This is a genomic window from Acidovorax sp. (assembly GCF_046314175.1).
Taxonomy (GTDB): domain Bacteria; phylum Pseudomonadota; class Gammaproteobacteria; order Burkholderiales; family Burkholderiaceae_C; genus Acidovorax.
On the sequence record NZ_JBKBXG010000025.1, the window covers coordinates 1 to 56,938 of the forward strand.

Below are 56,938 nucleotides of genomic sequence, written 5' to 3' on the forward strand. Positions count from 1 at the left end.
GCTGCACCTGCGCGATGCGCTGGGCACACATATGCACCTGCACGAAGGGGCGGATTGCTTCATCCTGTCGCCGCTGGAACCGTCGGTGGCGCGCGCCACCGCGCGCTATGTGACCACCACACGTCAGCGCATCGACCGGCTGCTGGCGGGCATGGCGCATTTCCCTGTGGCAGAAAAAAGCATCCTGCTGGTGCTGGAAGATGAGGACACCTACTACCACTACGTGGCGCAGTTCTATGGCGAGGACGGCGAGTTTGCACGCAGCGGCGGCATGTTTATCCATTTTGGGTGCCCGCATTTTGTGGTCGTGGCAGCCGACCTGGCCGCCATCGAGCCGGTGATTGCCCACGAGATGACGCACAACGCGCTGGCCCACCTGCACCTGCCGACCTGGCTGGATGAGGGCTTGGCCGTGAACACCGAGCGCCGCCTGAAGGGCGCGCCACCGGCGCAGCACACCGCTGCGCAGTTGCACTATCTGCACCAGCGCTTCTGGACGCCCGAGCGCATGCAGGAGTTCTGGGCGGGCACGTCGTTTCAGCGCACCGATGACGGCAATCTGCTGTCGTACGAGCTGGCGCGCATTCTGGTGGACCACATGGCGCGGGACTGGGCTGCGTTCACTGCGTTTGTGACGTCCGCCCAGCGCAGCGATGCCGGGGCGAAGGCGGCGGCCGACGTGCTGGCGGTGGACCTGGGGCGCAGTGTGGGCGCGTTGCTCGACATCGACGACAACCATGGGTGGGCGCCAGACCCGGCGCGCTGGGGCAGGGCTGCCGCCTGAGGCATCAGAAGTGGGGGCTACTCGAGCCCACCAGCCAACTTGATGTTTTTGGCGTATAGCGCTTATCCATAAATAGCTGGTAGCTATTAAATAAGTAGCGATTCGACGCCTGGACCGTGCTGGGGCAGGCCGCCGCTCAGGCAAGCCACGATTGCAAAAACGTTAGTGACAGCCCCGCTATCGCGCACATGCCCAGCAGGGTCATTACACCGGTCTTGAAACGAAACAGCCCCACCAGCGCCAAGGCAGCAATCACGGCTGATACGGCATCAAACGCCCCTCCAAAGCCTTGCGGCCACAGCAGGTGGTAGGCAAAAAACAGCGCTAGGTTCAGGATCACGCCCACCACGGCAGCGGTGATGGCCGACAGCGGCGCGGTGAACCCAAGCTTGCCGTGGGTGGCCTCCACCGCCGGACCGCCGGCCAGGATGAAGATGAAGGAGGGCAGAAAGGTCACAAACGTCACGACCGTAGCGGCGGCGGCGGCACCGGCAAACAACGCATCCGGCCCCCACACCTGCTGCAGCCATCCGCCCACAAAGCCGACGAAGGCCACCACCATGATCAGCGGACCGGGCGTGGTCTCGCCCAGCGCCAGCCCATCGATCATCTGGGGGCCGCTGAGCCACTGGTACTGATCTACTGCGCCTTGGTACACATAGGGCAGCACCGCATAGGCGCCGCCAAAGGTGACCAGCGCTGCCTTGGTGAAGAACCAGCCCATCTGCGTGAGCGTGCCCTGCCAGCCTTGCGTGGCCACGAGCACGGCCATGGCCGCCAGCCATAGCGCCAGCCCAGCGGCCAGCACCTTGGTCAGGTGGCTGCGTGAGAAGCGGGCGTGGGCCGGCGTAGGTGTGTCGTCGTCTATCAAAGCCAGGCCGTAGCCTTGGTGGCCGTTGGCATGGCCGCCGCCCAGGACAAACACGGCGGGCCAGCGCTGTGAACCAAAGTAACCGATGAGCCCGGCGGCCAGCACAATGGCCGGGAAGGGCGTGTTGAGCCCAAAGATGGCCACAAACGATGCCGCGGCAATGCCCCACATCCAGCCGTTCTTGAGGGCCCGCGTGCCAATGCGGTGCGCAGCGTGCAGCACCAGCGCCGTCACGGCGGGCTTGATGCCGTAGAAGATGCCCGCCACCACCGGCACGTCGCCAAAACGCAGGTACACCCACGACAGCGCGATCAGGATGAACAGTGAGGGCAGCACAAACAGCGCCCCGGCCACGATGCCGCCCCAGGTGCGGTGCATGAGCCAGCCGATGTAGGTGGCCAGCTGCTGGGCCTCGGGGCCGGGCAGCATCATGCAGTAGTTGAGGGCGTGCAGAAACCGCTTTTCGCTGATCCAGCGGCGGCGCTCTACCAGCTCGGCATGCATGATCGCAATCTGGCCCGCAGGGCCGCCAAAGCTGATGAAACCGAGCTTGAGCCAGAAGAGAAAGGCCTCGCCAAAACTCACGGGGGCCGGGCGTTCCTGAACGGGGATGATGTCTGCTGGGCGTTCGGGCGTCATGGTTTTTTTTGGGGGGGGGTGCCCGGGCAGGCGTGGAGGCAAATCTACGGCAAGGAAAAAGAGCAGAGGCATGCATCGCATCCAGCCCCCTGCATGTTGGCCGCATGCGGTCATATAGATGCATACACAACGGACCTCGAAGTCTATGCTGCGGGCCATGACGAAGAGGTTGCAGCCTGGACGTTTTCAACGGGGCATCTTGCGGTGGCAGCGCCGGGCAGGGCATGTCCAGATGCGCGGGGCGAAGGTGGCTTGTTCTGCTCCCACCATCGCCACGTCAGCTTCCCGCAAGCCCGTTATGAATAATTATGAATTCAAAACCTGCTGTCTTGGCAGGCAGAGAGATGCCGAGGAGACACCCACCATGACCGCATACGCTGATTTCTACCGCCAGTCCATCGACCAGCCCGACGCCTTTTGGGCCGAGCAGGCCCAGTTGATCGAGTGGAAGACCCCGCCTCAGCAGGTCTGCGACTACAGCAACCCACCGTTTGCCAAGTGGTTTGTGGGCGGCACCACCAACCTGTGCCACAACGCGGTAGACCGGCACCTGGCCACGCGCGCCAGCCAGCCAGCGCTGGTGGCCATCTCTACCGAAACGGAGACTGAGCGCAGCTACAGCTTTGCCGAGCTGCACGCCGAGGTGCAGCGCATGGCGGCCGTGTTGCAGGGCCTGGGCGTGAAGAAGGGCGACCGCGTGCTCATCTACATGCCCATGATTGCCGAAGCCGCCTTTGCTATGCTGGCCTGCGTGCGCATTGGTGCGCTGCATTCGGTGGTGTTTGGCGGCTTCGCATCGGGCTCGCTGGCCTCGCGCATTGAAGACGCCGAACCCGTGGCCGTGGTCAGCGCTGATGCCGGGTCGCGCGGCGGCAAGGTGGTGCCCTACAAGCCGCTGCTGGACGAAGCCATTGCGCTCTCCAAACACAAGCCCTCTGCCGTGCTGATGATCAACCGGGGCCTTGCGCCCATGCACCTGCAGCCGGGCCGCGACCACGACTGGACAGCCCTGCGCGAGCAGCATCTGAACACCGTGGTGCCCTGCGAATGGGTCGAATCCACCCACCCCAGCTACACGCTTTACACCAGCGGCACTACTGGCAAGCCCAAGGGCGTGCAGCGCGACACGGGCGGCTACACGGTGGCGCTGGCCGCCAGCATGAAACACATCTTTGATGCGAAACCTGGCGACACCTACTTTGCGACCAGCGACATCGGCTGGGTGGTGGGGCACAGCTACATTGTCTACGGCCCGCTGATTGCGGGCATGACCACCATCATGTACGAGGGCCTGCCCACGCGGCCTGATGCGGGCGTATGGTGGAGCATTGTCGAAAAGTACCAGGTGACCCACATGTTCTCGGCCCCCACGGCGGTGCGGGTGCTCAAGAAGCAGGACGCGAGCTGGCTCAAGAAATACAACGTCAACACGCTCAAGGCCCTGTGGCTGGCGGGTGAACCGCTGGACGAGCCCACGGCCCAGTGGATCAGCGACGCGCTGCAGGTGCCCATCATCGATAACTACTGGCAGACCGAAACCGGCTGGCCCATCCTGACGCTGGCCAATGGTGTGGAGCAGCAGACCACACGCTTTGGCAGCCCCGGCAAGGCCATGTACGGCTACCACGTCAAGCTGATCGACGAAAGCAACGGCGAAGAGCTGACCGGTGCCAACCAGAAGGGCGTGGTCGCCATCGAAGGCCCGCTGCCCCCCGGCTGCATGCAGACCGTGTGGCGCGACGACGCGCGCTTTGTGAACACCTACTGGAAGAGCATCCCCGGCCGCCTGATCTACAGCACTTTTGACTGGGGTATCCGCGATGCGGACGGCTATCACTTCATCCTGGGCCGCACTGACGACGTGATCAACGTGGCAGGCCACCGCCTGGGCACGCGCGAGATCGAGGAGAGCATTGCCTCGCACCCCAACATCGCCGAAGTGGCCGTGGTGGGCGTGGCCGATAGCCTCAAGGGCCAGGTAGCCATGGCCTTTGCCGTGGCGCGCGATGCCTCGGGCCTGACGGACGATGCTGCGCGCCTCAAACTCGAAGGCGAAGTGATGAAGCAGGTGGACAACCAGCTTGGCGCCGTGGCCCGGCCGTCACGCGTCTACTTCGTCACCGTGCTGCCCAAGACCCGCAGCGGCAAACTGCTGCGCCGTGCGCTGCAGGCCGTGGCCGAGCGGCGCGATCCGGGCGACTTGACGACGATGGAAGACCCGGCGGCGTTGCAGCAGGTGAAGGATCTGGTGGGCTGATCGGCTGATCGGCTGCGCTGCCCGCCTTTGTCGAAGTGGGGGCGGCTCGCCGCCCCGAGCGGACCTTACCCGGACAGCTTGGCGGCGCCCATACTGCGCCGGCCCCACAGCGACACGCAGATGTGCACACCCACGCCCAATGCGACCAGCACTGCGCTGCCCAGCCCCCATACCGTCCAGGTCACGACAGTGACGCCCGAAGCCACAGAGGGGGCAGCCTGAAATAGGCCGGCCAGCATGGTCCACGTTTCTGTCAGGCCCACGATCAGTGCCTGAATGGCCTCGACCGGCAAAAACTGCATCAGCCACGCAGGCACGGGAACGGATGAAAGATCTGCCGCTGGGCCGGTGAGCAACGGAGCCTTGGTCACGGCCCAGACCACCACCCCATGAAACGCCCAGGCGGCCAGCGACCACAGCCCGAGCAGCACGGTGACGAGTGTCCAGTTGGCGATGTAAAGCATGTGTTGTTCCTCTTCTTCGAAATAGATCAGATAGTCCAATAGTCAGACTGCGGGTGCGAGAACCCGTAGTCTGGCGAGGGAATGGCGCTGGATAAACCAACCCTGCCCGCAACTAAGATGCGGTTTTCCCGAAGCTGATTCCACATGTTGAATTACCGCCACCTCTACTACTTTTGGGTTGTCATCAAGGAGGGCGGGTTTGCGCGGGCCGCCGAACGCCTGGACATGGCGGTGCAGACCATCAGTGCCCAAGTGCGCGAGCTGGAAAAGCAGCTGGGGCACCAGTTGCTCAAGCCGGCGGGCAGGGGGGTTGCGCCCACGCCAGCTGGGCACGCTGCATTCAAACGTGCCGAGGAAATTTTCACCCTTGGCCAGTCGCTTCCGGACGAGGTCCGCGAGGCCGCCACCGGCCGGGTGGCGCAGTTGTCGGTCGGGCTGTCCGACGGGATCTCGAAGCTGGCCGCGCACGCGCTGCTGGCCCCGGTGCTCGAAACGCCCGATCTGCGGCTGGTGTGTCACGAAGGCGAATTCGAACAACTGCTTGCCGAACTGGCCCTGCACCAGCTCGATATCGTGCTGGCCGGGCAGCCGGCACCGCGCAACCCCAACCTGCGGCTGACCAGTGAGCGGCTGGTGGACTCTGGCGTGCACTGGTACGGACCGGCCAAGCTGGTGGGCAAAGCCCAGCGCGAGGGGTTTCCGCATTCATTGAGCAACCTGCCCGTGTTGTTGCCCACCGGTCACTCTGCACTGCGCATCGCGCTGGACCACTGGTTCGACACCAAGGGGATTCGTCCGCGAATCGTCGGCGAATTTGAAGACAGCGCACTGCTGGCGGTGTTTTCCGCGCGGGGCATGGGCGTTTTTCCGGTGAGTCAGCTCGGCGCTGGTGACGTAGGGCAGATGCGCGGCCTCAGGCTGCTGGGACAGTGCGAAGATGTGCGCGAGGAAATCCACGCCATCCGTTCGCGCCGCGGGCTCCACCACCCGCTGGTCAAGCAAATCATTGCTGCGAGCGAGCAGGCCTGAGAGGCGTTTGCTCCAGTTCAAGGCACTGTGACTGGCTCCGGTGACCAGTGGCGCCAGGCCGATGCCATCACCCGTTCTTCAGCCTCTGCCAGATGGTGGTCTGCCTGTGCGGCGGCAGCGGCAAGGTGCAGCACCTTGTGCTGCAAGGGTTCTGCACTGATGGCAGACATCATGGATGCCAACATCGTTTCATCCAGGTGCGCCGTCATGGAGCGGTTGTGGTGCGCGCCCATCAACAGGTCCTCACAGAGGTCGCGGACTACACGGGCGAATGCCCCGGGGTCCAGCCCGAGTTCCTTTTCCAGCTCCAGATACTGGAGCGTGTCGATCTCCGAGCGGCAAACGTTGCCGTCTGAGATCAGTACCAGAGCCACGATGCGGGCGCCGGCTTCGAGGCTGTTGTGGGGGTAGTTGCGCATGAAGTCCTCCTGTGCAGATGCGGAAGCCGTGGCGTGTACGGAGAGACGGCTAGTGTGGCGTTGCACGCTATCCGGCACTTAAAACCGCGTCTTTTCGGCCGGGGCTGCGTTGCAAATCCTCGCGATACCTACGGGTATCGCTGTGGTTTGCGCCTTGCCCAGACCAAAAATCCATCGGTTTTAAATGTGCCGTCAAGCGTGCAACACCACACTAGTCGTAGTTGCGATAGCGGTTGGTCGGGTGGCCGGCCCGCACCCGCCGTTCGGCCTTGATGGGGATCAGCACAGGCTGCCGTTCAGACCTGGCGGGCGCAGCCAGAAACCGACGGACTTCTTCCAGGATCTGGCGCAGTTTGTCCAGCAGCAAAGTGGTGCGTGTGGGGCGGATTTTCATGGCGGGCTCTTTCGACGGTTGTGTTGCAGACACCGCAATCTAGGGGGTTCATCGTTTCGTAAAAACCTGCTTTAGCCGCAGTTTCACGTAGATAAAACCGATGGGGTGCTTATTCAGTCCCACACGAGGTCTGGCTTCCAAAAAACCTGCTGGTTCCTGAAATGCACCCGCCATAGCCTTGAGGCTCTTTTCAACCAGGAGACATGTCATGCAAGTGCTTTTTAGAACACGTGATCCAGAAGGCTCCAACATGCGCGAACAGGTCGAGCGCCGGGTGCGGTTTGTGTTCCGCCGACTGGGCTGGCAGGTGCCCCGTGCCGAGGTGCAGCTGTCAGACCTTAACGGTCCGCGCGGTGGGCGCGACAAGCGTTGCCAACTTGCAGTCAAAACAGAAGGGCGTGGACTGGTGGTGGTTTCCTCGGTAGCTGGTGACTGGCGCACCGCGCTCGACGAGGCGCTAGCGCGGGCGGTCCGCACGGTATTTCGCAAGATCAAGCGAGCCTCGCCATCCAGGATGCCGCCCGCTGCCAGCCTGCAATGAGGTGCTGCAGGCTGCGGGCGCCGGAACTGGTTGCGATGTGTCGCGCCGCCGTTGGTGCGTAGGGCGATTCACACACGATGCGGCAAGGGCATTGGGCACTTGCCGCAAGCCACACTCATCATGATCTGGTGGGGCTGACGAAATGTTTTGTTTTGGGGCGAGTTGCAGCGCAGCGAGTAGGGCGGCTGCGTTGAGGTCGCAGACTTTGTTTGTCGCAGGCAGATGAGATATGAAAAAGATAGCTTAAAGTCCTTGCGGGAAAAGCGCAAACGTACTTTTCACTAGTGAGGCCGCGTACGCTGCCAGCCTGTCGGCGGCACCCAGCCGTCTGCCCACTCGATGAAATGTTCCGGCGGCATCGGCCGTGCAATGCAGTACCCCTGTGCCTGCATGCAACCCAGCTGTAGCAGCATCTGGCCTTGCTCTACCGTCTCCACCCCCTCCGCAATCACCCGGTAGCCAAACGAGCGGGCCAGGCCGATCACGCCCTGCACGATGGCCAGGTCGCCGGGGTCGCCCATCATGCCGTGCACAAAGCTCTGGTCGATCTTGAGCGTGTCCATCGGCAGGCGCCGCAAGTAGGTCAGCGATGAGTAGCCCGTGCCAAAGTCGTCCAGCGACACGCTGACGCCCAGGGCGCGCAGGTCGGTCAGGGTGCCGGCCACTGCGGTCAGGTCGTACAGGGCGGCGCTTTCGGTGATTTCGATCTCTATGAGGTGTGCGGGCACGCTGGGGTGGCGCGCCAGACACTGGGCCATCCACTCGGCAAAGCCAGCGTGCTGCAGATGCTGGGCGGCAATGTTGACGCTGAGGGGCATCGGCATGCTGCGGTGTTGCAGTTGCTCCAGGATGACCAGGGCGGCCTCGACGACCCATTCGCCAAAGGCGATCTCCAGCTCAGTGCCCTCCAGCAGCGGCAAAAAATCGCCCGGCGACACAATGCCGCGCTCAGGGTGTTGCCAGCGAGACAGCGCTTCTGCGCCCACCACCGTGCCACTGCGCATGTCCACCTTGGGCTGAAGGTACAGCACAAACTGCCTATCGGCCAGTGCATCGCGGATGAAGCGGCCCTGCTCGCGCAGCGTCTGCAGGGCGCGCTCCTGCGCCGCGTCGAACTGGTGAAATCGGTTGCGGCCGGCTTGTTTGGCCGCGTACATGGCCTGGTCAGCGTGGCGCAGCAGGGCGTCGGCGTCGGCGTCGTCCAGCGGAAACAAGGTGTGCCCGATGCTGGCGGTGACGACCACGCGCTCCGTGTCGAGCGTGTAGGGGGCCGAGATGCTTTCCATCACCCGGTGCAGCAGGGCTTCGCAGTCTTCAATCGACTCCAGTCCTGGCATCAGTATCACAAACTCGTCGCCACCCAGGCGGGCGACCGTGTCCAGCGGGCGCAGGGCGCGGGTCAGGCGCCCGGCCACCACCACCAGCAGGCGGTCGCCAGCGCCGTGACCCAGGCGGTCGTTCACGGGCTTGAAGCCGTCCAGGTCCAGGTAGGCCACGCCCAGAAACGTGCCCTTGATACGGGCCTGTGCCATGCTCTCTTGCAGTTTGCGGGCCAGCAGCACGCGGTTGGGCAGGCCGGTGAGGGCGTCGTACAGCGCCAGGCGCTGCAGCAGCACCTCTTGTTCACGCTGGGGGGTCACGTCGATGGCGACACCCAGCATGCGTTCGGGCTGGCCTGCGCTGTCGGTGCTGACGATTTTGCCCAGGTTGCGCACCCAGCGTACATCTTCGCTGGGTTGGTTCACTTTCCAGGTGGCGTCAAAAGGTGTGCCTGGGTGGGTACTGTGGCGGGCCAGCTCGGCACTGATGCGGTCCATGTCGTCGGGGGCGATGGCATGGGTCCACTGGGTGGTTGCGAGCGGGTCGTCTGAAGGCTCCAGCCCCCGCATGGCGCGCCAGCGGCTGTCGCCGGTGACGGTGCCTGTTCGCAGGTTCCAGTCCCACAGGCCCAGCGATGCGGCCGAAATGGTGAGCGAAAGCAATTCTTCGCGTTCGCGCACCCGCAATTCGTTGCGCTTGCGGTCCGTGATGTCGTGTACTGAAAACAGCCAGCAGGGCTCACCGTCGAACTCGGTGGCACGCATGGACTGCAGCACGGTGCGCGGCGGGCCACCGCGCACATTCAGCGTGATCTCGTAGCCGCTGAGGTGGCCACTGCTTTGCACCGCGTCGAGCATCCGTGCCCGGTCTTCGGCACTGAAGATGCCCAGTTCCACCGCCGTGCGGCCAATAGCTTCTTCGCGGGGTATGCCCATCATCTCCACCCACGCGGGGTTGATGGCCACATACCGCCCGTTACTCTGGTGCGACAGGCCCATGGGGTAGGGCATGAGGTGAAAAATTCGTGAAAAGCGGTCTTCTGACTGGCGCAGGCGCTGCTCGGCCCGTTTGGTCTCGTCGATGTCCTGCATCACGCCGCGCACGCGGGTCACGCGGCCGTTTTCGATCACTGGTTCGCCCATGGCGCGCACCCACACCAGCCTGCCATCGGTGTGTTGCACCTCAATCTCCATGCTCCACTCGCGGCGCTCCAGAATGCTCAGGCGGAAGTTGTCGCGCAGCGGCTCGCGGTAGGCCGGCGCCACATGGCGATCGATGTAGTCGTGCGGCAGGGGCGACCCCGGCGCCAGTCCGTGGATGTCAAAACACACATCCGACCAGTAGATGAGGCCTTTGCCACGCTCGTCTTCCCAAGCGCCCAGCCGGGCCAGGCGGCCTGCCTGCTGCAGCAGGCTGTTGAGGGCGCGCAGTTCGTCGCTGGCGCGTTGGGCTTCGGTCATGTCGTGGAAAACGAAAACAAAGCAGTTTTCACCATCCAAAAGCACGGAGCGTGCCGACATCAGCCCAGGGATGCGAATCCCCTTGCTTTGCGCCACCAGCGGCAGGCGGTCTACCTTGCCATGGCGGCGAAACGCCTCCACCAGCCGGGTGCGCTCCTGTTCAGTGGCCCAGATCTTCAGTTCGGTGGAGGTGCGGCCGATGACGTGTTCGCGCTGTATGCCCAACACCTCGCAGAACGCGGGGTTCACGTCGATATAGCGCCCGTCTGAGATGCGGGAAATGCCTGCCGGGTCTGGCAGCGTCTGATAGAAGGTGGTGTATTTGGCTTCAGACGAACGCAGCGCGTCTTCCACCTCCCGGTGGGCCGTGATGTCCACATCCATGCCGATCAGCGCAGTCGGGCGCCCGTCGGCGTCCCGCCGGGCCACGGTGCCGCGCGACAGCAACCAGCGCCATTGGCCGCGGGTGTCCTTCACCCGAAACTCGGCCTCGTAGGTTTCCTCCAGCCCGTCCATGGCGCGGCGCAGTTTGGCGGCGTTGCGCTCTGCGTCCAGCGGGTGGCGCAGGGCGTACCACTGTTGCCACCGATCTGGCGCGTCAGCGTCTGTGTCGGAGATACCGAAAGTCTCGTAGAACGCGCCAAAACAGCGGAATTGGCGGTGGGTCACATCCCATTCCCAGCGCCCGCCGCCGAGCGCGTCAAGCGCCAGGCGCAGGTGCTGTTCCTGAGCCTTGAGGGCTTGCTGGATGTCGGCTCGCGCCAGTTCAGAACGGGCCTTGCTTGTCAGGATGAACCAGCCCACCCCCAGCATGAGCACCCCAGCTCCGTGGTGCCAGGGAAGCGCTACGTCGCCTGTGCTGTCGATGGCCCAGAGGCACCCAGCGACCGCCACGGGCAGGGTCAGCGTCAGACCCGCAAGACGGGCCCAGTCTGGAATGCGTTGTCGCTCTCCGCCCATGCGCCACATCAAGCCCAGCCCAACGGCCACACTGAGCACTGCGATGGCAGGCACTGCGGCCGATGCGCTCGTCCGAAGCACCGCGGCCAAGGCAAAGAGTGCAGCCACGATGGCCGCTTGGCCGCCAAAAAAGAGTGCAATGAAAGCGGCTACCGTGGGGTACGCCACCACCCCCAGCTCCGGGGCGTTCCATTGCAGGGCCTCAAACGCGGCGACCGAAACAACGCCGCCCGCCAACCCCACCCACACCAAAGTGCGGCGCGACGGTTGCAAAAAATCTTTCGGGGGCAGCCAGGACAGCACCAGCAACAGCAACATCAGAGCTGTGCCCGCCAATAGCGTGTTGTTACCCACGACGGCGCCCCTGCGCGGTAGGTGGAGGCGTCGCCGCACCTCGTTGATGCGTGAAGAAGAGGTGGCGGCGCTGCCTTTCGGCCAAAAAACCACTCTCCCTGCCGCTAGCGGACTTGGTCAGATCGCAAAAGCCCGGTGTAGAACCCATCCACAGAGTTTAGGCCCGTTCAGCGAGGACGGCGCGGGCCCTTCGCTCCCGGATAAGTCCCGTTGACAACAACGTGCCGCACACAATGACCAGCGCGCAGCCTACCATCCAGAGCGTGATGTTCTCACCCAGGAACATCGCCCCGTAGAGCACCGCGAACACCGGCGTGATGAAAGTCACCGCTAACGCACGGCTAGGGCCAGCGTTCGCTATCAGGCGGAAGTACAGGATGTACGCAATGCCTGTGCAGAAAACAGCGATGGCGACGATGGCGCCCCAGGCGCGCAGGCCGGGCATTTGCGCAGGCCACAGCAGCACCGTGGGCAGCGCCAGGCCCAGCGTGGCTCCCAGCTGGCTACCCGTGGCCGTGGCCAGCGGCGGAATGCCGGTGAGGTTGCGCCGCGCAAAGCTGGCCGATATGCCGTAAAAGGCCGATGCCAGCAGGCAGGCCGCAATCGCCCAGTGCGCGCTGTCGGTCTTGAACCCCGTGCCCGCAGGCGCACGCCAGGCCAGCAGGGCCACGCCGATAAAACCCAGCGCTAGCCCCACCCAGCGCAGCCGGTTGATGCGATCGCCCAGCCACACCCAGGCCACCAGCGCGCCAAACAGCGGCACTGTGGCGTTCAGGATAGAGGCCAGCCCTGTCTGGATGTGCAGGACCGCCCAGGCAAACAGGGCAAACGGAATGGCCGAGTTGATGACCCCCGCCAGCATGATGGGCCGCCAGTGCTGGCGAAACGCGGGCCAGTGGCCCTGGCGCAGCATGATGGGCCACAGGAACATGGTGGCCAGCGCCACGCGCAGCCCGGCCATGGGCAAGGGGCCAAACTCTGCGGCGCCCAGCCGCATGAAGAGAAACGATGCGCCCCACAAGGCTGCCAGCAGGATGAATTCTCCGATCCAGGTCGATACAGGCTGGGTTCCTGGGCTGTTCATGCATGTCCTTGGGTTTTGATGTGACTGCCGCTGGTGGCGACAAGGTGCGCATTCTCCAGGGTGAGCAAGGCCCTTTTGCGGTCAAGGCCGCCCGCGTACCCCGTGAGGCTGCCGTCCATGCCCACCACGCGGTGGCAGGGCACGACCACGCTCAGTGGGTTGCGGCCCACGGCAGCGCCCAGCGCGCGCACAGCCCGGGGGTTGCCCAGCTGCTGGCTGAGTGCTCCGTAGCTGGTGGTGGCGCCACGGCCAATGGCCAGCAGCGCCCGCCACACGCTTTGCTGAAACGGCGTGCCCCCGGAAAGGTCGATCGGCAAATCAAAGTCTGCGCGTTTTCCCGCCAGGTAATGCTGTATCTGCGCAGCGGCGCTTTGCAGCACGGGGTGATCCGGCGCATCGGGCCAGGCGGCCACGCCGTAGAGCTGGTGCGTAGGCTCGTGCCGCTGGCCCTCGAACCACAGGCCCGAAAGGCCAGCGGGTGACGCTGCCAGACGCACGGGCCCCAGCAAGGTGGTTGTGCGCGTCTGCACGGTGTGGGGGTGGAAGAGCATGGGTACAAGAGGTGAATTTATAGTCAAATTGGCCTCTAGCGCTTGATTGTAAAGCGCTGATAGCTACTGGTTTTATAGCAATGGGGCGTTTTGGTTTTGGTTCAGCGTGTCGAAGCTATGGTGTCGGAGACGATGGCCGCCGCGCTGCCGGCCGCCCACGCACGCAACACCGCATAGCTGCGCCACGGGCGCCAGGCCTGAGATGCCTCGGTAGCGACGCGGGCCGGGTTTTTTTCCCCTTGCACCGCCAGCGCCTTGTGCAGTGCCACGTCGCCCGCAGGGAAGGCGTCGGGCCAGCGCAGCACGCGCATGGCGATGTACTGCGCCGTCCAGTCGCCGATGCCGGGCAGGGCGCACAGGGCGGCGGTGGTTTGCGCCACGTCGGCCCCCGCGTGCAATGCCAGCGTGCCGCTGTCCACCGCCCGGGCCAGCGCAACGATGGCGGCCTGGCGCTGGCGCACGATGCCCAGCTGACCCAGCACATCGCCGTCGGCGGTGGCCAGTGTGGCGGGTGTGGGGAACAGGCGGCTCAGTTCGGGCCACGGGGTGGTGATGGGTTCGCCCAGCCGCTCCACCAGCCGCTGGCCCAGCGTACGCGCTGCGGCCACCGTGATCTGCTGGCCCAACACAGCGCGCACCGCCAGCTCAAACCCATCAAACGCGCCGGGCACCCGCAGGCCGTCACCATCAGGAAAGTGCGGATGCAGCACCGCATTGATGGCGGTGGGGTCTGCGTCCAGGTCCAGCAGGGCCCGCACGCGGCGGATCACAAGGGGCAGCACCGGGTACAGGCTGTCGCTCGTCTGCAGCAGCACCTGGTGGCGAGCCACGTCGAAGCGGGCGCTCAGCCAGCCGGTGGTTTCGTGGGGTTGGTCGGTGCTTGCCGTGGGGCCATGCTGCAGGCGCACCGTGCGGCGCAGGGTGGCCTCGCTGGGCAGTACCCATTCCACACCATGGAACTGCCGCCGTTCAAAAAATGCCAGCAGCGCTGCCACATCAAATGGCGGGCGCCACGCCAGGCGCACCGCACCTGCGCGGCCTGTGCCGGGGGCCGCACCATCGGTGGCGCCGCTGCGTCGCAACTGGGTCGGGTTCAGCCCATAGTGCCCAGAGAACGCCGCATTGAAGCGCCGCACGCTGGCAAACCCGCTGGCCAGCGCCACCTGGGTCACGGGCATGGCCGTGTCGGTGAGCAGCTGTTTGGCCGTCAGCAGACGCCGGGTCTGCAGGTATTGCAGGGGCGACACGCCCAACGCCGCCTCAAAAATGCGCCGCAGATGCCGGTCGCTCACGCCCAATCGCTCGGCCAGCCGAGCCACTGTGGCGCCTTCGCCCGGTGTAGATGGCGTGGGCCACAGATCGGGTGCATCCAGCAATCGCACGGCCTGCTGCACCAGAATGCCGCTCGCGTCCTGCACCGACCACACCATCGCCTGGGGCGCCAGCTCGGGGCGGCAGCGCAGGCAGGGGCGAAATCCGGCACCCTCGGCCTGTGCGGCCAGCGTGTAGAAGCGACAGTTTTCGCGCCGGGGTGCACGCACCGCACACACCGGGCGGCAGTAAATGCCGGTGGAAGTGACGGCGGTAAAGAAGTGTCCGTCAAACCGCGCATCGCGGGCCAGCACCGCCAGATAGCGGCTGTCGTCTGCTGCTGCGTAATCTGCAGCAGCGGCGGCGGTGAAGGAGGGTGGTGGGGCCAAGGACATGGGCTGGATCATAGGAGGCTGGCTCGCCATGACTGGCCGTTTTCGGACATGTGGCTCGCGCCGTTGTTAGGACGCGGGTTGCACTGCGCGGCATTGGCTGACGGCATCGGCTGACAGGTGCGCCCAAGGGTGCCGCCTACAATTCGCGAACTTTTCACCCCCCCACCAAGAAAGGCCCCTCCGCGTGCAACCTACCCCCGCCATTTTCAAAGCCTATGACATCCGCGGCATCGTGCCGTCGACCCTGAACGAAGAAGTGGCGGTGGGCCTGGGCCGTGCGTTTGGCACGGCGGCACGCGCCGAAGGCCAAACCACCGTGGCAGTGGGGCGGGACGGGCGCCTGTCCGGCCCGGCGATGTCGGCAGCGTTGATCCAGGGACTGGTGGAGGCGGGCATCGAAGTGATCGACGTGGGCCTGGTGACCACGCCGCTTTTGTATTTTGCGGCCAGCACGCTGTGTACCAGCGGCATCCAGGTCACTGGCAGCCACAACCCCAAGGACTACAACGGCTTCAAGATGGTACAGAATGGCCGCGCCATCTATGGCGAAGAGATTCAGGCGTTGCGCCGCACCATGGAGCAAGAGACCTGGCAGTTGCTGCCCGGCGGCTCGGTACGCCACCAGGACGTGCTGCCCGCGTACCGCGAGCGCATCGTCGGCGACGTGAAGCTGGCCCGCCCGATCAAGATCGTGGTGGACTGCGGTAACGGCATTGCGGGGGCCTCGGCGCCAGACATCTTCCGTGCGCTGGGTTGCGAGGTGATCGAGCTGTTTTCGGAGGTGGATGGCAACTTCCCCAACCACCATCCCGACCCGAGCAAGCCTGAGAACCTGCGCGATTTGATCGAGGCCTTGAAGGCCAGCGATGCCGAGCTGGGCCTGGCTTTCGACGGCGACGGCGACCGCCTGGGCATCGTCACCAAGGACGGCACCAATATCTTCCCTGACCGCCAGATGATGCTGTTTGCGCAGGACGTGCTCTCGCGCGTGCCCGGCGGCGAGATCATCTTTGACGTGAAATGCACCCAGCGCCTGGCGCCCGCCATTGCGGCTGCGGGCGGCGTGCCGGTGATGTACAAGACCGGCCATTCGCTCATCAAGGCCCGCATGAAGGAGACCAACTCCCCGCTGGGCGGTGAGATGAGCGGCCACATCTTCTTCAAGGAGCGCTGGTACGGCTTTGACGACGGCACCTACGCGGGCTGCCGCCTGCTGGAGATCGTGAGCAAAAGCGCCGACCCCAGCGCGGTGCTCAACGCCTTGCCCACCAGCCATTCCACTCCCGAACTGAACGTGGCCTGCGCCGAGGGCGAACCCCACCGCCTCACCGCCGAACTGCAGGCCTTGGCAGCCGAAACCTTTGCCGCGCCCGCGCAGATCAACACCATCGACGGCCTGCGCGTGGACTGGCCCGACGGTTTCGGCCTGATCCGCGCCAGCAACACCACCCCGGTGCTGGTGCTGCGCTTTGAAGGCCACACGACCGAAGCCCTGGCGCGCATCGAAGCCGCCATGCTGGCCCTGCTGCACCGCGTCAAGCCCAACGCGCAGGTGGGTGCGGCCAGCCACTGAGACACAATTGCGAGCTGGACGGCCCGGGGCGCCCGGGCCAACGCCACTGCTCCTGCCTTTGCGGCGTTGGAACAGCTGGCGCTGCCTGAAACTCCCGTTGAATCCTGGGTCTCCGTGTGAACACCACTTCTTCTCGTCCGCAGCTGTGCGTTGCTGCGGCACAAGCCATCTCGGTAGCCAACGATGTTGCCCGCAATGTGCAGACCCACCTGGCGTTTGCCCGGGAGGCCGCGCAGCAGGGTGTGCAGCTGCTGGTGTTCCCGGAACTGTCGCTGACAGGGTATGAGTTGCCGCACCTCGCGGCCCAGGTGCTTGATGAGGATGGCGCGGCACTGGCCCCCTTGCGGCAGGCTGCGCGCAACCATGCCATGATGCTCATCGTGGGCGCCCCGGCCGCAGCCGCACGTGCTGGCGACCTGCCTTCCATCGGGGCCTGGGTGCTGCGTGCGGACGGCACGGCAACGCTGTACCGCAAGCGGCACCTGCATGGCAGCGAAACACAATTTGCCAGCGCAGGCGAGGACGACGCCCTGGTGCTGTCCCTGGCAGGCATCCCCACGGGACTGGCCATTTGCGCCGACGCCAGGCACCCGGAGCATGCCGATGCCGCTGCACGCGCGGGCGCCGGGCTGTATGCCAGCGGCGCCCTGGTCTCTGAAAACGGCTACGGCCCGGAATCAGCCCAGCTCCAGACCTACGCCCGCGTGCATGCGATGGCGGTTCTGCTAGCCAACCACGGCGGGCCCTCGGGCGCCTACATCAGCGCGGGCCGCAGTGCCTTCTGGGCGCCAGGTGGCGACGAAGTGGCGGCAGCGCCCGGCCCAGGCCAATGCCTGGTGGTGGCCACACGCAAAAGCAATGACGGATGGTCGGGCCGCGTGGTGCCGCTGGACCTGGCCGCATGAACCCCGCTCGCGCCCTGTATTCGCTGGTCACCTGGTGCGCACAGCCTTTGCTGCGCCGCAAGCTGCGCCGCCGCGCCGTGGCCGAGCCCGGTTACGGCTACGGTGTGGGCGAACGGTTTGGCCGCTACCCGGCGCCCATCGACAGCCTGATGCCGCACAGCAGCACCGACCCGCTGGGCCGGTTTGTGTGGATCCACGCCGTGTCCTTGGGCGAGACCCGCGCCGCTGCGATCTTGCTGGCCGAGCTGCGCGAGCAGTTGCCTGGCATGCGCCTGCTGCTGACGCACGGCACCGCCACAGGCCGTGCCGAAGGCGAAAAGCTGCTGCAGGCGGGCGACGTGCAGGTGTGGCAGCCCTGGGATACGCCGGGCGCGGTGTCGCGGTTCTTGCGCAAGTTCCGGCCTGCGATCGGCATCCTGATGGAGACCGAGGTGTGGCCCAATCTGGTGGCGGGCTGCCGCCAGCGCGGCATTCCGCTGGTGCTGGCCAATGCGCGGTTCAATGAAAAGTCGCTGCGCAACGCCCAACGCCTGGCGGCACTGGCACGGCCGGCCTACGGCGGCCTCGTGGCTGTGTGGGCGCAGACCGAGGAAGACGCCACGCGCCTGCGTGCCATTGGTGCCCCGGTGCGTGGTGTGTTCGGCAACCTGAAGTTCGACGTGGTGCCCGATGCGCGGCAGGTGGCCCAAGGCCGCGCCTGGCGCGCGCAGGTCCAGCGCCCGGTGGTCATGCTGGCCAGCAGCCGCGAAGGCGAAGAAGCGATGTGGCTGGAAAATTTCAAGCAAAAACAGGCTCTAGCGCTTGATGGTAAAGCGCTAGCAGCTATCAATAGTGAAGCAAATGCCCTGGCGCTGACTGCCGTGCAATGGCTCATCGTGCCGCGCCACCCCCAGCGGTTTGACGAGGTGCACCAGCTGCTGCAGCGGGCGGGCCTCACCGTGTCGCGCCGCAGCACCTGGGCAGGGCAGCCGAACGCAGCCGATGTGTGGCTGGGCGACTCGCTGGGCGAAATGGCGCTGTACTACGGCCTGGCCGATGTGGCGTTGCTGGGCGGCAGCTTTGCGCCACTGGGCGGGCAAAACCTGATCGAGGCCGCTGCCTGCGGCTGCCCTGTGGTGCTGGGCCCGCACACCTTCAACTTTGCCGAGGCGGCCGAACTGGCCTGCGCAGCCGGTGCGGCGCAGCGTGTGCCGGACATTGGCGCTGGAATGGAACGGGCGGTACAGCTGGCGCAACATGCCGACCAGCAGCAAGCGGCCAGTGAACGCGCCATGCAGTTTGCCCAGGCGCACCGGGGTGCGGCGCAGGCGACGGTGAAGGCCGTGCTGGAGATCGTGCAGCCCGGCTTGTCAGTCGCCCAATAGCCGGACGAATCTCATGCGCCGGGCCGGTTGACCCGGGCGCCTTGTTCACCGGTCACGGCTTGGTCAGCAGCGCGTTAATCGCGTCGATGTCCTGCTGGCTCAGCGTGCCCGCAGCCTGGCGCAGTTTGAGCGTGCCCAGCAGCACGTTGTAGCGGGCCTGGGCCAGGTCGCGCTTGGTCTGGAATAGCTGGCTTTGTGCATTGAGCACGTCGATATTGATGCGCACCCCCACTTGGTAGCCGAGCTTGTTGGCATCGAGTGCGCTCTGGCTGGAGGCCTCGGCGGCCTCCAGCGCTTTCACTTGACCTTCGCCAGACTGCACACCAAAGAAGGCGGCGCGGGTGGCCTGTGCCACATTGCGGCGGGTGGTTTCGAGGTCGGCCGCGGCCTTTTCTTCGAGCGCCAGGGTTTCCTTGATGCGGTTTTGCACCGCGAAGCCTGCAAACAGCGGCAGGTTCAGCGCCACGCCCACGCTGGCGCTGTTGGTGCGGCTGTTCACGCGGGGTGATGTGATCGTGCCGTTGGGGTTGCGCGTGATGTTGTAGCCCGCTTGCAGATCCACCGTAGGCAAGTGGCCGGTTTCGGCTTTTTGGGTTTCCAGCCGTGCAATGTCCAGCGCAATGGCGGCCTGGCGCACGCCGGGCTGCTGGTCGCGGGCCGTGTCCACCCAGGTGTTCACGTTGTCGGGCGCCACGCTGGGCAGTTGCACGGGCAGCGCCAGCGGCTGGGGGGTGCTGCCCGTGATGCCGACCAGCTGGTCCAGCGCGAGGCGCTTTACGCGCAGATCGTTCTCGGCGGCGATCTCTTGCGCAATCACCAGGTCGTAGCGCGCCTGCGCTTCGCGCGAGTCGGTCACGGTAGTGGTGCCCACCTCGAAGTTGCGTTTGGCAGAGGCCAGTTGCTCGGACACGGCGGCCTTCTGGGCCCGCACAAAGGCCAGCGTGTCCTGCGCGGCCAGCACATCAAAGTAGGACTGGCTGACCCGCACCAGCAGGTCTTGGGTAGCGGCGTCCAGCTGCGCCTGCGCAACATCCACACCGCGCTGACCTTGTTGCAGGTTGATGCGGTTGGCTGGGCGGTACAGCGGTTGCGAGGCGTTGACGCCCAGCGTTTGCGTGGTGCCTGTGTTCTCGATGGGCGGGCGGCTCACATCCACATTGGCGCGGTTGATGCCGGACGAGAGAGCCGCGCTGGGCAGCAGGCCGGCGCGGGCCTGGTCGGCGCGGCGGGCGGCCGCTTCCAGCTGGGCCCGGGCCGATTGCCACGCGGTGTCGTAGGTGCGGGCTGATTCCACCAGTTCCGCCAAGCTCTGGGCCTGCGCAGGCGCACACAGTGCTGCGCCCAGTGCCAGGGTCAGGAGAGACAGGGAAAGCGGCCGGTGCGGTGTCATGGGGTTCCTTCGGATGAGTCTGCGGTTCGAATGGGGAGGGCGGCGAACAAGGGCATGGGGCGTTGCGGGCTGGCAGGAGCGCTCGCGTCAGTAGCGCGGAACAGCGGGGTCGTTCTCGTGCGACCACGCGTCAATGCCGCCTGTGATGTTGGCAAGATGCTCATACCCGTTGTGCTGCAGGAATACGGCCACGCGCAGGCTGCGTGCGCCGTGGTGGCACAGGCAGGCAATGGGGCGGGCAGGGTTCAACTCGTCCAGGCGCGTGGGCAACTCGCCCATGGGGATGGCCACCAGTTCAAAGCCGTCCGCGCGCACGCTGGCGGTCTGCAGCTCCCAGGGTTCACGCACGTCCAGCACCAGGGGGTGGCTGCCTTCGGGTGCGGCGGCAAACCATGCTGACAGCTGGGCGGGGCGGACGTGATCGATCATGCAGAACTCCGAAGGGTGGGACTCAAAAAGGCCGAGATCAGAAGGTGAAACCAGATGGCTCTGGGAAGTTGGAGAGGCGCGGCGCGATGGTGTCCCAGGGCGACGTGGTCTCAAAGCGGTCTCCGGTGCGGCGGGTCAGCGTGAACCGCATCACGGGGTCGTTGCCCACGATGGCGCCCAGTCGGCCGCCGTCCTTGAGCAGCGAGAGCAGGGCGGTGGGCACTTCGGCCACCGAGCCGCTGAGTACGATCACGTCGAACGGGCCGTCGGGAATGGCGTCACGGGCGCCGTCGCCCAGGCGCACATCGGCGTTATTGACGCCCGCGTCGCGCAGGTTCTCACGGGCCATTTCGGCCAGTTCGGGGTTGATTTCGAGCGACACCACGCGTTCTGCGCGGTAGGCCAGCAGGGCGGCCATGTAGCCAGAGCCTGCACCAATTTCGAGCACGCGGTCGGTCGTTTTGATTTGCAGGTCTTGCAGGATGCGCGCTTCCACACGGGGTTGCAGCATGCTCAGGCCCAGGCGCACGGCCTCTTCAGCGTCGTCGCCCAGCAGGGGCACTTCAATGTCCATAAAGGCCAGGCTGCGGTAGGCCGGGGGCACAAAGTCTTCGCGGCGGACCACGGCCAGCAGATCCAGCACGTCGGCGTCGAGCACGTTCCAGGGGCGAATCTGCTGCTCGATCATGTTGTAGCGAGCCTGGGCGATGGGGTCGCTGATGTTGGCGGACGTGTTCAGAGGCATGTTCATGGAATTTCTCCGTGGGGCAGATGCAAGGCCGATCGGGACGATCAGGACAAACCTTCGATTTTAGGCGCTGCCGGGGCGCGTCCCATCTTGCGAAGGGCCCATTGCGCCAGGTCGTCCATGTAGCAATACACCACCGGCACCACCACCAGCGTCAGCAGCGATGAAGTGATCACCCCTCCGATCACGGCCTGACCCATGGGCGCGCGCTGCTCCGAGCCTTCGGACAACGCGAACGCCAGTGGCACCATGCCAAAAATCATGGCCAGCGTCGTCATCAGTATGGGGCGCAGGCGCACCCGCGCGGCCAGCAGCAGGGCGTCTGCACGGGGCAAGCCGGGCACGGTCTGGCCCTGGTCGTTCAAATGCTCCTCGCGGGCTCGGATGGCAAAGTCCACCAGCAAGATGGCGTTTTTGGTGACCAGTCCCATCAGCATCACCACGCCGATGATCGAGAACATCGACAGCGTGGAGCGGAACATCAGCAGCGCCAGCACCACGCCAATGAGCGTGAGTGGCAGCGAGGTCATCAGCGCCAGCGGCTGCAAAAAGCTCTTGAACTGGCTCGCCAGGATCATGTAGATGAAGATGATGGCCATCACCAGCGCCGAGATGGCGTAGCCAAACGATTCGGCCATGTTTTTGGTGGAACCACCAAACTGGTAGCGATAGCCCGGCGGAAAGGTCACGCTGTCCAGCGCCTTCTTGATGTCTGCCGACACCTCACCCGCCGACCGTTGCGCCACGTTAGCGTTCACAGCCACTTCGCGGGTCAGGTCGCGGCGGTTGATCTGGTTGGCGCCGGTGGATTCCGTCACGCTCGCGACCTGGTTCAGGCGCACGATGCGCGTGGTGCCGTCGGGGGCGGTCAGCGCAAACGGCAGCCGCTCCAGGTCCGCCGCAGCGGTGCGGGCCTCAGGTGCCAGGCGCACATTCACGTCGTAGGTCTGGTCGTCCGGCGCGCGCCAGTTGCCCACCGTGGTGCCCGCCACCAAGGTACGCAGCGACGCGGCCATGGGCGCCACAGACAGACCCAGGTCTGACGCTGCATCGCGTTTGATCTCCAGAGCGACCACGGGCTTGTCGGGCTTGGCGCTGGTGTCCAGGTCCACCAGGCCCTGGATGTCGCGAATCTTTTCGGTGACGATCTTCGTCAGACGCTCCAGCTCCTGCAGGTCGGGGCCTTGCAGCGAAAACTCCACCTGCTTTTGCCCGCCCACGGCGTCCAGCAGGCCCACGTGGGTGATTGTGATGCCGGGCACGGTCTTCAGACGCTCGCGCAGCACGTCTGACATCTGGTCCACGCTGCGGCTGCGGTCCTTGCGGTCCACCAGCCGCACATAAATGTTTGCGTAGATCTTGCCCTGCGCGCTGCCGGTGTTGATGGTGGACAGCGTGTAGCGCACCTCGGGCATCTCGCGCAGGATGCCTTCGACCTGCTTGGCCTTGGCCTCGGTGGCTTCCAGCGACGAGCCGACCGGTGTGTAGAAATTGAGCGAGGTTTCAGAGAAGTCGGCCTTGGGCACAAACTCGGTGCCCAAGAGCGGCACCATGAAAACGCTCAGCACAAAAATGGCCAGCGCAATCGCCATGGTGGTCAGCTTGTGCACCAGCGACCAGCGCAAGATGCTCTGATAGCCCTCTGCCAAAGCATCGGTGGCGCGGTCAAACCAGCCCGTGACGCGGCCGATGGTCTTGTCGTAGAAGGTGACAGGCTCTGTCTTTTGTCCGTGGCTGTGGATGCTGGGGTCGTGCCAGATGCTCGACAGCATGGGATCGAGCGTGAAGCTCACAAACATCGAGATCATCACTGCAGCGACGATGGTGATGCCGAACTCATGAAAGAACTTGCCGATGATGCCGCCCATGAAACCGATGGGCATGAACACCGCCACGATGGACAGGGTGGTGGCCAGCACCGCCAGGCCGATCTCCTGCGTGCCATCCATGGCTGCGTTGTAGGCGGATTTGCCCATCTGCACATGGCGCACGATGTTTTCACGCACCACAATGGCGTCGTCGATCAGCAGGCCCACGCACAGGCTCAGCGCCATCAGCGTGATCATGTTGATGGTGAATCCGAACATGTTCATGAACAGGAACGTGCCGATCAGTGCAATCGGCAGGGTCAGCCCGGTGATCACCGTGGAGCGCCAGGAGTTCAGGAACAGGAACACGATGAGCACCGTGAGGATGGCTCCCTCAATCAGCGTCTGGCGCACGTTGTCCACCGCCACGCGGATGGGGCGGGCGCTGTCGCCGATGGTCTCCAGCCGCACGCCGGGGGGCAGCTGGTTCTTCAACTCCACCACGGCGGCGTTCAGGCCGTCCACCACCTCGATGGTGTTTTCGCCCTGTGACTTTTGCACCGACAGCAGCAGGGTGCGCTGGCCGTTGTACAGGGCCAGGCTTTCGACCTCTTGCGCGCCGTCGTTCACGCGGGCAACCTGGTCCAGCCGGACCGGCGCGCCGTTCTTGCGCGCCACGATGATGCGGCCGAAGTCTTCGGGCCGCTCCATGCGGGCGTCGATCTGCACCACGCGCTCCTGTGCCAGCGACCGGATGGAGCCAACCGGCAGGTCCTGGTTCTCGTTACGCACAGCCTGCGCCACTTGGTCGGGCGTTACGCCAAACGCTTCGAGTGCCTGCGGGTTCAGGTAGATGTTGATCTCGCGCTTGGTGGCACCCACCAGGTTCACCGCGCCCACGCCGCGGACGTTCTCCAGGCGCTTTTTCAGGATCTGTTCGGCCCAGGTGGTGAGCTCAACCGCGCTGCGCGGCGTGACACCAGCTTGCTCTTCGGGCAACACCGCCAGAGACCACACGGCGCGGCTGGCCGGATCAAAGCGCAACACGCGCGGTTCCTTGACCTCCGTGCGCAGCAGGGGGCGCACGGTGGCCACTTTTTCGCGCACATCCTCGGCCGCCTTTCGACCGTCGATGTGCAACTGGAACTCGATGATGACAACGGCCGTGCCCTCGTAGCTGCGCGAGGTGAGGGCGTTGATGCCCGCAATCGAGTTGACGCCTTCTTCGATCTTCTTGGTGACTTCGCTCTCGACGATTTCAGGCGACGCACCGGGGTAGTCCACGGTGACTACGACCACGGGGAAATCAATGTTCGGAAACTGGTCAACCTTCAGGCGCTGGTACGAGAACAACCCCAGCACAACGATGGCGAGCATCACCATCGTGGCGAACACGGGGTTTTTGAGGCTGACTTTGGTGAACCACATGGCGGGTCAGTGCAGTCAGGGCGCGGTGCGCGACGCTGCGGACAACGGGGCAGCCGCTGCAGTCGACACCGCTGTGCCCTCTCGCAGCTGGCCAATGCGCCCTGCGATTACGGGCGTACCCGCGGGCACACCTTCTACCGCCACCAGCGTTTGCCCGTTCACCACTGCACGGGTGCCTGTCTTGACCGGCATGTAGACAACCCGGCCCTCCTTGAGCGTCGGCAGATAGGGTGCAGGCTTGTCGGTGCGCACGGCGTCCAGCGGCACGGTGAGCACGTCCGCGCGTCCAGTGTCCAGCCTGCCCTGCACAAAAAGCCCTTGCCGCAGCGGTGCATCCAACTTGCTTTGGTCAAAGCGCAGGTAAACCGGTACGGTGCGGCTGCCTGCCTGAGCGCTGGGGTTGATGCGCACCACGGTGGCAGAAACAGGGGAAGTCAGGCCTTCAATGGCGAGCAGCGCCTTCTGGCCCACGCGCACGGTGACAGAGTCCGCAGGGCTGAGCAGCGCCTCCAGCTCCAGGCTCGACAGATCCACCACTTCGATGATGCGTGTGTCTATGGCCACGCGCTCGCCAGGCTGCGCCAGCCGCTGAGAGACGAGCCCACTGATGGGGCTGCGAAGCACGGTGTCGTCCAACCCCTTGCGCGCTACATCGGCCGCTGCGACCGCAGCCTGGTAGGTGGACTTGGCAGCATCCAGGCTCGCCTGGGAGGTGACGAGCGCTGTGGCTGAAATAAAACCCTGGTCTACCAGAGCGCGGTTGTTGGCGTACTGGCGCTGGTTGATGTCCACCTGCGATCTGGCCGCATCGGCCTGCTGCTGCGCTTGGCGCAGGCGCGCGTTCGCTTCGGTAGAGTCAATGCGTGCAACCTCCTGGCCGGCCTTGATGCTGTCGCCTTCGCGCACTGTCAGCCCCTGCAGTTCGCCCCCTGTGCGTGCCTTGACCATGGCAGAGTTCACCGCGCGTAGCGATCCCGATACAGGCACTCCAAGCGAAAGGCTTTGCTGCTGCACGGCCAGGACCTCATTGGCCGACAGCTGCAGCGGCGCCTCTGCCCGTAGCGTAGCGGTGTCGTTCAATGCCTTTTGCTGCGCTTGGCGCGCTGCCATGGCGCGCCAGCCACCCGCACCCACCAGCACGACAACGATGGCCGCAGCCATCCAGGGAATCCAGCGTTTCATGGTCAGGCCAAGGGAGGAGGGGAGGTAGGGGTTGCATCGGGCCTTACACACAGGCCGTGCAGGATGTTATCGATCTGGGTGTCGATGTAGACCTCGGGTGCGAGGTTCTGTGCGTCAGGCACACACGTACCCATGGAGTGCTTCCACATCATGAGGAAGATCATTGGAGCGAGCACCAGATACACCGCATAGTCCAGATTGACCGCGCGAAACTCTCCGCGCGCAACGCCCCGCTCCAGAATGCGCCGAACCAGCGACTGACCAGGGAGAATGACTTCCTGCTGATAGAACTGGGCAATTTCCGGGAAGTTCTGGGCTTCACTCAGCATCAACTTGGTAATGCCGGACGCCTTGGTGCAACCAATGCGCTCCCACCAGACCTTGTAGCAATAGCGAAGCACATCGCTGGTGGTGCCGACAAAGGTTTCCAGCTCGGCGTTCCACTCGGCAAACCGGCCTGCAATGTTTTCGCGCACCACGGCCTTGAAAAGCTCTTCCTTGCTGGGGAAGTACAAAAACAAGGTGCCCTTCGATACCCCTGCGCGTGCTGCCACCTCGTCCACACGCGTCGCAGCAAAGCCTTTTTCGACGAAAAGGTCGAGCGCGGCCTCCAGCAGTTCACCTGGGCGGGCCTCTTTGCGGCGTTCGCGCTTGGTTGCTGTTGCGGTTTGTGAAGGAGTAGAGGTGGGGGACAACGGCGGCATCGTTAATGACTGACTGGTTAGTAATGTAGTCAATGCCTGTGGCAGCGTCAATCAAACGATGGCGACTCCTTTAAATAATCGCGCGGCTTTACACAGCAAGCACCCTGTACGGGGATCAGCTGGCACGTTGGTTGCAAGGAGAACGACAACCGGCACCACCCGCCAAATGTCTGCAAAAAGAGAAAATCTGCCGTGAAATGTCTTATTGACAGGACATTAGAACTATTCCTAATATGACCTCCATGCCCGCGAACAATCTGCCGTTGCCCAAGTACCACCAGATTTATCTGGTGCTGCGTGAACAGTTGCAGGAAGGTCGGTTCGCAGAAGGCTTGCCGGGCGAATTGGCCCTGATGCAGCAGTTCTCGGTGGCCCGCGTCACAGTGCGCCGCGCCCTGGAGCTGTTGCAGGGCGAAGGCATGATCTCCCGCGAACCCGGCCGTGGCACGCGCCCTCTGGCGCCAGCTGCGGCCCCTTCCAGCGGTACGGACGGTGATGGGCAAAACAGCCGCGCGCACCTTACTGGCCTGCTGGAGAACCTGGTCAGCATGGGCCTGCGCACATCGGTCAAGGTGGTGGACGTTGACACCGTCACAGCGTCCCGCGCAGTGGCAGGCGCCTTGCAGATTGCGGTGGGTGACGCGGTGCAAAAAGCAGTGCGGGTGCGGAGCACCAAAGAAGGCCCGCTGTCGCATATCACCACCTATGTCCCCGCCGACATTGCCCGCCAGTTCGGGCGACGCGAACTCTCGCGCAAGCCCATCCTGGTGCTCTTGGAAGAGTCCGGCGTCAAGGTCGGCCGTGCGCACCAGACCATCTCGGCCAAGCTGGCCGACGCAGTGGTGGCACGCCATCTGGACGTATCGGTGGGTTCAGCCCTGCTGGCCGTGCGCCGCCTGATTTATGACGACCAGGAGCGTCCGGTGCAGTGGCTGCACGGCCTATACCGTCCCGACCGCTACGAATACGAAATGCAGCTGTCCCGTGTGGGCAGCATTGACGCCAAGGTCTGGGTCAGCAAAGAGCTGTCCGCCCAGTTTCATTGAATCGGCTTGATTTTCCCCTCGCGCTTCGCCTCCAATCCACCCCACCCACCGCACCTTTTCAGGAGAATGCCCATGAGTACTCGCCGCCATTTCATGTCCCAGTCGGCCGCCGCAGCGTCCGCCATGGCTTTCCCATTGGTTGGTGGAGCGCAGGCCAAATCTGTCAAAGTGGGTGTCTTGCACCCGGTGACCGGTGCATTGGCCTATTCGGGCCAGCAGTGCCGTGAAGGCGCGATGATGGCGATTGAAGACATCAACAAGGCTGGTGGCATCAAGTCGCTGGGCGGTGCCAAGCTGGAAGCGCTGCTGGGCGATGCGCAGTCGCAGCCCCAGGCAGGCGCTGCTGAAATCGAGAAGATGAACGAAGTAGGCGTGTCCGCAGTGGTTGGCGCCTTCGCCTCGGCCATCTGCCTGGCCACAACCCAGGCTGCGGCCAAATACAACTTGCCGCACATCGTGGATGTGGGTGTGGCCGACCAGATCGTGGAGCGCGGCCTCAAAAACACTTTCCGCTTCGGCCCTGGCTACAAAAAGTGCGCCGAAACCGCAGTGGCCAACCTGCATGTACTAAATACGTCGGCCGGCAAGCCTGCCAAGACGGTGATGATCATTCATGAAGAGTCGCTGTTCGGCTCGGGCACGGCCGCGTTGTTGGCGCGCGAGCTTCCCGGCTACGGCTACGAAGTCAAGGAGATCGTCAAACACGCCAACCCCACGCGTGACTTCAATAACATCGTGCTGCGCATGAAGGCGATCAATCCAGACATCGTCATCCCTGCCAACTACTACAACGAATATGCGCTGCTGGTGCGCACCATGCAACAGCAAAAAGTAACGCCCAAGGCCATCTACTCGGTGTTGGGCGGAGCCGCGTCGAGCTACAAGTTCGTGAAGGAGTTCCCGGACGCAGCCAACGGGATCATCGACTGCAATCACTGGTTCAACCCCAAGGACAAGCGGGCTCAGGATATCAAGAAGCGCGTGGAGGCCAAGGGCCTGTTCTTCAGCTACGAGCTGTTCATGACCTACACGTCCATGTGGCTGCTGGCCGATGCGCTAGAGCGTGCCAAGTCAGTGGACCGCGCCGCCATCGTCGACGCGCTAGAAAAGAGCACCTTTGCCGATCACATCATGCCGTACGGCCCGACCAAATTCGTTAACGGCCAGAATCAGGGCGCCCAGCCGCTCATGACCCAGGTGCTCAACAAGGACATCAAGGTCATCATCCCGCGTGACTACCGCGAAGCGGACCCGCTCTTCCCGCTGAAGGCCTGACCTCCACCACTTTTCGGCCCTGAATGCAGGGGCTGCGGGGCGCTCCCACGCGGAGCGCCGGGCTGCGCCTTTGCCTGAAAGCCGGACTCATACCCATGTTTGAGCTCAGCATCCTCTTTCCCTCCATCCTGAACGGCCTGACGACGGGCGCGGTCTATGCATTGATCGCGCTTGGCCTCACGCTGATCTATGGCGTGCTGCACATCATCAACTTTGCCCATGGCGCATCGCTGATGCTGGCGCTGTACGCCGTGTACTTGCTCAAGCAGAACTTCGGGATCGACCCGTACCTTGCGCTGCCCATCCTGGTGCCGGGCATGTTTGCCCTGGGCTATGGACTGCAGCGGGTAGTCATCAACCGTGCCAGCCACGGCAAGGACGAGAACATCCTGCTCGTCACGCTGGGTATCTCTATCGTCATGGAGAACCTGGCACTGCTGTTCTTCAAGTCCGACACCCGCACCATCGAGACCGCGTACACGCTGACCACCGTGGCGGTGGGTCCCGCAATGATTGCCTTGCCAAAGCTGGTGGCCTTTGCCGGGGCGCTGGTGGTGTCGGGCGTGTTGCTGTGGATTGTCGGCAAGACGGACCTGGGCCGCGCCATCCGCGCTGTAGCGCGTGAAAAACACGGCGCCAAACTCATGGGCATCAACGTGGACCACGTCTACGCCATGAGCTTTGGCATTGGCCTGGCCTGCCTGGGGGCAGCCGCGTGTTTTCTGCTGCCGGCTTACTACGTGAACCCGCAGGTGGGCAGCGGCTTTGTGCTGGTGGCCTTCACCATCGTGGTGCTGGGCGGCATGGGCAGCTTCACTGGCGCATTGGTGGGGGGCCTGCTGATCGGTGTTGTGGAGTCGCTGGGCGGTCTTTATCTGGGCGAATCGCTGGGGCAGATCGGCATTTTTGCGATCTTCATTGCGGTACTGCTGTTTCGCCCGCAGGGCCTTTTTGGAGCCAAGCCGTGAAGCAACTCTGGACCATTGGATTGTTTGCGGCCGTCGTGGCTGCTGTCACCGGCATTTCGGAATCGGGCGTGCTGCTCAACTTCGTGATGATGGCGCTTTACGCGGCCTTGCTGGCCCAGGCCTGGAACATTCTGGGCGGGTTTGGTGGACAGTTTTCGTTTGGCCATGCCTTGTTCTTTGGCACGGGTGCCTACATCCAGGCCATTGCGCAAATGCAGGGCGGTATCAACCCTTGGGTGGCCTTGCCCATGGCCGTGGCAGGCAGCGCGCTGGTGGGCCTGTTCGTGGGCGGGCTGTCGTTCCGATATGGGCTCAAGGGTTCGTACTTCGCGCTGGTCACGCTGGCGTTTGCCGAGGTGTTCCGCATCCTGGCGCTGTCCGTGCCTTTCACCGGGGCAGGCGTGGGCCTGATGCTGCCGCTCAAGGAATCACTGGGCAACATGCAGTTCGGCTCGCGCAAGGGCTATGTGTTTCTCATCTTGGCCCTGGTCACGCTGGCGCTGCTGGTGAGTTGGTGGCTCAAGAACTCGCGCTTTGGCGCCTGGCTGCAGGCCGTGCGTGACAACGAAGACGCCGCACGCGCCATTGGTGTGAACCCTTTCAACGTCAAGATGGGCGCGATTGCGCTGTCGGGCGGCTTTATGGGCGCGGCGGGTGCGTTTTATGTGCAGGTGTTCCAGTACATCGACCCTGGCATTGCGTATGGCTCGGTCACGTCGGTAGAAGCCCTTGTGGCAGCCATCGTGGGCGGCATCGGCACTGTGTGGGGCCCGGTGCTGGGTGCACTGGTGCTGCATGTGCTGGCCGACGTCACGCGCAACCTGTTTGGCCAGTTGCCTGGCATCAATATGGTGATCTACGGCGTGGTGCTGGTGCTCATCGTGATGTTTCTGCCACGTGGCATTGCAGGCATCGGGCAATCGGTAGTGGCTTTGTGGAAGCGCTCGGGAGGCCGCAATGGCAAATGATCTGTTGCAACTGAGCCATCTGAGCAAGTCCTTTGGTGGCCTGAAGGCGGTGCAGGACGTCAGCCTAACGGTGCCCGAAGGTTCGCTCACGGCCCTCATCGGCCCCAATGGTGCGGGCAAGACCACGCTGTTTGCGCTGATGTCTGGGTTTGTGCGTCCCGATACCGGCACCGTTCGGCTTGCAGGCGTTGACATTACCGGCCAGGCACCGCACGTCAACGCCAGGCTGGGTATGACGCGCACCTTCCAGATCGTGCAGCCGTTCGCTGCGCAAACCGTGCGCGAGAACATTGCTGTGGGCGCCCATCTCAAAGAACCCAGCCGCCGCGCCGCGCTGGCACTGGCAACCGATGTGGCAGCGCGCGTGGGCCTGCTGTCCCAGCTCGACAAGCCAGCGGCTGACCTGACGGTGGCAGGCCGCAAGCGCCTTGAACTGGCCCGTGCGCTGGCCACCCAGCCCCGGCTGCTGCTGCTCGACGAAGTGCTGGCAGGCCTTAACCCGCAGGAGATTGCCGAGATGATTCCCGTAGTGCGCGGCATTGCCGACGGAGGCGTGACGGTGCTGATGATCGAGCACGTCATGCAGGCCGTAATGAACCTGGCCGAGCATGTGTGGGTTTTGGCCCAGGGTCAGTTGATTGCGCAGGGCAGCCCGGCGCACGTCACGGCCGACGAGCGCGTGATAGAGGCCTACCTAGGGCACGGCACGGCCGCGCGGCTGCGCGCCGCAGCGCAGGGAGTCGCGGCATGAGTGCGACGGAATCCTTGAAGACCACGCCCCTGCTGGACATTCAGGGCCTGCGTGGCGGCTACGGCCGCGTCGAGGTGCTGCGCGGTGTGGACCTGCACGTCAATCCAGGCGAGACAGTTGCGCTGCTGGGAAGCAACGGTGCGGGAAAGTCCACGCTCAACAACGTGGTGTGTGGCATTTACAAGGCCTGGCAGGGCAGGGTGGCGTTCGACGGTGCCGACCTCAGTGGCGCGCACTACACGCATGTGGTCAAGGCCGGGTTGATCCAGGTGCCCGAGGGGCGCAAGATTTTCCCCAACCTCAGCGTGCTGGAGAACCTGGCCTTGGGCAGCTTCACCCGCGCCCGCGAGCGCCGGGCCGAGAACATCGACAAAGTGTTCGCCACCTTTCCGCGCCTGAAGGAACGCACCACACAGCTCGCCGGCACCATGAGCGGCGGCGAGCAGCAGATGCTGGCCATTGGCCGGGGCCTGATGGCCGAGCCGCGCCTGTTGATTCTGGACGAGCCATCGCTGGGCCTCTCGCCGCTGTTGGTCGAGGAGATGTTTGGCCTCATCCGCCAGTTGCGATCCACCGGTCTGGCCGTGCTGCTGGTCGAGCAAAACGTGGGGCAGTCGCTGGAGATTGCGGACCGCGCCTATGTGATGGAAAACGGCAGCATCCGCTTCTCCGGCGCGCCGGACGATCTGCTGCGCAGCGACGACCTGCGCCGCGCCTACCTGGGCCTGTAGCTGCATGACCACCATGCCTTCTAGTGGCCCCAGCACCCTGGCGCAAAAGCTGGTGGCTCGCGCCAGCGGCCGCGCCAGCGTCACGCCCGGTGACATCGTCAACTGCCGGGTCGATCTGGCCATGTTCCACGATTCGTCCGGCCCCCGGCGTTTGAAGCCCATGCTCGACGAGCTGGGCGCGCAGATCTGGGACAAAACCCGCGTCGTCTTGGTGATGGATCACTACCTGCCCGAGCGTGATGACGAATCCCGCCGCATCGTGCGCATCGCGCGCGAATGGGCACGAGAACAAGATTTGCCCCACGTGTATGACGGCAAAGGCATTTGCCATGTGGTGGTGCCGCAGCACGGCCACATCCGCCCCGGCATGTTCTGCGTGGGTGGCGATTCGCACTCGCCCACGGGCGGTGCGTTTGGCGCCTACATGTTTGGCATTGGCAGCACCGAGATGCTGGGTGTGGTGGTCACTGGCGAGATCTGGCTGCGCGTGCCCCACACCCTGCAGATGCACTGGAGCGGGCACCTGGGCACCGGCCTGACGGCCAAGGACATGATGCTGCACATGATCGGCCGCTTTGGCATGAACGGCGGCCAGTACCAGGCCGTGGAGTTTGCAGGCCCGGCAGTGCAGGCGCTCAGCATGCAGGAGCGCATGACACTGTCGAACATGAGTGCCGAACTGGGCGCCCAGGCCGGGCTGATTGCGCCTGACGCCACCACGCGCGGCTGGCTCCACGCTGCGGGCGTGGCCCACGACGCGTTGCAAGGGCTGGACGCCTGGTGCACAGATGAGGGCGCACCCCTCACGCGCCATGCGTTTGATGCGACCACGCTCACGCCCCAGGTCGCCGCCCCCCACAGCCCCGCCAACGCCGCCCCCGTGGCCCAGCACGCGGGTCAGGCGATTGACGTGGCCTACATCGGTGCGTGCACTGGCGCCAAGCTGGATGACCTGCGCGCCGCGGCCACCGTACTGCGTGGCCAACGCGTGGCCAGCGGCGTGCGCCTGATGGTGGCCCCCGCCAGCCAGCAGGACCAGGCTGCCGCGCGTGCAGAAGGTGTGCTTCAGGTGCTTCAGGACGCCGGGGCCGAGCTGTTTCCCACCACCTGCGGTGCCTGCGCAGGGTATGGCGACACGGTGGGCGACAACACCACCGTCATCTCCAGCACCGCGCGCAACTTCAAGGGCCGCATGGGATCGGCCACTGCGCAGGTGTACCTGGCGTCGCCCTACACCGTGGCCGCCTCAGCACTGCGCGGCTTCATCACCGACCCGAGAGAAGTGTTGGCATGACAAACACCCACCGCGTCTGGAAGCTGGGCGCCGACATCGACACCGATGTGCTGGCCCCCGGACACGCCATGAAGCACGGCATCGACGTGCTCGCTCGCCACTGCCTCGAATCGATGCGACCCGACTTCGTGAGCGGGGTTCGCAAAAGCGATGTCATCGTGGCCGGGCCCAACTTCGGCATCGGCTCATCGCGCGAACAGGCCGCCGCCGTGCTGGTACGCCTGGGCATCGTGGCGGTCATCGCACCGTCCTTCAGCGGCCTGTACTTTCGCAACGCCTTCAACCTGGGACTGTTGCTGCTCACCTGCCCCGAGGCCGATGCGGTGGGGGAGGGCGATGCCATCACGCTCGACTGGCAGGCACCCGCCGTCATCACGCAGCAGGGCCAGGCGCTGGCCTGCGATCCGATTCCCCCGTTTCTCATGGACATGGTGCGCGCTGGCGGTCTGCTGAACCAGCTGCGCACCCGCTTTGGCAAGGAGGCCATCAATGGCTGAACACAACACGATCGCACACACCGCACCGCCCCCCATGGACCCCGTTACCCTGGCCGTTTTGCGCGGCCGCTTGGAGCAGATTGCCGACGAGATGGACGCCACGCTGTACCGCAGCGCGTTCAACCCCATCATTGCCGAGGCGCATGATGCCTGCCACGGCCTGTACGACGCCATCAGTGGCGACACGCTGGTGCAGGGCAAGTCGGGCCTGCCCGTGTTTGTGGGGGCCATGGCGTTTGCGGTGCGCGCTGCCATGCGGGTCGCAGGCGAGCGCGGCGGCATCACGGCGGGCGACACCTGGCTGTTCAACGACCCCTACGAAGGCGGCACGCACGCCAACGACTTCAAGCTGGTGCGCCCCTTCTTTCGCTACGGCAAGCTGTATTGCTTTTTGGCATCGGCCGCGCACTGGCACGACGTGGGCGGCAACGTGCCCGGCAACTACAACCCGGCCGCCACCGAGTGCTGGCAGGAGGCGGTGCAGATCCCGCCCGTGCGCATCGTGCGCAGCGGTGTGTTTGATGACGACGTGCTGGCCATCCTCAAGGCCAACACCCGCCTGCCCGACAGCCTGTGGGGCGACCTCAATGGCCAGCTGGCCGCCCTAGACCTGGGCGAGCGCCGCCTGCACGACCTGCTGGACCAGTATGGCGACGCCGTGGTGCATCAGGCCATGGGTGAGCTGCGCACACGCGCCGTCAAGCTCATGCAGTCGCACATTGCAGCGCTGCCCGACGGGCGCTACAGCTTCAGCGACATCCTGGACAACGACGGCGTCAAGGATGAGCCACTCACCATCGCGCTCGACATGACAGTGCAGGGCGAGCGTCTCACGCTCGACTTCTCACGTACCTCGCCGCAGTGCGCCGGGCCGGTGAACATCTCGCGCGCCACAGCGATTGCGGCGTGCTACGTGGCGCTAAAGCATCTGTTCCCCGATGTACCCGCCAACGCGGGCGTACTGGATGCGGTGGACTTCGTGCTGCCAGACGGCCTGGTCATCAGCGCCGCCCGCCCACGCCCGGTGGGTGGCTACACCGAGACCATCCTGCGCATGATCGACGTGATTTTCAGCGCCACGGCGCAGGCTGACCCGAAGCGCGCCATGGCCCAGGCCTACGGCACCATCAACGCGCTGTCCATCGCAGGCCACCGCACCGACGCCGCTCGCAAGGGGCAGCGTTGGGTCATGTTCAGCTTCTTCGGTGGCGGCCACGGCGGGCACAGCGATGGCGACGGCCTGAGCCACGGCAACGCGCCCATCTCCACCGCCACCATCCCGCCGCTGGAAATTCTGGAGGCTGCGTACCCCGTGCGCTTCACGCAATGGGCGCTCCGGCCCGATTCCGGTGGTGACGGCCAGCACCGGGGTGGCCTGGGCGCGATCTATGAGATTGAGCTGCTGGAACAGGACGCCGAGGTGTTCATCTTTGGCGAGCGTGGCAAGGCCGCACCCCAAGGCATTTCGGGCGGTAGCGCAGGTTCCATGAACGTCTTCAGCTATGAAAACGATAGTGAGTGGCAGCAACCGCCCATGCGCTCCAAGATGATCGGCATCCGCCTGAAGCGCGGCGAACGCGTGCGGCTGGAAACCCCCGGCGGCGGCGGCTATGGCGCGCCCAGTGCGCGGAGTGCGGCTGCGCGTGAGAAAGATTTGGCGATGGGCTATGTGACTGCCCCAACCGCACTGAAAGCACTGAAAGGCAAGGAATGAGCAGCGGTAAGGTTTCGGAAAGAGATTCGGAGAAAGCGTCGTACGTCGTCGGCGTGGACGTGGGCGGCACCTTCACCGACCTGTTCGTGCTGGACGAGCGCGACGGCAGCGCCCGCATCGTCAAGGTGCCCAGTACCCGGGGCGAAGAGGCGCGCGGTTTCATGAACGGCGTGGCGCGTGTGGCCGACTCGGCGGGGCAGATCGCCACCATCGTGCACGGCACCACCGTGGGCACCAATGCGCTGCTGGAGCGCAAGGTAGCACGCACCGGCATCATCACCACGCGCGGTTTTCGCGACGTGCTGGAGATGCGCCGCCGCGACCGACCCCAGACCTGGGGCCTGCGCGGCAGCTTTGAGCCCATCGTGCCGCGCGACCTGCGCCTCGAAGTGGACGAGCGCGTGCTGGCCGATGGCACGGTGCACACCCCGGTGGACATCGAGCAGGTCAAGGCCCAGGCCCAGGCCTTGCTGGACGCGGGCTGCGAGGCGGTGTGCGTGTTCTTCATCAACACCTACGCCAACCCCGCCAACGAACAGGCCGCCGTGGCCGCGGTGCGCAGCGTTTGGCCCAACCCGCATGTGACAGCCGCCAGCGAGGTGCTGCCAGAGATCCGCGAGTTCGAGCGCTGCTCCACCGCCACGCTCAACGCAGCGCTGCAGCCCGTGGTGGGCAGCTATCTGGAACGGCTGGAAGGCGACCTGCGCACGCAGGGCTTTGGTGGCGAGCTGCTCATCGTGCAGAGCAACGGAGGCGTCATGTCGCGCCAGACGGCTTGCGATGTGCCGGTGCGCACCGCGCTCTCGGGCCCGGCGGCGGGCGTGATTGCCTGTGCGGCCATTGCACGCGCGGCAGGTTTCCCCGATGTGATCACGGGCGACATGGGCGGCACCTCGTTCGACGTGTCGCTCGTCGCCAAGGGCGAAGCCGCCCTGGCCGCACAGACCGCCATTGAATTTGGCATGGTGGTGCGCTCTCCGATGATCCAGATCGAGACCATAGGCGCGGGGGGCGGGTCGATTGCCTCGGTGGACGCTAGCGGCATGCTGCAGGTAGGCCCAGAGTCAGCGGGCAGTATTCCTGGCCCGGCTTGTTATGGCCGGGGCAACACGCGCCCCACGGTGACCGATGCCAACGTGCTGCTGGGTCGCATCGCGGCCGACCGACCCCTGGGCGGCGGCCTGCTGGCCGCCATGGATTCGCAAAAGTCGCGCGACGCCATTGAGGTGCATGTGGCCCAACCCCTGGGCCTGGATTTGATGGCTGCGGCCGAAGCCATCCTCACGGTGGCCAACGCCAAGATGGCAGGCGCCGTGCGTGTGGTGTCCATCGAGCGCGGTCACGACCCGCGCCAGTTTGCCTACATGCCGTTTGGCGGTGGCGGTGCGCTGCATGTGTGCGCCATGATGCGCGAGGTGGGCGTGGGCACGGGCATCGTTCCGCGCTACCCCGGTGTCACATCTGCCCTGGGCTGCGTGATGGCCGACATGCGCCACGACGCGGTGCAAACGCTCAACAAACCCCTGGCCGACCTGGACGTGGCCGACCTGCGCCAGCGCGTGGCCACACTGGCCGCGGCCTGCCAGCAGCGGCTGGATTCGGCGGGGGTGAAGTTTGTGCAGGTGCAGGAGATCATCGCGCTCGACATGCTTTACGCCGGGCAGACCCACACCGTACAGGTGCCGGTAGCGGCTGACGCGCTGAACTTTGATGGCATCCGCGCCGCTTTTGAGTCGGCCTACCGTGCCGCTTTTGGCCGTGTGCTCGACGGCATTGCCGTGCGGGTGATGAACCTGCGCTACGCCCGCGTGGGCGTGCGTCCCAAGTTCGACTTGACGGTGCTCGCACCGCAGACGACCACGGTGAACCCATCGCTGGGTGTGCAGCCTGTGTTCCATGCAGGCCGCTGGTGGGATGCCGCGCGCCACGCGCGACTGGACCTGCCCGTGGGCACCCGCATCGAGGGCCCCGCGATCCTGGAGCAGCCCGACACCACCGTGTGGCTGGAGCCCGGTTTCAGCGCCACCGTTGATCCGCTGGGCAACCTGCTGGTGCGTGCCGATGGAGCGGGTGCAGCATGAGCAGCACCACGGTTATCGACTCACGCCATACCGCGCTGGTAATCATCGACCTGCAGAACGACTTTCTGGCACCCGATGGCGCCTACGCCCGGGGCGGTGCGGTGAGCCCGGCTGCGCAAGCCTTGCCACCACGCGTCGCCGCAGTGGCCCAGGCGCTGAAGGCGGCGGGTGGCATGGTGGTCGGCAGCCAGTTCACCCTGTGGCCCGACGCGCAGGGCGAGCCCATGGTGTCGCCCCACCTTCAGCAGTTGCGCCCCTTTTTGCGCCGTGGCGACTTTGCTCCCGGCAGCAACGGCCAGGCCCATGTGGCAGACATCGCTCCCTGGGTAGATGTCTCGGTGTGCAAAGTCGCGTATTCGGCCTTCTTCAACACCCAGCTCGACTGGGTGCTGCGCCGCGCGGGCATCACCACGGTGGCGGTGTGCGGCATCGTCACCAACGGCGGTGTGGCCAGCACGGTGCGTGATGCCCACATGCGCGACTACCAGACGCTGGTGTTGTCTGACGGCTGCGCGGCCTTCAAGCAGGAGGTTCACGACACCTCGCTGGCCGACATGGCCAACGTGGCGCAGGTGCTGACCTGTGCCGATTTCAGCGCTGCGGTGGGAGCCACACCCGCATGACCGCGCCACCCATGACCGCGCCCCGCATCTGCCAAGCCGAACACATGCCCGGCACCGTGGCGCAAGACGCGCATGTGCCGGTAGTCATCGTCGGCGGTGGTGCCTGTGGGCTGACGGCAGCGCTGATGCTGCACGACGCAGGTGTGGACTGCGCGGTTCTGGAGCGCGACGCCACGCCCACGGGCTCATCGGCGTTGTCCTCCGGCTTCATTCCGGCGCCGGGCACGCAAGTGCAGCGCGCAGCGGGCGTTGACGACAGCCCAGATCGCTTTGCCGCCGACATCACCGCAAAAGCCAAGGGCAGGGCGGCGCCGCACCTGGTACAGGCCTACGCCCAGGCCATCGGCCCCGCGCTCGATGCGCTGCAGCAGCGCCACGGGCTGCAGTGGCAGGTCCTCGACGGCTTTCTGTACCCTGGCCATAGCGTACGCCGCATGCACGCCACGCCCGAGAAAACCGGCGCAGGCCTGATGGGCCGCCTGGCCAACGCGATGGCCGCCGCAGATATTCCGATGGTGACCGACGCCACCGTGCGCGAGCTGTGGATCAATGCAGGGCACCGCGTGATCGGCGTGGGCTACGAGCGGCCCGATGGCACGCTGGAACACCTGGCCTGCGACGCGCTTATCCTGGCGTGCAACGGCTTTGGCGGCAATGCGGCCATGGTGCGCGAGCTGCTGCCCGAGATGCGCAACGCGCTGTTTGCGGGCCACACTGGCAATGACGGCAGCGCCATTGCCTGGGGCCGCGCTCTGGGCGCCCGGCTGGCCGACCTGGGTGGCTACCAGGGCCATGGCTCCTGGGCCGTGCCGCAGGGTGCGCTGATTTCGTGGGCGCTGATGATGGAAGGCGGCATCCAGGTCAATGCGCTGGGAGAGCGCTTCCACGACGAAACTCAAGGCTACTCTGAGGCCTCGGTGCATGTGCTGGCGCAGCCCGGCGGCGTGGTCTGGAACGTGTTCGACGCGCCCATTCTGGCGCTGGCACGCACCTTTCCGGACTTTGCCGACGCCGAGGCCGCTGGGGCCGTGAAGCACTGCGACAGCGTGCAGGCACTGGCGGCGGTCATCGGGTGCGATGAATCAAATTTGATAGCTACTACCGCAAGCCTGACAAGCGCTAGCGACCAAAAAGACCATAAATTTGCTGAAAACCGCGTCTTTCAACGCCCCTTGCAGGCCCCGTTCTACGCCGTCAAGGTCACTGGCGCGCTGTTCCACACCCAGGGCGGACTCGATATTGACGCCCAGTGCCGCGTGCTCGGCGGCGACGGTGAACCGTTTCCCAACCTGCTGGCCGCAGGCGGCGCAGCGCGCGGCGTGTCGGGCAACGCGGTATGGGGTTACCTCTCGGGCAACGGGTTGCTCAGCGCGGTGGCGGGCGGTTACATCGCTGCACACACGGCGGCCCAACTGGCCCGTTAGAAAATTTGAAGACATGACTACTTCATCGCTGCAAGAACGCCTCCACGAACTCCGCACCATCCTCGCCCCCGGCGTGTACGACGCCCTGAGCGCACTGGTCGCCGAACAGGCAGGTTTTGAGGCGCTGTACCTCTCGGGTGCCTCCATTGCCTACACGCGACTGGGCCGCTCTGATGTGGGCCTGACCACCTACACCGAGGTGGAAGACACCCTGGCCCGCATCACCGAGCGCGTGCGCACGCCGGTCATCGTCGATGCCGACACCGGGTTTGGCAACGCGCTCAACACCCAGCGCACCGTGCGCGGCTTTGAGCGTGCGGGTGCCGCCATGGTGCAGATCGAGGACCAGGGCTTTCCCAAACGCTGCGGCCACTTGGACGGAAAAACCGTAGTGCCCATGGCCGAGATGTGCGGCAAGCTCAAAGCGGCGGTGGACGCGCGCCACAACGCCCACACTCTGATTCTTGCCCGCACCGATGCGCTGGCGGTGGAGGGCATCGAGGCGGCGTTTGACCGCGCCGAGGCCTACCTGGCCTGTGGCGTAGACGCGCTTTTTATCGAAGCCCTGCGCACCCCCGAGCAAATGGACGCCGCGTGTCAACGTTTTGCCCACCGCATCCCGCTGCTGGCCAACATGGTCGAAGGCGGCAAAACACCCATCCAGAGCGCTGCCGAGCTGCAGCAACGCGGCTTTCGCATCGTGATCTTCCCGGGCGGCACGGCGCGGGCCGTGGCGCACACCCTGCAGGGCTACTACGCCAGTCTGCATGCGCACCAGACCACGGCACCCTTTAAGGACCGGATGATGGACTTTGACGGTCTGAACGCGCTGATCGGCACGCCCGAACTGATGGCGCAGGGGCGTAAATACGAGTAGGGTGGCCGCCACCCCAATGTCCCCGCCCGCCCAGCGGCGAACGGGGCCGCGTACCATGCGGCCCACATTCACCGCATGGAGAACGACATGGCCAACAACCAACAAACTATCACCCTGGGCGGCGGCTGCTTCTGGTGCACCGAAGCCGTGTTCGACCGCGTGCGCGGCATCACCGACGTGGAAAGTGGCTACACCAACGGCCAGACCATCAACCCCAGCTACGAGCAGATCTGCCAAGGCGACACCGGCCACGCCGAAGTGGTGCGCCTGACGTTTGACGCCGACGAGATCAGCCTCGAAGAAGTCCTGGAAATCTTCTTCCACACCCATGACCCGACTACCCTCAACCGCCAGGGCAACGACGTGGGCACCCAGTACCGCAGCGGCATCTATTTCAACAAGCCCGAAGACGGTGAGGTGGCTAACAACATGATCCGCCAGATGTCGCAAGACAAGCTGTTTGGCGCGCCGATCACCACGGAGGTGAAGCCGCTGGACAACTACAGCACGGCCGAGGCGTATCACCAGGACTACTTTGCGAACAACCCGAACGCGGGATATTGCGCGTTTGTGGTGGGGCCGAAGGTGGAGAAGTTTCGCAAGACGTTTGCGAAGTATTTGAAGGGGTAGCCAGCCCAGCTGCAGTGTGTGGTGGCGCGGGGAGCGCCGCACACTTCAGGGTGCAGCCCCCACCCTGAGCGAGGGCTGCCTAAGCCGGCACATTGTCGAGTGGCTCCAGTCGCTATTGCCGAAGGCAGTCTTTCGGCGAGATCGTTTGGCGCCCAGAGCGCAGCCCAACAGATACTTGTGTGGTGGACACAGCTTGCATTCCACCCGTTATCGCAGTGGGCAGAGTGCACCGGCCCTGCTCCACCAGGCGCCTGTTCTCAAACCCCACCACACGAAGCTCGGTGCGTGTGGTATCGGGCACCAGCAAACGCACCTTTCCTCCCATTTCAAAAGCTTGCGACAGAGCCAGCTCCGTGCTGCCCAACGCATGGTTGGAGAAACCGCCCAGCGCTGCGACCTCGACCAGTGCAGCACCTTGCTTTTGATAAATTTTGAGGATACCCCCGATATGCGGCGTGATGACAGCAGCGATCTCCGCTTGGCCGTCACCGTCCAAATCGGCAACTGCCACTGGATTGAGCCAGCGCATGGGTGTGCCGATGGGAGCGGATTGCGCGCTGACCTCGATGCGCCCTCCGTTTAACCGCAGTAGCACTAGACGAGCGCCTTGGTTGCGGTGGCTGACGATTACCAAAATTTCGTCAGGCTCACTGGCAGCAAGCCGCACCATACGCGGAGTCAAATCCTCAAAGACTTCGTTTTCAGGCAGTTCGAACACCCTGCGCTGCCCTGAAGCCGTGATAGCAACCAAACGCGCGTACTCGTGCGGCCGCCCCAGTGCAAAGTGCCCGTATCGATCTACGGAAGCCTCAAAACTAGCCTGAACGATTCCCTTGGCATTGGCAACAGAAGCTGCAAGGACTAGCGGAATCGCGAGAAAAGCGCGCAGCCAAAAAATCATAGCGTTAGTAAGCAAGTAGGGTAGTCGCTGGCTTTTTTGGCTAGGCAACAAGTGATATGCATAGATAAACGATGGCTGTCTTGGGAACCGCTTACCAAAACCACCAGAAAGGGAAACACGTCAATGTTCTCACGGGTTAAAGGTGGCACCGACTTCATGGCAGCTCAGGCGGTGGGTGCCCCAAAGCCAATGGATCCGGCAGATAGGAGGAGATGATGCTCGGAGTGGTATGGGCTTTTGGCTACAACAGGCATTCCGCCTGTGCATAATGCAACCCAATTGCGTTTACGCCCTCCCAATTCATGCACCCCGAACTCGCTTGGACACTCCCCCCCGGTATGCGCGCAACCCGGGCAACACGGGCGCTTGCTGGGCTGTTCCAGGCTCAGCCTGAGGTCGCATTCTCCGAGTCTGAATTAGAGACAGCCCTCGCCACAGCTGGCGCCCCCGTCAACAAAGTCACCGTCTACCGCATGCTCGACCGCTTTGCTGCTGCGGGCTTGCTGCACAAACAGGTGGATGCCGCCCGCGTGACACGCTATGCACTGGCGCCCCGAGGCAAAGAGGGCGCCGCGCCAAGATTTGAGTGCGATGACTGCCACCGTCAGTTTCGCCTGTCGCAAGGCTCGGCCAAGGTGCAGACCGCGCTCAAGCAGGTGTTGCAGGCGCTGGCCACGGCCGGGCATGAGAGCCTGGCAGTAGACATTGCAGTGCGTGGTCGCTGCGCAGGGTGCGCGCACCCCTCCGCGGGGGCCGCCGCATGATTCGCACACGAGGCCTCTCTTATAGCTATGCGAACAGTGGCGCCGCTGCGCCACTGCGCTTTCCAGATGTGGACCTGCGCCAGGGCGGCACGCTGTTGGTGCGGGGCCGCTCGGGCTCAGGCAAGTCCACTTGGCTGTCGTTGATGGCCGGTTTGCGCGGGGCCAGCGGAGGCGATTTGTTTGTGGCGGGCACGCAGCTGGGTACGCAGCGCGGGGCCGAGATTGACGCCTGGCGGGCCCGCAGCATTGGTTTTTTGCCGCAAAAGCTGTACCTTTCCACCGCACTCACGGTGGCTGACAACCTGGCGCTGGTCTACTTTGCGGCCGGGCTGCGGCGCGACGATGCGGCCATCACCCGGGCGCTGGCGCATGTGGGCGTGGCTGAGCTGGCTGCGCGCAAGCCCCATCAGCTCTCGGGCGGGCAGGCGCAGCGGGTGGCGCTGGCGCGGGCGGTGTTGTTGTCGCCCCAAGTGCTGCTGGCCGACGAGCCCACGGCCAGCCTGGACGACGAAGCCGCTGCCGACGCGCTGGCGCTGCTGCAGCAAAGCGCCGCCGCCTGTGATGCCAGCCTGATCATCGCCACGCACGACCAGCGCGTGGTGGCGGCGCTGGCAGGTGCGCAAACACTGGATTTGAATGAAATTGGCGCCCAGCGATTATTGGATAAGCGCGAACAGCTATGAATTCAGGAGTAATCAAACTCGCCCGCCTGTCGTGGCGCTACCTGTGGTCCCGGCCTCTGGCTGCGGTGCTCAACCTGCTGGTGCTCACCTTGGGCTTGGCCGCTATCACGCTGGTGCTGCTGGTGGCCACGCAGCTCGACAAGGCGTTTGAACGCGACCTTGCTGGCATCGACCTGGTGGTGGGCGCCAAGGGAAGCCCGTTGCAGCTTATTTTGGCGGGGGTGTTCCACATCGACGTGCCCACCGGCAACATCCCGCTGCAAGAGGTGCAGGCGCTGCAAAAGAACCCGCTGGTGGCGCAGGTCATACCGCTCAGCCTGGGCGACAGCTACCAGGGCTACCGCATCGTGGGCACCACACCCGACTACGTGTCGCACTATGAAGCCACGTTGGCTGAAGGCGCGCTGTGGCAGCAACCCATGGACGCCGTGCTGGGCGCCACCGTGGCGCGCGGCATTGTCAAAGCCAGCCACGCGGGCGCACCACTGGTGGGTGCCACCTTTGTGGGTAGCCACGGGCTGGGTGGTGGAGGGCACGCGCATGGTGACCACCCCTACCGCGTCAGCGGCGTGCTCAAGCCCTGCGGCTGCGTGCTCGACCGGCTGATCCTGACCAGCACCGAATCCGTCTGGATGGTGCACGAGACGGCCACGGCCAGCGACCCCGAAGACCTGGAGATTTTGAAAGAAGAGCGCGAAGTGACCGTGGCCCTGGTGCGCTACCGCACCCCCATGGCCGCCATTACGTTGCCGCGCCAGATCAACAGCGACACGTCCATGCAGGCGGCAGCGCCCGCTATCGAAGTCACACGCCTGCTGCGCCTGCTGGGCGTGGGGGCCGATGTGCTGCGCGCCTTTGGCGGCGTGCTGCTGGCGGTGGCGGCGCTGAGTGTTTTCATCGCGCTGTGGAACGCCGTGCGCGAGCGCCGGGCCGACCTGGCCATGCTGCGCATGCTGGGCGCGCCGCCGGGCCGTGTGGCCGGGCTGGTGTTGTGGGAGGCCCTGTGGCTGGCGGCGCTGGCCTCCGTGCTGGGCCTGCTGCTGGGCCACCTGCTGGCCCATGGCCTGGGCTGGGCGCTGCAGGCGCAAGGGTTGTTGCCGGTTACCGGTCTCATCTGGCTGCCCGCAGAAGCTGGCGTGCCGTTGATGGCCGCCGGTGTGGCGGCGCTGGCGGCGCTGTTGCCTGCCATGCAGGCCTACCGCACCGAAGTGGCTGATCTACTCAGCCAGCCCTAGTCCGCCCGCAAATTCTCGTTTTCAAACCAACCGACCTGAAAGGCTCTCCATGAAAAAGCTCCTCACCGCACTCGCCCTGGCCCCCATGCTGCTTGTCGGCGCCCTGGCGCACGCCCAAGGCCATAGCGACAAGGAAACCAAGGCCGACATCGAGCGCCACCGCGCCATGGCCGCTGCGCACGAGGCCGCAGCCAAGTGCCTTGAATCTGGCAAAGGCCATGATGTGTGCCAGAAGGAACTCCAAACCGCCTGCAAGGGTCTGGGTATTGGCAAATACTGCGGCATGCGCCACGCGCACTGATCGCCACCCCCACGCCGTTCATTCTCTTTAGAGGTTGCCCGCCATGTTCCACGCTTTGAATCTTGCACCCGTAGGCCGCCGACCGCTCCGCCTGGCCTGGCTGGCTGCGGCGCTGGCACTGACGGGCGGCGCCTACGCACAGCAGCAGAGCACAGCCACCAAACCCGCACCGGGCGCTTTCGAGCGTGCCAAAGAGTCCCCAACATCGACACCGATGCCCGTGCTCTCGTCGCCGCTGCCTGCGGGCACAGGCACTGCCGTGCCCTCGGGCTCTGGCGCGGGCTACCACAGCCCCAACAGCCCCATCGCGCCACTGCCCCCGCGCAACGACGTGGTGCCGTGGTCGGTGCTGTCCGACCTGACCAAGAAGACCACCAAAAACGGCATCCTGCCCGTGTTCAATGACGCGCAAAAGGGCATGGACAAGACCACCCAGCGCATCCAGGGCTTCATGATGCCGCTGGACGCAAAGGCTACCCAGACGCACTTTTTGCTGACCAGCGTGCCGCTGACCTGTTCGTTCTGTATCCCAGGCGGGCCCGAGAGCATGGTCGAGGTCAAGGCCAAAACGCCCGTGCGCTACTCGCTGGAGCCTGTGGTGGTCGAAGGCAAGTTCACCGTGCTCACCAACGACCAATACGGCCTTTACTACCGCGTGGTCGAGGCCGTGCCGGTGAAGTGAAGCAACCCCGCATTCCTTCGCGCCCCGCTTCTGACTGTTTCGTAGATTGAATCCCGCCCCGTGACCCGCGCCCGCGCCCATCCACCCGCCGCCACGGCACAGCTTGCACTCCCGCAAGCGTCGGCCCGCAGGGCAGGGTTGGGTGCGCTTTTCCACGGTCAAACAAGCCGCCAGCTGTGGGCGCAAGCCGCTTTGGTATGGCTGCTCCTGGCTCTGGTGGTGGTGCCCACGCTGGGGCGCCTGCACCAGGTCATGCATGCCCCGGTGCAGCAGACGCATGCGTTGTCTGCGTCGCACGCGCTTGCCTTTGCAGAGCCCGGCGCGGGCGCTGACACCTCGGCAGGCCACGCTCACACACACGGCGACACGGCCGACGAACCCGCAGCCCACGCCCACAGCCTGCTCGACGCACTGCTGGCGCACCACGCGCCAGTGGACTGCCTCTTGCTCGACCAGTTGGCGCTGGGCGACGCATTGCACAGCGCCCCTGCGGCGCTTGCCGCCCCGGTCACCGCGCAGGCACCCCTGGTGCACCCGGCTGCCACCGCGGCGGCCCGGCATGTAGCGCTTTTTCACGCCCGCGGCCCGCCTGTGGTGGGGTGATGGGTTCAGCGGGTTGAGGTGCGCTTGCCGCCGGCGTGAGCTGCTTTTTGCAGCGGGGCGGCTTGGCGGATTCGCCTCATTCATTTCCCGCACTGAACCTGCACAGCGCTAACCACGCACCGCGCGTGGCTTCAGATCTGCACCTCGGCTGATCGATCAGGCACCGCTATTCGCAGCACACCGCCACGCCTGCCTGAGCCAGTCGAAGCCATCGTTTCGACCCGCGCAGTGCAAATGGCATGGGGCGGAGGCCAAAAACCGCCTCACCGGCTGTACCCACCGTGTAGATCTGAAACCGCTTCGAGCACCGTGGCGCTGGCTTGTCGCCGCAAATTTGTCACCGCAAATGCTCCTGATTTCATAGCTTGTAGCGCTTATCCAATAAGCGCTAGAGGCATTTTTTATTCATATTCTTGGTTTTATTGACCGCTCAGCGCCGTCAACCGCATGCCGCCCCCGGCACGCCCACCTTTTCGTATTGCAGCCATGACACACCACAGCCCCCATCACAGCACCCCTCTTCGGCCCGCCCTGCGTCGCGCCGCACGCCGCCACCCAGCCCTGCATCCGGTGGCTCTGGCCGCGATCATCACGCTGTCCGGCACCGGCTTGGTACATGCCCAGGCCACCGCCCAGGCAGCACCACCCACCGCCGCCAGCCTGCCCCCCGTCACTGTGTCCGCCAGCGGCCTGCAACTGGGTGCCAACGACATGACCACCCCCGTCACCGTGCTGGAGGGCGACGAACTGGTGCGCCGCCGTGAGGCCACGCTGGGCGAGACGCTGAACAGCGAGCCCGGCATCACTAGCAGCCACTTCGGTGCGGGCGCCAGCCGCCCGATCATTCGCGGCATGGACGGTCCGCGCGTCAAGGTGCTCAGTGACGGCGCCGAGCTACACGACGCCTCCACCATCAGCCCCGACCACGCCGTGGTGTCCGAGCCCCTGCTGGCGACGCAGATTGAAGTGCTGCGCGGCCCCTCGGCCCTGCTGTATGGCGCGGGTGCGGTGGGTGGTGTGGTCAACGTGCTCGACGGAAAAATCCCCACCGCCATCCCGCAAAAGGGCTACGAAGGCAGCGCCGAGCTGCGCGCCAACTCCGGCGCCAGTGAAAAAGCAGGCGCCTTCTCTTTGACGGGCGGCACCGGCAACCTCGCCGTGCACGTGGAAGGCGTGGCGCGCGACGCGGGCGACTACCGCGTGGGCAAAGGCTGGGCGCCCGAGGGCGAGCCCACCCGCAAGGTGCTGGGCAGCTTCAACCGCACCGACACCGGCAGCGTGGGCCTGTCGTGGGTGGGCGACCGGGGTTACCTAGGCGCGGCCTACACCCGCCAGGCTGCCAAATACGGCCTGCCAGGCCACAACCACAGCTTTGAAGGCTGCCACACCCACGGCAACAGCCTGCACTGCGGCGCCCACGAAGGTGAGGAGGAAGACGGCCACGACCATGACCACGACGCGGAGCATGGCGATGTGCCCGTGGTGGACTTGCGCAGCGAGCGCTTTGACATCCGAGGCGAGCTGCGAAACCCGTTTGCTGGTTTCTCGGCCCTGCGCCTGCGCGCGGGTGTGACGGACTACGTGCACGACGAAGTCGAAGACGGCGCCATCAGCACCACGTTCAAGAACAAGGCCTACGACACCCGCATCGAGCTGCAACACAACCCCATTGCCGGGTTCAAGGGCGTGATCGGTTTGCAAACCTCGCAGCGCAAATTCAGTGCCGTGGGCGAAGAGGCCTATGTCGAGCCCACCATCACCCGCAAACTGGGCCTCTTCGCGCTAGAGGAATACCGCCTCGGAGACTGGCGCTTTGAAGCCGCCCTGCGCCACGACCGCCAGACGGCCGAAGCACAGACCAGCGGTATCGAACGCAGCCACAACGGCACGTCCGCATCGCTGGGCGCGGTGTGGAAGTTCACGCCCGGCTACCAGGTCGGCACCTCCTTCACACGCGCCAGCCGCGCCCCGTCGGCCGAAGAGCTGTACGCCCAAGGCCTGCACATGGCCACCAGCACGTATGAACGCGGCAACGCCAACCTGAAGTCCGAGATCTCGCAGAACATCGACGTCAGCCTGAAGAAGACGGCGGGCGACACCACCTTTGGCGTCAGCGTCTTCCGCAACCGCATCAACAACTACATCTACGGCCGTACGCTGGATGAAGTCGATGGCCTGCAACTGCTGCAATACAGCCAGGCCGACGCCACCTTCACCGGCATCGAAGGCCAGGTGCGCCAGCGCATCACGCGCAACCTGGGCGTGACCCTGTTTGGCGACACCGTGCGCGCCACGATTGACGCAGGCGGCGGCCGACTGCCCCGTATCCCCGCCACCCGCGCGGGCATCCGTGTGGACGCCAATTGGCAAGCCTGGGAAGGCCAGGTCGAATGGGTGCAAGTAGCCCGCCAAAACCGCGTGGCCGAATTTGAAAGCGCCACACCCGGCTACGGCATGCTGAACCTGGGCGTCAGCTACAACGGCCAGCTCAGCAACGGCTCGCCATGGCAGGTGTATTTGAAGGCAAACAACCTGACGGATCGGTTGGCGTATGCGCACACCTCGTTCATCAAGAATGCCGCACCGTTGATGGGGCGGAATTTGACGGTGGGGGTGAAAGTGGCGTTCTGACGGGTGATGCCGTCGTGATGTGAGCAAGCCAGCAGCGGGTGAGGGCGCTGCTGGCTTGCTTTGTTTGGCTGCCTCGAATAACCGAAGCCAAGGGGCCCGGAACCCGTGCCATACTTGACCTAACCTAGCTGATTTTGCTATCGGTTGGATGTATTTGCCCCCCTTTTTGCAACAGCCCTGCATGCTCACCAGTCTCACGCCGTCCGCAAAACTGCTGCAACTGTTACCCGAGGCGGTGGTGCAAACCGATGCGCTGTGGGAGATCACCTATCTGAATCCGGCGTGGCACAAGCTCACCGGCCATTCGGTAGCGGCGGCCCTCGGCAGGTCTCTGCTGGAATTCGTGCATCCCGACGACATCGGCACCATGCGCTCGGGCATGCCGGTGTTCCGCTTGCGCTTTGCCGACGCGGACTATCGCTGGGTGCGTCTGCAGCTCCACCCGGAGACGGATGCGGCGAACCGGGTGACCAGCCGCCAGGGCGTCCTGATCGAGATCACCGAGGTCACCGAACAGGTGCTGGTGGAGATTCGCCAGCGCTTTCTGCGCTTGCTAGAAACCATTGATGGCGTGGTGTGGGAAGCTGAAATCGGCGTGGGCAATACCTTCCTGAGCCCGCAGGTCGAACGCTTGTTCGGCTACTCCGTCGAGGAGTGGCGGGCTGACCCGGGTTTTTGGCGGGCGCATGTGCATCCCGATGATCTGGAGGAGGCCCTGCGCATCGACGATGCCGCTTACAACGCCACGCACAGCCATGCCTACGAGATGAGTTATCGGCTGATTGCCAAGTCTGGCAAGGTGGTGTGGGTGCGTGATCTGTGCCGTGCAGTGGTCGAGCCGGGGCGACCAAACCGCATGATCGGCCTGATGATCGACGTGACTCAGCAGAAGGACACCGAACTTGAGTTGGTGCGCTCCGAAAACCGCTATTCGCTGGCGACTCGCGGATCCAATGACGGCATCTGGGTTTGGGACTTGCGAACGGACGCGCTGCATGTGTCCGGGCGTTTTCTCCAGATCGTCGGGCTGGGTAGCTCCGATCTTGTGCATGACGGAGGCTGGCGCTTTTTTGAGCAGCTCATCGATCCCGAGGATCGCGCTCGCGTGCAGGAGGCCTACCGCAGGCACCTATCGGGAAGCAGCCCGAACTTTTCAGTGGACTTCCGCGCGTTCCACGGGGCTGGGCGGCTGGTGTGGGTCAATTGGCGCGGGCTCGCTGAGTTTGAAGAGGGTGTTCCCGTGCGCATGGCGGGATCATTGAGCGATCTGGCCGAGCGTGGCAGTTCCTACGATGCGCTGACCAACTTGCCCGGCAGGCCGTTGTTCCGCGATCGCCTCGCGCAACTCATCGCGCTGCAGCAGAACGAGGTGGTGAACGGTGGTGGCGTGCCAACACACAGTGGAGCCACGATGTTCGCCGTGCTGCTGCTGGATCTCAACGGGTTCAAGGCCGTCAATGACAGCTACGGACATCATGTGGGCGACCAGCTATTGCAACAGGTGGCGCGGCGGCTCGAATCCTGCGTGCGGTCGGTTGATCTGGTCGCCCGCATGAGTGGCGACGAGTTCAATGTGCTGTTGGAGTCCATTGATCCCGCTGAAGCCAGCCAACGCGCGGAGCAGATTGCCGCCGCGCTGGAAGTACCTTACGTGATTGGCAGGCGCATCGTGATCAGTAGTGCGAGTATCGGATTGGCCAGCAGCGCATCCAGGCTGGCGACGGTCGACGAATACCTGCGCGCTGCAGACACCGCCATGTACCGAGCCAAAAGTCAGTCATTGGGCTTGTGCGTGTTTCAATAAAGCGTCGTGTCAGGGATCGCGGGCCGTCGCTGGCGCCAGAATTTTTGCATAAAAATGACCTCCAGCACTTTCTGGGTAAGCGCTGTTAGCTATTGAATTCATAGCTTAGAGACGCGCTTTTGGTGGCCGCCCAGGCCACAATAGGGCCCTGCTACTGGCTATTTGCCCCCTCCCACTTGCCCCTTCTTGCCGCGTTTGCGCGCCAGCTACCATCTTGAACTCGCCCGTCTTCACCTCGCTGATCCCCGTCATCCTGTTCATCGCCATCGGGTTTTACGTGGGGCGGCGTGGCTGGATTCGGGCTGGGGCGGTGAAGGACCTGGCCAACCTGGTGTTCATGGTGCTAACGCCCGCGCTGCTGTTTCGCACCATGAGCACGGTGCACATCGAAGACCTCAACTTCGGCCCCGTGGGGATCTACTTTGTGGCGTTTGGCGTGGTGTACACGGCCACGCTGGCGGTGCTGGGCTTTACCAGCCTGGGCGCGGCGCGGGCGCTGGCCAATACGTTCAGCAATACGCTCATGATTGGCGTGCCGCTGGTGGGGCTGGTGTTTGGCGATGCGGGGCTGGTGACGCTGTTCACGCTGATCTCGGTGCACTCGCTCATCTTGCTGACCGCCGCCACCGTGGTGTTTGAACTCGCCGCTGCGCGTGAACACGCAGGGCGTGAGGGCGGCACACAACCGCCCATGTGGCGCACGGTGCTGCAGGCGGTGCGCAACGGCATCGTGCACCCGGTGCCGCTGCCCATCATTGCCGGCCTGCTGTTTGCCCAGACCGGGCTGGTGGTGCCGCAGGTGGTCGACAAACCCTTGCTGCTGCTGGGGCAGGCGCTCGGGCCGATTGCGCTGCTGCTGGTGGGGGTGACGCTGGCGTTTACCAAGGTCGGCCACCACTTCAAGGCCGCCCTGCGCATTGCGCTGGTCAAGTGTGTGGTGCACCCCATCGTGCTGGCCACCCTGGGCTGGTCGCTGGGCCTGTCGGGCCTGCCGCTGGCGGTGATGATCGTGGCGGCGTCGCTGCCGGTGGGAGCCAACGTGTTTTTATTTGCACAGCGCTATGCGGTGGCCGAGGACGAGGTGACGGCGAGCGTAGCGGTGTCTACGGCGCTGGCGCTGGTGACGATGCCGGTGGTGATTTTGGCGGTGACGCGGTGGGTGGTGGGGTAGGGAGCGAAACACCGTTATGCGAGCATTCCGGCGTCGGTGTCTTCACGTTGATGGGGTTGGCAACGCTCAGGGTGCCAGCCGCTCCCTCACCCATTCCCCCCCGTCCATCCGATACCGCAACCGGTCATGCAAGCGGCTCTTGCGCCCTTGCCAGAACTCCCACTGATCAGGCTTGAGGCGATACCCGCCCCAATGTGGAGGGCGGGGCGGTTTCAGCATGAACTGCGCGCCGTATTTAGCGGCATTGGCCACCAGCACGCCGCGACCAGAAATGACCTGGCTTTGCGGGCTGGCCCAGGCGCCGATGCGGGAGTCGAGCGGGCGGCTGGCAAAGTATTCGTCGCTTTCTTCGTCGCTGACCTTTTCCACCACGCCCTCAATACGCACCACGCGCTCCAGCTCTACCCAGTGGAACTGCAGGGCCGCGTAAGGGTTGCCCGCAATCTGGCGGCCCTTGCGGCTGTCGTAGTTGGTAAACCAGACAATGCCGCGCTCGTCATAGCCCTTGATGAGCACGATGCGCGTGCTGGGGCGCAGGTCGCTGCCCACGGTGGCCAGGGTCATGGCGTTGGGCTCGGGCACCTGGGCGCTGATGGCTTCTTTGAGCCACTGGTCAAACTGCTGCTGGGGGGCTGCGTGCGAGGCGTCTTCGTTGAGTTCGGCGCGCTCGTAGCTCTTGCGAAGGTCGGCAATGGATGAAGAGGGTGCTGAAGGGGTATGCATGCCCGTGATTGTGCCCGCCGGGTTAAACCACTGGCTTGCGCTGGGGCAGGGCGCCCGCACACCCTACGCCGCGCTGGGTGGCTGGCAGCTACGCAGAGACGTGCAGAAAACCCGAGCGCCAGCACCCAGTATTCCTCTGCGGTTGAATCAGGCCAAATTTTCCAAAGCACGGCGGCCGTTTCCGAGCGCTGCCCCCTGCTGAACCACCAGGAGTTTCCACGATGCCTACCCTCAACATCAATGGCAAAGACACGGCTGTGGATGCCGATGAATCCACCCCCATCCTTTGGGCCCTGCGCGACACGCTGGGCATGACGGGCACCAAGTTTGGCTGCGGCCAGGCTTTGTGCGGGGCCTGCACAGTGCATCTGAACGGTGCGCCCATTCGTTCGTGCATCACGCCTATTTCGGCGGCGGCAGGCCAGAAGATCACCACCATTGAGGCTGTGACGGCCAGCGACAAGGTCGGCAAGGCCGTGCACGCGGCCTGGGTGAAGCACGACGTGGCCCAGTGCGGCTACTGCCAAAGCGGCCAGATCATGAGCGCCACCGCCTTGCTCAAAGGCAAGAAGAAGCCCAGCGATGCCGACATCGACGCCGCCATGGCGGGCAACGTGTGCCGCTGCGGCACCTATGTACGCATCCGCGCGGCCATCCATGACGCTGCCCGTACCTTGTCCACCGTGGCTTGATTGAAGGAGAACACTATGCACTTCGATACCAACACGCTGCAGGGCCAGGCCCATCTTTTTATGCCAAAACACCTGCTAGCGCTTATGGATAAAGCGCAAGCAGCTACTAATTCAGGAGTAACCGATGCGCTGGAAAGCGTGGAAGGCTTGGCACGTCGTACCTTTCTGAAGGTGTCGGCGGCGTCGGGCTTTGCGCTGGGCGCGTTTCCGCTGATGTCCGCTGCGCAGGGCGCGGCGGCTGCGGCGCCCGCAGGCCTCAAGCCGTTCGAGCAGCCTTCAGCCTTTGTCCGCATCGACGCCGATGGCACGGTCACCGTCACCATCAACCGCCTGGACTTTGGCCAGGGCGTGCAGACTGGCCTGCCGATGATCCTGGCCGAAGAGCTGGATGCCGACTGGAGCAAAGTGCGCAGCGTGCACGGCGACGCCAACCAGGCCTATGCCGATCCGATGATGGGCATGCACCTCACGGGCGGGTCCAACTCCATCAAAAATTCGTACACCCAGTACCGCGAACTGGGCGCGCGCACCCGGGCCATGCTGGTGTCGGCCGCTGCGGCGCAGTGGGGCGTGGATGCTTCGGCGCTGCGCACCAGCAACGGCTTTGTCGTCGGCCCCGGTGGGAAGAAGCTGGGCTACGGCGCGCTGGCTGAAGCCGCCATGAAGCAGCCCGTGCCTGAAAAGGTCACGTTGAAGGACCCCAAGCAGTTCCGCCTGATCGGAAAGCCGACCGGGCGGCTGGATGCCAAGGCCAAGTCGAGCGGCCAGCAGGACTACGGCATTGACGTGCGCCTGCCAGGCATGCTCACAGCCGTGGTGGCCCGCCCGCCGGTGTTCGGCGCCAAGCTGAAGTCGCTGGACGACAGCGCTGCCAAAGCCATCAAGGGCGTGAAAGCCGTGCTGCGCGTGCCCACCGACCGGGGCGGCGAGGGCGTGGCCATCGTGGCCGACGGCTATTGGCCCGCCAAGCAGGGGCGCGATGCGCTGAAGGTGGAATGGGACACCAGCGCAGTGGGCAAGCCCGACACCACAGCGCTGCTGGCGCAGTACCGCGAGCTGGCCGCCCAACCCGGCAACGTGGCCATGCAGGCTGACATGGCGCCGCTGGTAGGCGCTGCGCACAAGATCAGCGCCGAGTTCGTCTTCCCCTATCTGGCGCACGCACCCATGGAGCCGCTCAACTGCACGGTGAAGCTCGATGGTGACAAGGCCGAACTCTGGATGGGCACGCAGATGCCCGGCTTCGACGCCATGGCTGCCGCCAAAACGCTGGGCCTGCAGCCGCAAAACATCAAGGTCAACACCCAAATGGCCGGAGGCGGATTTGGCCGCCGCGGCATTCCCACCAGCGACTACGTGGTGGAGGCCTGCGGTGTTGCCAAGGCGGCGCGCACGGCAGGCATCACCGCGCCGGTGCGCACCCTGTGGAGCCGCGAGGACGACATCAAGGGCGGCTACTACCGCCCCATGCACGTGCACCGCGCCGAGATCGGGTTTGACGCCCAGGGCAAGATCCTGGCGTGGGACCACACCATCGTCGGCCAGTCCATCGCCAAGGGCTCGCCGTTCGAGGCTTTCATGGTCAAAAACGGCATCGACGCCACCGCCGTGGAGGGCATGAAGGAGCCCTACGACGTACCCATGAAGCTGACGGTGCACCACCCGGACGTGAACGTGCCCGTGCTGTGGTGGCGCAGTGTGGGGTCCACCCACACGGCCTACGTCATGGAAACCCTTATCGACGAAGTAGCCCGCGCCACCAAGCAAGACCCCGTGGCCTACCGAATGCAGCTGATGGGCGACAAACACCCGCGCCACAAGGCCGCATTGCAGCTGGCCGTGGCCCAGTCGGGCTATGGCAAGAAGAAGCTGGCCGCTGGCCGCGCCTGGGGCGTGGCGGTGCATGAGTCGTTTGAATCGGTGGTGGCCTATGTGGTGGAAGCGTCTGTGAAGGACGGTACGCCCAAGCTGCACCGCATCACGGCCGGTGTTCACTGCAACCTGGTGGTCAACCCCAAGAGCGTGGAAGCCCAGGTGGAAGGCTCAGCGCTGATGGGCCTATCAATGTGCCTACCCGGCGGCGCCATCACGCTCAAAGACGGCGTGGTGGAGCAAAGCAACTTCGGCGATTTCGCCGTGCCGCGCATCACCGACATGCCCCAGGTAGCGGTGCACATCGTGCCTAGTGCCGATCCACCAAAGGGCATGGGCGAGCCAGGGTTGCCGCCGCTGGCACCTGCGTTTGCGAATGCGGTGGCGCGGTTGACGGGGAAGACGCCGAGGGAGTTGCCGTTTAAGTTGGCTTGATCGGATTTGATGGCATGAAAGCGCCGGGTTTGAAAAAGCCCGGCGCTTTTTTATGAGCTTGTTCGGTTGCGCCAGTTCGGCGTGCGGGGAGTTGCTAGGGCTGTGTTTCGCAAGCGGCTTTTGGCCTATTTCAAACGGTGGTGAATGTGGTGGAGAGGTTGGTGCAATGCAGCGATGGCCGTCATTCGCGGCCCTGGACTGGCTCCACGGTGCCGGGCCTAAAGCTGTCATCGGCTCTCCAGGCGGAGGGACAGCATCAATGACAGGTATTGAGGGAACTTCAGTCATCCAGCGTGCAGGTGGCTGCTTGCTGCGACAGCTCAAGGTCGGAAGTCAGCTGTTCGAACAGACTAACTCACTCACTCTCTCGACCCGACGTGGTTGTCTGGCAATGGCCCTCGTGGCAGGCATACCGGTTGCAGCGTCCGGTAGGTTCAGGCCCTGCAACCGCGTGCTTCCCAGTAAACTGCCCAAGGGCTTGCGCACCCGATCTGTCAAGTCGCTCAGGCATAGAGGGTCCAGCCGGGTTTGTCGGATCTGTTAAATCTTTCCATTCATCCAGTGTGTGGCGCTACTGGATTGATTTCAAGAACATTTTGGTGATGCAATGACACTTTGTTTATTGGCAGCGGTCGTGGGTATCGTTTTTTTTGCCGTTTAAATCAAAGATGCCGTTTGTGAACGAACTGCAATCCAAAGTGCTTGTATCCCTTGAAGCCTTGGTGATCTTGGCTCCGCTAACTCTGCTTACCTCGTTTTACTTGGCTTTTATTGCCGCCTTGTATTGGGAAACGTATGACCTTGTCCCGTGGCATGGCTATTTTGTGCCATTTCTTGCAATTGCCGCGCTCGGGTGCCTACTCTGCCTCTGGAAAGCAGTGTTAACGCTCACTTTTCAAGGCCGAGCAGGACTAGATAAAATAGATCGCAGGTTGATCATTTCGATTTATTTAGGCGCTTTACTCGCAGTATTCGGAGTGGCTTGCATAATGGCTGTTCAATGGTTTGAAATGCCAGATATTTTTCAAGTTTTTAGAATCTATGCATATGGTACTCCAGCGCTGGTGCCCGCCGTGCACATAGCGTTCGAACGCCATATTTCGGCATCTAACGAATAGCGTTTATCAGCCGCGAATTGACGTGTGAATTGAGCATGGGCCTCCCTTTGCGGCTGATACACGCTGTTCGTGAGGCAGTC

49 protein-coding genes are annotated in these 56,938 nt (G+C 64.5%); 33 read left to right on the top strand and 16 right to left on the bottom strand.

From position 1 onward, the window contains the following. Window positions 1-784: hypothetical protein (locus ACK4OE_RS09235; protein ID WP_409884496.1), on the top strand; the 784-nt coding region annotated here is incomplete at its 5' end. A gap of 136 nt (window positions 785-920) precedes the next feature. On the opposite strand, the gene chrA is transcribed toward ACK4OE_RS09235, so the two are convergent. Further along, complete coding sequence (chrA, locus tag ACK4OE_RS09240; RefSeq protein WP_409884498.1) at window positions 921-2,294, bottom strand: chromate efflux transporter; 1,374 nt, start codon at window positions 2,292-2,294, stop codon at window positions 921-923. A 298-nt stretch (window positions 2,295-2,592) separates the two neighbouring features. Between chrA and ACK4OE_RS09245 the strand changes: the two genes are divergently transcribed. Beyond that, window positions 2,593-4,551, top strand: a complete 1,959-nt coding sequence (locus tag ACK4OE_RS09245) for a propionate--CoA ligase (protein ID WP_409884501.1) — start codon at window positions 2,593-2,595, stop codon at window positions 4,549-4,551. Between the two features lie 65 nt (window positions 4,552-4,616). Here the strand turns inward: ACK4OE_RS09245 and ACK4OE_RS09250 are convergent, their stop codons facing one another. Next, window positions 4,617-5,015, bottom strand: coding sequence for a hypothetical protein (locus tag ACK4OE_RS09250; RefSeq protein ID WP_409884503.1), 399 nt, complete (start codon window positions 5,013-5,015; stop codon window positions 4,617-4,619). Between the two features lie 144 nt (window positions 5,016-5,159). On the opposite strand from ACK4OE_RS09250, the gene ACK4OE_RS09255 reads away from it, so the two are divergent. Next, window positions 5,160-6,044: a LysR family transcriptional regulator gene (locus tag ACK4OE_RS09255; RefSeq protein WP_409884504.1), complete on the top strand. Its 885-nt coding sequence runs from the start codon at window positions 5,160-5,162 to the stop codon at window positions 6,042-6,044. A gap of 17 nt (window positions 6,045-6,061) precedes the next feature. On the opposite strand, the gene ACK4OE_RS09260 is transcribed toward ACK4OE_RS09255, so the two are convergent. Together ACK4OE_RS09260 and ACK4OE_RS09265 are read right to left on the bottom strand one after the other, a co-directional pair. Next, complete coding sequence (locus tag ACK4OE_RS09260; protein WP_409884505.1) at window positions 6,062-6,463, bottom strand: TerB family tellurite resistance protein; 402 nt, start codon at window positions 6,461-6,463, stop codon at window positions 6,062-6,064. 211 nt (window positions 6,464-6,674) lie between these two features. Then, complete coding sequence (locus ACK4OE_RS09265) at window positions 6,675-6,857, bottom strand: hypothetical protein (protein ID WP_409884507.1); 183 nt, start codon at window positions 6,855-6,857, stop codon at window positions 6,675-6,677. 208 nt (window positions 6,858-7,065) lie between these two features. Between ACK4OE_RS09265 and ACK4OE_RS09270 the strand changes: the two genes are divergently transcribed. Next, complete coding sequence (locus tag ACK4OE_RS09270; protein WP_409884508.1) at window positions 7,066-7,398, top strand: HPF/RaiA family ribosome-associated protein; 333 nt, start codon at window positions 7,066-7,068, stop codon at window positions 7,396-7,398. 281 nt (window positions 7,399-7,679) lie between these two features. Here ACK4OE_RS09270 and ACK4OE_RS09275 read toward each other — a convergent pair whose 3' ends face one another. The 4 genes from ACK4OE_RS09275 to ACK4OE_RS09290 form a co-directional block, all read right to left on the bottom strand. Beyond that, a complete protein-coding gene (locus ACK4OE_RS09275; protein WP_409884509.1) occupies window positions 7,680-11,456 on the bottom strand; it encodes an EAL domain-containing protein in 3,777 nt (1,258 codons plus the stop codon). Window positions 11,457-11,649: 193 nt separating this feature from the next. Next, window positions 11,650-12,576: a DMT family transporter gene (locus ACK4OE_RS09280; protein ID WP_409884511.1), complete on the bottom strand. Its 927-nt coding sequence runs from the start codon at window positions 12,574-12,576 to the stop codon at window positions 11,650-11,652. Further along, window positions 12,573-13,127 carry a methylated-DNA--[protein]-cysteine S-methyltransferase gene (locus ACK4OE_RS09285; protein ID WP_409884512.1) on the bottom strand — a complete coding sequence of 185 codons (555 nt, stop codon included), beginning with the start codon at window positions 13,125-13,127 and terminating at the stop codon, window positions 12,573-12,575. The genes ACK4OE_RS09280 and ACK4OE_RS09285 overlap by 4 nt, the downstream gene beginning before the upstream one ends. A gap of 101 nt (window positions 13,128-13,228) precedes the next feature. After that, window positions 13,229-14,833, bottom strand: a complete 1,605-nt coding sequence (locus tag ACK4OE_RS09290; protein WP_409884513.1) for a DNA-3-methyladenine glycosylase 2 family protein — start codon at window positions 14,831-14,833, stop codon at window positions 13,229-13,231. Window positions 14,834-15,017: 184 nt separating this feature from the next. Here ACK4OE_RS09290 and ACK4OE_RS09295 point away from each other — a divergent pair, with 184 nt between their 5' ends. From ACK4OE_RS09295 to ACK4OE_RS09305, 3 genes are all read left to right on the top strand, one after another. After that, entirely contained in the window at window positions 15,018-16,406 is a 1,389-nt protein-coding gene (locus tag ACK4OE_RS09295) for a phosphomannomutase/phosphoglucomutase (RefSeq protein WP_409884515.1), read from the top strand. 116 nt (window positions 16,407-16,522) lie between these two features. Beyond that, window positions 16,523-17,311, top strand: a complete 789-nt coding sequence (locus ACK4OE_RS09300; RefSeq protein WP_409884516.1) for a carbon-nitrogen hydrolase family protein — start codon at window positions 16,523-16,525, stop codon at window positions 17,309-17,311. After that, window positions 17,308-18,675, top strand: a complete 1,368-nt coding sequence (locus ACK4OE_RS09305) for a 3-deoxy-D-manno-octulosonic acid transferase (protein ID WP_409884517.1) — start codon at window positions 17,308-17,310, stop codon at window positions 18,673-18,675. The genes ACK4OE_RS09300 and ACK4OE_RS09305 overlap by 4 nt, the downstream gene beginning before the upstream one ends. A 52-nt stretch (window positions 18,676-18,727) precedes the next feature. Here ACK4OE_RS09305 and ACK4OE_RS09310 read toward each other — a convergent pair whose 3' ends face one another. From ACK4OE_RS09310 to ACK4OE_RS09335, 6 genes are all read right to left on the bottom strand, one after another. Further along, window positions 18,728-20,065: a TolC family outer membrane protein gene (locus ACK4OE_RS09310; protein ID WP_409884519.1), complete on the bottom strand. Its 1,338-nt coding sequence runs from the start codon at window positions 20,063-20,065 to the stop codon at window positions 18,728-18,730. Between the two features lie 87 nt (window positions 20,066-20,152). Then, complete coding sequence (locus ACK4OE_RS09315; protein WP_409884520.1) at window positions 20,153-20,494, bottom strand: rhodanese-like domain-containing protein; 342 nt, start codon at window positions 20,492-20,494, stop codon at window positions 20,153-20,155. A gap of 37 nt (window positions 20,495-20,531) precedes the next feature. Beyond that, window positions 20,532-21,245, bottom strand: coding sequence for a protein-L-isoaspartate O-methyltransferase family protein (locus tag ACK4OE_RS09320; protein WP_409884522.1), 714 nt, complete (start codon window positions 21,243-21,245; stop codon window positions 20,532-20,534). Window positions 21,246-21,286: 41 nt separating this feature from the next. After that, on the bottom strand, window positions 21,287-24,478 hold the full coding sequence (locus tag ACK4OE_RS09325) for an efflux RND transporter permease subunit (protein WP_409884524.1): 3,192 nt from the start codon (window positions 24,476-24,478) through the stop codon (window positions 21,287-21,289). Between the two features lie 15 nt (window positions 24,479-24,493). Next, the gene (locus ACK4OE_RS09330) at window positions 24,494-25,660 is read right to left on the bottom strand and encodes an efflux RND transporter periplasmic adaptor subunit (RefSeq protein ID WP_409884525.1); all 1,167 of its coding nucleotides are present in this window, start codon (window positions 25,658-25,660) and stop codon (window positions 24,494-24,496) included. A gap of 2 nt (window positions 25,661-25,662) precedes the next feature. Further along, window positions 25,663-26,364, bottom strand: a complete 702-nt coding sequence (locus tag ACK4OE_RS09335; RefSeq protein WP_409884527.1) for a TetR family transcriptional regulator — start codon at window positions 26,362-26,364, stop codon at window positions 25,663-25,665. 233 nt (window positions 26,365-26,597) lie between these two features. On the opposite strand from ACK4OE_RS09335, the gene ACK4OE_RS09340 reads away from it, so the two are divergent. The 14 genes from ACK4OE_RS09340 to msrA all read left to right on the top strand — a co-directional run bounded on the left by ACK4OE_RS09340 (window position 26,598) and on the right by msrA (window position 41,243). Next, window positions 26,598-27,410 carry a GntR family transcriptional regulator gene (locus ACK4OE_RS09340; protein ID WP_409884530.1) on the top strand — a complete coding sequence of 271 codons (813 nt, stop codon included), beginning with the start codon at window positions 26,598-26,600 and terminating at the stop codon, window positions 27,408-27,410. Window positions 27,411-27,482: 72 nt separating this feature from the next. Further along, on the top strand, window positions 27,483-28,685 hold the full coding sequence (locus ACK4OE_RS09345; RefSeq protein WP_409884532.1) for an ABC transporter substrate-binding protein: 1,203 nt from the start codon (window positions 27,483-27,485) through the stop codon (window positions 28,683-28,685). Between the two features lie 95 nt (window positions 28,686-28,780). After that, the gene (locus ACK4OE_RS09350) at window positions 28,781-29,653 is read left to right on the top strand and encodes a branched-chain amino acid ABC transporter permease (protein WP_409884533.1); all 873 of its coding nucleotides are present in this window, start codon (window positions 28,781-28,783) and stop codon (window positions 29,651-29,653) included. Next, window positions 29,650-30,621, top strand: a complete 972-nt coding sequence (locus tag ACK4OE_RS09355; RefSeq protein WP_409884534.1) for a branched-chain amino acid ABC transporter permease — start codon at window positions 29,650-29,652, stop codon at window positions 30,619-30,621. Before ACK4OE_RS09350 ends, ACK4OE_RS09355 begins: the two co-directional genes overlap by 4 nt. Beyond that, window positions 30,611-31,372: an ABC transporter ATP-binding protein gene (locus tag ACK4OE_RS09360; RefSeq protein ID WP_409884536.1), complete on the top strand. Its 762-nt coding sequence runs from the start codon at window positions 30,611-30,613 to the stop codon at window positions 31,370-31,372. The genes ACK4OE_RS09355 and ACK4OE_RS09360 overlap by 11 nt, the downstream gene beginning before the upstream one ends. Beyond that, window positions 31,369-32,103, top strand: a complete 735-nt coding sequence (locus tag ACK4OE_RS09365) for an ABC transporter ATP-binding protein (protein WP_409884538.1) — start codon at window positions 31,369-31,371, stop codon at window positions 32,101-32,103. Before ACK4OE_RS09360 ends, ACK4OE_RS09365 begins: the two co-directional genes overlap by 4 nt. Before the next feature lie 4 nt (window positions 32,104-32,107). Continuing rightward, entirely contained in the window at window positions 32,108-33,397 is a 1,290-nt protein-coding gene (locus tag ACK4OE_RS09370; protein ID WP_409884540.1) for a 3-isopropylmalate dehydratase large subunit, read from the top strand. Further along, window positions 33,394-33,894 carry a 3-isopropylmalate dehydratase gene (locus tag ACK4OE_RS09375; RefSeq protein WP_409884543.1) on the top strand — a complete coding sequence of 167 codons (501 nt, stop codon included), beginning with the start codon at window positions 33,394-33,396 and terminating at the stop codon, window positions 33,892-33,894. Before ACK4OE_RS09370 ends, ACK4OE_RS09375 begins: the two co-directional genes overlap by 4 nt. Beyond that, the gene (locus tag ACK4OE_RS09380) at window positions 33,887-35,608 is read left to right on the top strand and encodes a hydantoinase B/oxoprolinase family protein (protein ID WP_409884544.1); all 1,722 of its coding nucleotides are present in this window, start codon (window positions 33,887-33,889) and stop codon (window positions 35,606-35,608) included. Before ACK4OE_RS09375 ends, ACK4OE_RS09380 begins: the two co-directional genes overlap by 8 nt. After that, window positions 35,605-37,689 (top strand): hydantoinase/oxoprolinase family protein, encoded by a 2,085-nt coding sequence (locus ACK4OE_RS09385; protein WP_409884546.1) that lies wholly within the window; start codon window positions 35,605-35,607, stop codon window positions 37,687-37,689. Before ACK4OE_RS09380 ends, ACK4OE_RS09385 begins: the two co-directional genes overlap by 4 nt. Beyond that, complete coding sequence (locus ACK4OE_RS09390; protein ID WP_409884547.1) at window positions 37,686-38,312, top strand: cysteine hydrolase family protein; 627 nt, start codon at window positions 37,686-37,688, stop codon at window positions 38,310-38,312. Before ACK4OE_RS09385 ends, ACK4OE_RS09390 begins: the two co-directional genes overlap by 4 nt. Further along, window positions 38,309-39,736 carry an FAD-dependent oxidoreductase gene (locus tag ACK4OE_RS09395; protein ID WP_409884549.1) on the top strand — a complete coding sequence of 476 codons (1,428 nt, stop codon included), beginning with the start codon at window positions 38,309-38,311 and terminating at the stop codon, window positions 39,734-39,736. The genes ACK4OE_RS09390 and ACK4OE_RS09395 overlap by 4 nt, the downstream gene beginning before the upstream one ends. 13 nt (window positions 39,737-39,749) lie before the next feature. Continuing rightward, complete coding sequence (locus tag ACK4OE_RS09400; RefSeq protein WP_409884550.1) at window positions 39,750-40,613, top strand: oxaloacetate decarboxylase; 864 nt, start codon at window positions 39,750-39,752, stop codon at window positions 40,611-40,613. An 87-nt stretch (window positions 40,614-40,700) separates the two neighbouring features. Next, entirely contained in the window at window positions 40,701-41,243 is a 543-nt protein-coding gene (msrA, locus tag ACK4OE_RS09405; RefSeq protein WP_409884551.1) for a peptide-methionine (S)-S-oxide reductase MsrA, read from the top strand. A 112-nt stretch (window positions 41,244-41,355) separates the two neighbouring features. Here msrA and ACK4OE_RS09410 read toward each other — a convergent pair whose 3' ends face one another. Further along, window positions 41,356-42,144, bottom strand: coding sequence for an FG-GAP repeat domain-containing protein (locus ACK4OE_RS09410; protein WP_409884552.1), 789 nt, complete (start codon window positions 42,142-42,144; stop codon window positions 41,356-41,358). Window positions 42,145-42,482: 338 nt separating this feature from the next. On the opposite strand from ACK4OE_RS09410, the gene ACK4OE_RS09415 reads away from it, so the two are divergent. The 9 genes from ACK4OE_RS09415 to ACK4OE_RS09455 all read left to right on the top strand — a co-directional run bounded on the left by ACK4OE_RS09415 (window position 42,483) and on the right by ACK4OE_RS09455 (window position 52,018). Further along, the gene (locus tag ACK4OE_RS09415) at window positions 42,483-42,908 is read left to right on the top strand and encodes a Fur family transcriptional regulator (protein ID WP_409884570.1); all 426 of its coding nucleotides are present in this window, start codon (window positions 42,483-42,485) and stop codon (window positions 42,906-42,908) included. Continuing rightward, on the top strand, window positions 42,905-43,591 hold the full coding sequence (locus ACK4OE_RS09420) for an ATP-binding cassette domain-containing protein (protein ID WP_409884553.1): 687 nt from the start codon (window positions 42,905-42,907) through the stop codon (window positions 43,589-43,591). Before ACK4OE_RS09415 ends, ACK4OE_RS09420 begins: the two co-directional genes overlap by 4 nt. After that, the gene (locus ACK4OE_RS09425) at window positions 43,588-44,826 is read left to right on the top strand and encodes an FtsX-like permease family protein (RefSeq protein WP_409884554.1); all 1,239 of its coding nucleotides are present in this window, start codon (window positions 43,588-43,590) and stop codon (window positions 44,824-44,826) included. The genes ACK4OE_RS09420 and ACK4OE_RS09425 overlap by 4 nt, the downstream gene beginning before the upstream one ends. 49 nt (window positions 44,827-44,875) lie before the next feature. Then, window positions 44,876-45,127, top strand: a complete 252-nt coding sequence (locus ACK4OE_RS09430; RefSeq protein WP_409884555.1) for a hypothetical protein — start codon at window positions 44,876-44,878, stop codon at window positions 45,125-45,127. Between the two features lie 43 nt (window positions 45,128-45,170). Beyond that, on the top strand, window positions 45,171-45,809 hold the full coding sequence (locus tag ACK4OE_RS09435) for a DUF3299 domain-containing protein (protein WP_409884556.1): 639 nt from the start codon (window positions 45,171-45,173) through the stop codon (window positions 45,807-45,809). A 60-nt stretch (window positions 45,810-45,869) separates the two neighbouring features. Beyond that, window positions 45,870-46,412 carry a hypothetical protein gene (locus ACK4OE_RS09440; protein ID WP_409884557.1) on the top strand — a complete coding sequence of 181 codons (543 nt, stop codon included), beginning with the start codon at window positions 45,870-45,872 and terminating at the stop codon, window positions 46,410-46,412. A 486-nt stretch (window positions 46,413-46,898) separates the two neighbouring features. Then, window positions 46,899-49,043: a TonB-dependent receptor domain-containing protein gene (locus ACK4OE_RS09445; RefSeq protein ID WP_409884558.1), complete on the top strand. Its 2,145-nt coding sequence runs from the start codon at window positions 46,899-46,901 to the stop codon at window positions 49,041-49,043. Between the two features lie 181 nt (window positions 49,044-49,224). Further along, complete coding sequence (locus tag ACK4OE_RS09450) at window positions 49,225-50,847, top strand: PAS domain-containing protein (RefSeq protein ID WP_409884559.1); 1,623 nt, start codon at window positions 49,225-49,227, stop codon at window positions 50,845-50,847. 214 nt (window positions 50,848-51,061) lie between these two features. Continuing rightward, window positions 51,062-52,018, top strand: coding sequence for an AEC family transporter (locus tag ACK4OE_RS09455; RefSeq protein ID WP_409884560.1), 957 nt, complete (start codon window positions 51,062-51,064; stop codon window positions 52,016-52,018). Window positions 52,019-52,084: 66 nt separating this feature from the next. Here the strand turns inward: ACK4OE_RS09455 and pdxH are convergent, their stop codons facing one another. Beyond that, a complete protein-coding gene (gene pdxH, locus ACK4OE_RS09460) occupies window positions 52,085-52,741 on the bottom strand; it encodes a pyridoxamine 5'-phosphate oxidase (RefSeq protein WP_409884561.1) in 657 nt (218 codons plus the stop codon). Window positions 52,742-52,962: 221 nt separating this feature from the next. Between pdxH and ACK4OE_RS09465 the strand changes: the two genes are divergently transcribed. The 3 genes from ACK4OE_RS09465 to ACK4OE_RS09475 all read left to right on the top strand — a co-directional run bounded on the left by ACK4OE_RS09465 (window position 52,963) and on the right by ACK4OE_RS09475 (window position 56,858). After that, complete coding sequence (locus ACK4OE_RS09465; RefSeq protein WP_409884562.1) at window positions 52,963-53,433, top strand: (2Fe-2S)-binding protein; 471 nt, start codon at window positions 52,963-52,965, stop codon at window positions 53,431-53,433. Between the two features lie 15 nt (window positions 53,434-53,448). After that, on the top strand, window positions 53,449-55,740 hold the full coding sequence (locus ACK4OE_RS09470) for a molybdopterin cofactor-binding domain-containing protein (protein ID WP_409884563.1): 2,292 nt from the start codon (window positions 53,449-53,451) through the stop codon (window positions 55,738-55,740). Between the two features lie 677 nt (window positions 55,741-56,417). Further along, a complete protein-coding gene (locus ACK4OE_RS09475; RefSeq protein WP_409884564.1) occupies window positions 56,418-56,858 on the top strand; it encodes a hypothetical protein in 441 nt (146 codons plus the stop codon). Window positions 56,859-56,938: the final 80 nt, after the last annotated feature.

Excerpts from the sequence above, each read along its gene's own strand:
- chrA (WP_409884498.1), bottom strand. The coding sequence starts at position 2,294 with ATGACGCCCGAACGCCCAGCAGACATCATCCCCGTTCAGGAACGCCCG.
- ACK4OE_RS09245 (WP_409884501.1), top strand. The coding sequence starts at position 2,593 with ATGAATAATTATGAATTCAAAACCTGCTGTCTTGGCAGGCAGAGAGAT.
- ACK4OE_RS09250 (WP_409884503.1), bottom strand. The coding sequence starts at position 5,015 with ATGCTTTACATCGCCAACTGGACACTCGTCACCGTGCTGCTCGGGCTG.
- ACK4OE_RS09255 (WP_409884504.1), top strand. The coding sequence starts at position 5,160 with ATGTTGAATTACCGCCACCTCTACTACTTTTGGGTTGTCATCAAGGAG.
- ACK4OE_RS09260 (WP_409884505.1), bottom strand. The coding sequence starts at position 6,463 with ATGCGCAACTACCCCCACAACAGCCTCGAAGCCGGCGCCCGCATCGTG.
- ACK4OE_RS09265 (WP_409884507.1), bottom strand. The coding sequence starts at position 6,857 with ATGAAAATCCGCCCCACACGCACCACTTTGCTGCTGGACAAACTGCGC.
- ACK4OE_RS09270 (WP_409884508.1), top strand. The coding sequence starts at position 7,066 with ATGCAAGTGCTTTTTAGAACACGTGATCCAGAAGGCTCCAACATGCGC.
- ACK4OE_RS09275 (WP_409884509.1), bottom strand. The coding sequence starts at position 11,456 with ATGTTGCTGTTGCTGGTGCTGTCCTGGCTGCCCCCGAAAGATTTTTTG.
- ACK4OE_RS09280 (WP_409884511.1), bottom strand. The coding sequence starts at position 12,576 with ATGAACAGCCCAGGAACCCAGCCTGTATCGACCTGGATCGGAGAATTC.
- ACK4OE_RS09285 (WP_409884512.1), bottom strand. The coding sequence starts at position 13,127 with ATGCTCTTCCACCCCCACACCGTGCAGACGCGCACAACCACCTTGCTG.
- ACK4OE_RS09290 (WP_409884513.1), bottom strand. The coding sequence starts at position 14,833 with ATGTCCTTGGCCCCACCACCCTCCTTCACCGCCGCCGCTGCTGCAGAT.
- ACK4OE_RS09305 (WP_409884517.1), top strand. The coding sequence starts at position 17,308 with ATGAACCCCGCTCGCGCCCTGTATTCGCTGGTCACCTGGTGCGCACAG.
- ACK4OE_RS09310 (WP_409884519.1), bottom strand. The coding sequence starts at position 20,065 with ATGACACCGCACCGGCCGCTTTCCCTGTCTCTCCTGACCCTGGCACTG.
- ACK4OE_RS09315 (WP_409884520.1), bottom strand. The coding sequence starts at position 20,494 with ATGATCGATCACGTCCGCCCCGCCCAGCTGTCAGCATGGTTTGCCGCC.
- ACK4OE_RS09320 (WP_409884522.1), bottom strand. The coding sequence starts at position 21,245 with ATGAACATGCCTCTGAACACGTCCGCCAACATCAGCGACCCCATCGCC.
- ACK4OE_RS09325 (WP_409884524.1), bottom strand. The coding sequence starts at position 24,478 with ATGTGGTTCACCAAAGTCAGCCTCAAAAACCCCGTGTTCGCCACGATG.
- ACK4OE_RS09330 (WP_409884525.1), bottom strand. The coding sequence starts at position 25,660 with ATGAAACGCTGGATTCCCTGGATGGCTGCGGCCATCGTTGTCGTGCTG.
- ACK4OE_RS09335 (WP_409884527.1), bottom strand. The coding sequence starts at position 26,364 with ATGCCGCCGTTGTCCCCCACCTCTACTCCTTCACAAACCGCAACAGCA.
- ACK4OE_RS09340 (WP_409884530.1), top strand. The coding sequence starts at position 26,598 with ATGACCTCCATGCCCGCGAACAATCTGCCGTTGCCCAAGTACCACCAG.
- ACK4OE_RS09345 (WP_409884532.1), top strand. The coding sequence starts at position 27,483 with ATGAGTACTCGCCGCCATTTCATGTCCCAGTCGGCCGCCGCAGCGTCC.
- ACK4OE_RS09350 (WP_409884533.1), top strand. The coding sequence starts at position 28,781 with ATGTTTGAGCTCAGCATCCTCTTTCCCTCCATCCTGAACGGCCTGACG.
- ACK4OE_RS09360 (WP_409884536.1), top strand. The coding sequence starts at position 30,611 with ATGGCAAATGATCTGTTGCAACTGAGCCATCTGAGCAAGTCCTTTGGT.
- ACK4OE_RS09365 (WP_409884538.1), top strand. The coding sequence starts at position 31,369 with ATGAGTGCGACGGAATCCTTGAAGACCACGCCCCTGCTGGACATTCAG.
- ACK4OE_RS09370 (WP_409884540.1), top strand. The coding sequence starts at position 32,108 with ATGACCACCATGCCTTCTAGTGGCCCCAGCACCCTGGCGCAAAAGCTG.
- ACK4OE_RS09375 (WP_409884543.1), top strand. The coding sequence starts at position 33,394 with ATGACAAACACCCACCGCGTCTGGAAGCTGGGCGCCGACATCGACACC.
- ACK4OE_RS09380 (WP_409884544.1), top strand. The coding sequence starts at position 33,887 with ATGGCTGAACACAACACGATCGCACACACCGCACCGCCCCCCATGGAC.
- ACK4OE_RS09385 (WP_409884546.1), top strand. The coding sequence starts at position 35,605 with ATGAGCAGCGGTAAGGTTTCGGAAAGAGATTCGGAGAAAGCGTCGTAC.
- ACK4OE_RS09390 (WP_409884547.1), top strand. The coding sequence starts at position 37,686 with ATGAGCAGCACCACGGTTATCGACTCACGCCATACCGCGCTGGTAATC.
- ACK4OE_RS09395 (WP_409884549.1), top strand. The coding sequence starts at position 38,309 with ATGACCGCGCCACCCATGACCGCGCCCCGCATCTGCCAAGCCGAACAC.
- ACK4OE_RS09400 (WP_409884550.1), top strand. The coding sequence starts at position 39,750 with ATGACTACTTCATCGCTGCAAGAACGCCTCCACGAACTCCGCACCATC.
- msrA (WP_409884551.1), top strand. The coding sequence starts at position 40,701 with ATGGCCAACAACCAACAAACTATCACCCTGGGCGGCGGCTGCTTCTGG.
- ACK4OE_RS09410 (WP_409884552.1), bottom strand. The coding sequence starts at position 42,144 with ATGATTTTTTGGCTGCGCGCTTTTCTCGCGATTCCGCTAGTCCTTGCA.
- ACK4OE_RS09415 (WP_409884570.1), top strand. The coding sequence starts at position 42,483 with ATGCGCGCAACCCGGGCAACACGGGCGCTTGCTGGGCTGTTCCAGGCT.
- ACK4OE_RS09420 (WP_409884553.1), top strand. The coding sequence starts at position 42,905 with ATGATTCGCACACGAGGCCTCTCTTATAGCTATGCGAACAGTGGCGCC.
- ACK4OE_RS09425 (WP_409884554.1), top strand. The coding sequence starts at position 43,588 with ATGAATTCAGGAGTAATCAAACTCGCCCGCCTGTCGTGGCGCTACCTG.
- ACK4OE_RS09430 (WP_409884555.1), top strand. The coding sequence starts at position 44,876 with ATGAAAAAGCTCCTCACCGCACTCGCCCTGGCCCCCATGCTGCTTGTC.
- ACK4OE_RS09435 (WP_409884556.1), top strand. The coding sequence starts at position 45,171 with ATGTTCCACGCTTTGAATCTTGCACCCGTAGGCCGCCGACCGCTCCGC.
- ACK4OE_RS09445 (WP_409884558.1), top strand. The coding sequence starts at position 46,899 with ATGACACACCACAGCCCCCATCACAGCACCCCTCTTCGGCCCGCCCTG.
- ACK4OE_RS09450 (WP_409884559.1), top strand. The coding sequence starts at position 49,225 with ATGCTCACCAGTCTCACGCCGTCCGCAAAACTGCTGCAACTGTTACCC.
- pdxH (WP_409884561.1), bottom strand. The coding sequence starts at position 52,741 with ATGCATACCCCTTCAGCACCCTCTTCATCCATTGCCGACCTTCGCAAG.
- ACK4OE_RS09465 (WP_409884562.1), top strand. The coding sequence starts at position 52,963 with ATGCCTACCCTCAACATCAATGGCAAAGACACGGCTGTGGATGCCGAT.
- ACK4OE_RS09470 (WP_409884563.1), top strand. The coding sequence starts at position 53,449 with ATGCACTTCGATACCAACACGCTGCAGGGCCAGGCCCATCTTTTTATG.